This is a genomic window from Arthrobacter sp. NPDC093128, assembly GCF_040683875.1.
Classification (GTDB): domain Bacteria; phylum Actinomycetota; class Actinomycetes; order Actinomycetales; family Micrococcaceae; genus Arthrobacter.
In genome coordinates this window covers 168,422-224,114 of record NZ_JBFBEY010000008.1, presented here as the reverse complement: position 1 = coordinate 224,114, position 55,693 = coordinate 168,422, and the positions used below count along the sequence as shown (strand labels likewise).

54 protein-coding genes, 1 pseudogene and 1 riboswitch (1 of these 56 only partly in view) are annotated in these 55,693 nt (G+C 66.5%); of the genes and pseudogenes, 30 read left to right on the top strand and 25 right to left on the bottom strand.

Going from position 1 to position 55,693, the window contains the following annotated elements:
* Positions 1-93 precede the first annotated feature (93 nt).
* Positions 94-291 (top strand): DUF1508 domain-containing protein, encoded by a 198-nt coding sequence (locus AB0N24_RS11925; protein ID WP_364124069.1) that lies wholly within the window; start codon positions 94-96, stop codon positions 289-291.
* Positions 292-376: 85 nt separating this feature from the next.
* Here AB0N24_RS11925 and AB0N24_RS11920 read toward each other — a convergent pair whose 3' ends face one another.
* The gene (locus AB0N24_RS11920) at positions 377-1,006 is read right to left on the bottom strand and encodes a sigma-70 family RNA polymerase sigma factor (RefSeq protein WP_364124067.1); all 630 of its coding nucleotides are present in this window, start codon (positions 1,004-1,006) and stop codon (positions 377-379) included.
* A 263-nt stretch (positions 1,007-1,269) separates the two neighbouring features.
* On the opposite strand from AB0N24_RS11920, the gene AB0N24_RS11915 reads away from it, so the two are divergent.
* The 3 genes from AB0N24_RS11915 (at position 1,270) to AB0N24_RS11905 (ending at position 3,401) form a co-directional block, all read left to right on the top strand.
* A complete protein-coding gene (locus AB0N24_RS11915) occupies positions 1,270-1,620 on the top strand; it encodes a DNA-directed RNA polymerase subunit alpha C-terminal domain-containing protein (protein ID WP_364124064.1) in 351 nt (116 codons plus the stop codon).
* Positions 1,621-1,856: 236 nt separating this feature from the next.
* The gene (locus AB0N24_RS11910; protein ID WP_364124062.1) at positions 1,857-2,105 is read left to right on the top strand and encodes a hypothetical protein; all 249 of its coding nucleotides are present in this window, start codon (positions 1,857-1,859) and stop codon (positions 2,103-2,105) included.
* A 186-nt stretch (positions 2,106-2,291) separates the two neighbouring features.
* Complete coding sequence (locus AB0N24_RS11905) at positions 2,292-3,401, top strand: sigma-70 family RNA polymerase sigma factor (RefSeq protein WP_364124060.1); 1,110 nt, start codon at positions 2,292-2,294, stop codon at positions 3,399-3,401.
* A 41-nt stretch (positions 3,402-3,442) separates the two neighbouring features.
* Here AB0N24_RS11905 and AB0N24_RS11900 read toward each other — a convergent pair whose 3' ends face one another.
* Both AB0N24_RS11900 and AB0N24_RS11895 read right to left on the bottom strand, forming a co-directional pair.
* A complete protein-coding gene (locus AB0N24_RS11900; protein ID WP_364124058.1) occupies positions 3,443-3,730 on the bottom strand; it encodes a hypothetical protein in 288 nt (95 codons plus the stop codon).
* A 144-nt stretch (positions 3,731-3,874) separates the two neighbouring features.
* Positions 3,875-5,119, bottom strand: a complete 1,245-nt coding sequence (locus AB0N24_RS11895) for a transposase family protein (RefSeq protein ID WP_364124055.1) — start codon at positions 5,117-5,119, stop codon at positions 3,875-3,877.
* Between the two features lie 254 nt (positions 5,120-5,373).
* On the opposite strand from AB0N24_RS11895, the gene AB0N24_RS11890 reads away from it, so the two are divergent.
* Positions 5,374-7,530: a glycogen debranching N-terminal domain-containing protein gene (locus tag AB0N24_RS11890; protein WP_364124052.1), complete on the top strand. Its 2,157-nt coding sequence runs from the start codon at positions 5,374-5,376 to the stop codon at positions 7,528-7,530.
* Here AB0N24_RS11890 and AB0N24_RS11885 read toward each other — a convergent pair.
* Genes AB0N24_RS11885 through AB0N24_RS11875 form a run of 3 tightly spaced genes read right to left on the bottom strand, consistent with a single transcriptional unit; the run spans position 7,527 to position 11,604 of the window.
* Positions 7,527-9,851 carry an FdhF/YdeP family oxidoreductase gene (locus AB0N24_RS11885; protein ID WP_364124049.1) on the bottom strand — a complete coding sequence of 775 codons (2,325 nt, stop codon included), beginning with the start codon at positions 9,849-9,851 and terminating at the stop codon, positions 7,527-7,529. The two genes, AB0N24_RS11890 and AB0N24_RS11885, sit on opposite strands and share 4 nt — an antisense overlap.
* The gene (locus AB0N24_RS11880; RefSeq protein WP_364124046.1) at positions 9,848-10,468 is read right to left on the bottom strand and encodes an MBL fold metallo-hydrolase; all 621 of its coding nucleotides are present in this window, start codon (positions 10,466-10,468) and stop codon (positions 9,848-9,850) included. The genes AB0N24_RS11885 and AB0N24_RS11880 overlap by 4 nt, the downstream gene beginning before the upstream one ends.
* Entirely contained in the window at positions 10,465-11,604 is a 1,140-nt protein-coding gene (locus tag AB0N24_RS11875) for an S-(hydroxymethyl)mycothiol dehydrogenase (protein ID WP_364124043.1), read from the bottom strand. Before AB0N24_RS11875 ends, AB0N24_RS11880 begins: the two co-directional genes overlap by 4 nt.
* Before the next feature lie 497 nt (positions 11,605-12,101).
* Here AB0N24_RS11875 and AB0N24_RS11870 point away from each other — a divergent pair, with 497 nt between their 5' ends.
* The 3 genes from AB0N24_RS11870 (at position 12,102) to AB0N24_RS11860 (ending at position 15,709) form a co-directional block, all read left to right on the top strand.
* Positions 12,102-13,505, top strand: a complete 1,404-nt coding sequence (locus tag AB0N24_RS11870) for an MFS transporter (protein ID WP_364124040.1) — start codon at positions 12,102-12,104, stop codon at positions 13,503-13,505.
* Between the two features lie 49 nt (positions 13,506-13,554).
* Positions 13,555-14,811 carry an aminopeptidase P family protein gene (locus AB0N24_RS11865; RefSeq protein ID WP_364124037.1) on the top strand — a complete coding sequence of 419 codons (1,257 nt, stop codon included), beginning with the start codon at positions 13,555-13,557 and terminating at the stop codon, positions 14,809-14,811.
* A gap of 88 nt (positions 14,812-14,899) precedes the next feature.
* Positions 14,900-15,709, top strand: coding sequence for an IclR family transcriptional regulator (locus tag AB0N24_RS11860; RefSeq protein WP_364124034.1), 810 nt, complete (start codon positions 14,900-14,902; stop codon positions 15,707-15,709).
* A gap of 13 nt (positions 15,710-15,722) precedes the next feature.
* Here AB0N24_RS11860 and AB0N24_RS11855 read toward each other — a convergent pair.
* A pseudogene (locus AB0N24_RS11855) lies at positions 15,723-16,379 on the bottom strand (GAF domain-containing protein); the annotation flags it as partial.
* Positions 16,380-16,663: 284 nt separating this feature from the next.
* On the opposite strand from AB0N24_RS11855, the gene uraD reads away from it, so the two are divergent.
* From uraD to purM, 5 genes are read left to right on the top strand one after another with little or no spacing between them, the layout of a single operon-like run.
* Positions 16,664-17,161, top strand: coding sequence for a 2-oxo-4-hydroxy-4-carboxy-5-ureidoimidazoline decarboxylase (gene uraD / locus AB0N24_RS11850; RefSeq protein ID WP_364124031.1), 498 nt, complete (start codon positions 16,664-16,666; stop codon positions 17,159-17,161).
* Positions 17,158-17,499 (top strand): hydroxyisourate hydrolase, encoded by a 342-nt coding sequence (gene uraH, locus AB0N24_RS11845; protein WP_364124028.1) that lies wholly within the window; start codon positions 17,158-17,160, stop codon positions 17,497-17,499. The genes uraD and uraH overlap by 4 nt, the downstream gene beginning before the upstream one ends.
* 34 nt (positions 17,500-17,533) lie before the next feature.
* The gene (locus tag AB0N24_RS11840) at positions 17,534-17,884 is read left to right on the top strand and encodes a hypothetical protein (RefSeq protein ID WP_364124025.1); all 351 of its coding nucleotides are present in this window, start codon (positions 17,534-17,536) and stop codon (positions 17,882-17,884) included.
* A gap of 47 nt (positions 17,885-17,931) precedes the next feature.
* Complete coding sequence (purF, locus tag AB0N24_RS11835; protein WP_364124022.1) at positions 17,932-19,599, top strand: amidophosphoribosyltransferase; 1,668 nt, start codon at positions 17,932-17,934, stop codon at positions 19,597-19,599.
* A complete protein-coding gene (gene purM, locus AB0N24_RS11830; RefSeq protein WP_214949532.1) occupies positions 19,596-20,765 on the top strand; it encodes a phosphoribosylformylglycinamidine cyclo-ligase in 1,170 nt (389 codons plus the stop codon). Before purF ends, purM begins: the two co-directional genes overlap by 4 nt.
* 79 nt (positions 20,766-20,844) lie before the next feature.
* Here purM and AB0N24_RS11825 read toward each other — a convergent pair whose 3' ends face one another.
* Together AB0N24_RS11825 and AB0N24_RS11820 are read right to left on the bottom strand one after the other, a co-directional pair.
* Entirely contained in the window at positions 20,845-21,717 is an 873-nt protein-coding gene (locus tag AB0N24_RS11825; protein ID WP_364124019.1) for a VOC family protein, read from the bottom strand.
* On the bottom strand, positions 21,714-22,052 hold the full coding sequence (locus tag AB0N24_RS11820) for a hypothetical protein (protein ID WP_364124016.1): 339 nt from the start codon (positions 22,050-22,052) through the stop codon (positions 21,714-21,716). Before AB0N24_RS11820 ends, AB0N24_RS11825 begins: the two co-directional genes overlap by 4 nt.
* A gap of 204 nt (positions 22,053-22,256) precedes the next feature.
* On the opposite strand from AB0N24_RS11820, the gene AB0N24_RS11815 reads away from it, so the two are divergent.
* Complete coding sequence (locus AB0N24_RS11815; RefSeq protein ID WP_364124013.1) at positions 22,257-23,039, top strand: alpha/beta hydrolase; 783 nt, start codon at positions 22,257-22,259, stop codon at positions 23,037-23,039.
* Positions 23,040-23,217: 178 nt separating this feature from the next.
* On the opposite strand, the gene AB0N24_RS11810 is transcribed toward AB0N24_RS11815, so the two are convergent.
* The gene (locus tag AB0N24_RS11810) at positions 23,218-23,451 is read right to left on the bottom strand and encodes a DUF3073 domain-containing protein (protein ID WP_104174527.1); all 234 of its coding nucleotides are present in this window, start codon (positions 23,449-23,451) and stop codon (positions 23,218-23,220) included.
* A 501-nt stretch (positions 23,452-23,952) separates the two neighbouring features.
* On the opposite strand from AB0N24_RS11810, the gene AB0N24_RS11805 reads away from it, so the two are divergent.
* Positions 23,953-24,477 (top strand): septum formation family protein, encoded by a 525-nt coding sequence (locus AB0N24_RS11805; RefSeq protein WP_364124010.1) that lies wholly within the window; start codon positions 23,953-23,955, stop codon positions 24,475-24,477.
* On the opposite strand, the gene clpB is transcribed toward AB0N24_RS11805, so the two are convergent.
* Positions 24,474-27,143, bottom strand: coding sequence for an ATP-dependent chaperone ClpB (gene clpB / locus AB0N24_RS11800; RefSeq protein WP_364124007.1), 2,670 nt, complete (start codon positions 27,141-27,143; stop codon positions 24,474-24,476). The genes AB0N24_RS11805 and clpB overlap by 4 nt on opposite strands.
* 493 nt (positions 27,144-27,636) lie before the next feature.
* Here clpB and AB0N24_RS11795 point away from each other — a divergent pair, with 493 nt between their 5' ends.
* Positions 27,637-28,146, top strand: a complete 510-nt coding sequence (locus AB0N24_RS11795; protein WP_364124004.1) for a carboxymuconolactone decarboxylase family protein — start codon at positions 27,637-27,639, stop codon at positions 28,144-28,146.
* Positions 28,147-28,163: 17 nt separating this feature from the next.
* On the opposite strand, the gene AB0N24_RS11790 is transcribed toward AB0N24_RS11795, so the two are convergent.
* From AB0N24_RS11790 to AB0N24_RS11775, 4 genes are read right to left on the bottom strand one after another with little or no spacing between them, the layout of a single operon-like run.
* Positions 28,164-29,222, bottom strand: coding sequence for an ABC transporter ATP-binding protein (locus tag AB0N24_RS11790; RefSeq protein WP_364124001.1), 1,059 nt, complete (start codon positions 29,220-29,222; stop codon positions 28,164-28,166).
* Positions 29,219-30,118 (bottom strand): ABC transporter permease, encoded by a 900-nt coding sequence (locus AB0N24_RS11785; protein ID WP_364123999.1) that lies wholly within the window; start codon positions 30,116-30,118, stop codon positions 29,219-29,221. Before AB0N24_RS11785 ends, AB0N24_RS11790 begins: the two co-directional genes overlap by 4 nt.
* A gap of 7 nt (positions 30,119-30,125) precedes the next feature.
* Positions 30,126-30,944 (bottom strand): molybdate ABC transporter substrate-binding protein, encoded by an 819-nt coding sequence (gene modA, locus AB0N24_RS11780; RefSeq protein ID WP_364123996.1) that lies wholly within the window; start codon positions 30,942-30,944, stop codon positions 30,126-30,128.
* Positions 30,941-31,351, bottom strand: a complete 411-nt coding sequence (locus AB0N24_RS11775) for a TOBE domain-containing protein (RefSeq protein ID WP_364123993.1) — start codon at positions 31,349-31,351, stop codon at positions 30,941-30,943. Before AB0N24_RS11775 ends, modA begins: the two co-directional genes overlap by 4 nt.
* A 192-nt stretch (positions 31,352-31,543) precedes the next feature.
* Here AB0N24_RS11775 and AB0N24_RS11770 point away from each other — a divergent pair, with 192 nt between their 5' ends.
* The gene (locus tag AB0N24_RS11770) at positions 31,544-32,878 is read left to right on the top strand and encodes an FAD-binding oxidoreductase (protein ID WP_364123990.1); all 1,335 of its coding nucleotides are present in this window, start codon (positions 31,544-31,546) and stop codon (positions 32,876-32,878) included.
* 76 nt (positions 32,879-32,954) lie between these two features.
* Here AB0N24_RS11770 and AB0N24_RS11765 read toward each other — a convergent pair whose 3' ends face one another.
* Positions 32,955-34,625 carry a DUF222 domain-containing protein gene (locus AB0N24_RS11765; RefSeq protein ID WP_364123987.1) on the bottom strand — a complete coding sequence of 557 codons (1,671 nt, stop codon included), beginning with the start codon at positions 34,623-34,625 and terminating at the stop codon, positions 32,955-32,957.
* Between the two features lie 141 nt (positions 34,626-34,766).
* Between AB0N24_RS11765 and AB0N24_RS11760 the strand changes: the two genes are divergently transcribed.
* Both AB0N24_RS11760 and AB0N24_RS11755 read left to right on the top strand, forming a co-directional pair.
* Positions 34,767-35,654, top strand: coding sequence for a DUF4031 domain-containing protein (locus AB0N24_RS11760; protein WP_364123984.1), 888 nt, complete (start codon positions 34,767-34,769; stop codon positions 35,652-35,654).
* Positions 35,651-36,403 (top strand): 2-phosphosulfolactate phosphatase, encoded by a 753-nt coding sequence (locus AB0N24_RS11755; protein WP_364123981.1) that lies wholly within the window; start codon positions 35,651-35,653, stop codon positions 36,401-36,403. The genes AB0N24_RS11760 and AB0N24_RS11755 overlap by 4 nt, the downstream gene beginning before the upstream one ends.
* 32 nt (positions 36,404-36,435) lie before the next feature.
* Here AB0N24_RS11755 and AB0N24_RS11750 read toward each other — a convergent pair whose 3' ends face one another.
* From AB0N24_RS11750 to AB0N24_RS11740, 3 genes are all read right to left on the bottom strand, one after another.
* Entirely contained in the window at positions 36,436-36,939 is a 504-nt protein-coding gene (locus tag AB0N24_RS11750; RefSeq protein ID WP_364123979.1) for an SRPBCC domain-containing protein, read from the bottom strand.
* Entirely contained in the window at positions 36,932-37,282 is a 351-nt protein-coding gene (locus AB0N24_RS11745; RefSeq protein WP_364123977.1) for a metalloregulator ArsR/SmtB family transcription factor, read from the bottom strand. The genes AB0N24_RS11750 and AB0N24_RS11745 overlap by 8 nt, the downstream gene beginning before the upstream one ends.
* An 81-nt stretch (positions 37,283-37,363) precedes the next feature.
* Complete coding sequence (locus tag AB0N24_RS11740; RefSeq protein ID WP_364123974.1) at positions 37,364-37,765, bottom strand: YccF domain-containing protein; 402 nt, start codon at positions 37,763-37,765, stop codon at positions 37,364-37,366.
* A gap of 225 nt (positions 37,766-37,990) precedes the next feature.
* Between AB0N24_RS11740 and AB0N24_RS11735 the strand changes: the two genes are divergently transcribed.
* The gene (locus AB0N24_RS11735) at positions 37,991-39,007 is read left to right on the top strand and encodes a magnesium and cobalt transport protein CorA (RefSeq protein ID WP_364123971.1); all 1,017 of its coding nucleotides are present in this window, start codon (positions 37,991-37,993) and stop codon (positions 39,005-39,007) included.
* A gap of 52 nt (positions 39,008-39,059) precedes the next feature.
* A complete protein-coding gene (locus AB0N24_RS11730; RefSeq protein WP_364123968.1) occupies positions 39,060-40,130 on the top strand; it encodes a serine hydrolase domain-containing protein in 1,071 nt (356 codons plus the stop codon).
* Between the two features lie 54 nt (positions 40,131-40,184).
* On the opposite strand, the gene AB0N24_RS11725 is transcribed toward AB0N24_RS11730, so the two are convergent.
* From AB0N24_RS11725 to AB0N24_RS11710, 4 genes are all read right to left on the bottom strand, one after another.
* On the bottom strand, positions 40,185-40,730 hold the full coding sequence (locus tag AB0N24_RS11725; RefSeq protein ID WP_364123965.1) for a YceI family protein: 546 nt from the start codon (positions 40,728-40,730) through the stop codon (positions 40,185-40,187).
* Positions 40,731-40,854: 124 nt separating this feature from the next.
* Entirely contained in the window at positions 40,855-41,919 is a 1,065-nt protein-coding gene (locus tag AB0N24_RS11720; RefSeq protein ID WP_364123962.1) for an LLM class flavin-dependent oxidoreductase, read from the bottom strand.
* Between the two features lie 98 nt (positions 41,920-42,017).
* Positions 42,018-42,977: an IS481 family transposase gene (locus tag AB0N24_RS11715; RefSeq protein ID WP_364123959.1), complete on the bottom strand. Its 960-nt coding sequence runs from the start codon at positions 42,975-42,977 to the stop codon at positions 42,018-42,020.
* 100 nt (positions 42,978-43,077) lie between these two features.
* Entirely contained in the window at positions 43,078-43,689 is a 612-nt protein-coding gene (locus AB0N24_RS11710; RefSeq protein ID WP_364123956.1) for a phosphoribosylanthranilate isomerase, read from the bottom strand.
* Positions 43,690-43,829: 140 nt separating this feature from the next.
* On the opposite strand from AB0N24_RS11710, the gene AB0N24_RS11705 reads away from it, so the two are divergent.
* Positions 43,830-44,483 (top strand): HutD family protein, encoded by a 654-nt coding sequence (locus tag AB0N24_RS11705; protein WP_364123954.1) that lies wholly within the window; start codon positions 43,830-43,832, stop codon positions 44,481-44,483.
* Between the two features lie 27 nt (positions 44,484-44,510).
* Here AB0N24_RS11705 and AB0N24_RS11700 read toward each other — a convergent pair whose 3' ends face one another.
* Positions 44,511-46,478 (bottom strand): glycogen debranching N-terminal domain-containing protein, encoded by a 1,968-nt coding sequence (locus AB0N24_RS11700; RefSeq protein ID WP_364123952.1) that lies wholly within the window; start codon positions 46,476-46,478, stop codon positions 44,511-44,513.
* A 209-nt stretch (positions 46,479-46,687) separates the two neighbouring features.
* Between AB0N24_RS11700 and AB0N24_RS11695 the strand changes: the two genes are divergently transcribed.
* From AB0N24_RS11695 to AB0N24_RS11660, 8 genes are all read left to right on the top strand, one after another.
* The gene (locus AB0N24_RS11695) at positions 46,688-47,770 is read left to right on the top strand and encodes a LacI family DNA-binding transcriptional regulator (RefSeq protein WP_364123949.1); all 1,083 of its coding nucleotides are present in this window, start codon (positions 46,688-46,690) and stop codon (positions 47,768-47,770) included.
* 93 nt (positions 47,771-47,863) lie between these two features.
* The gene (locus AB0N24_RS11690; RefSeq protein ID WP_364123947.1) at positions 47,864-48,478 is read left to right on the top strand and encodes a hypothetical protein; all 615 of its coding nucleotides are present in this window, start codon (positions 47,864-47,866) and stop codon (positions 48,476-48,478) included.
* Between the two features lie 50 nt (positions 48,479-48,528).
* Positions 48,529-48,594, top strand: a riboswitch (guanidine-III (ykkC-III) riboswitch).
* Between the two features lie 9 nt (positions 48,595-48,603).
* Entirely contained in the window at positions 48,604-48,927 is a 324-nt protein-coding gene (locus AB0N24_RS11685; protein WP_364123945.1) for an SMR family transporter, read from the top strand.
* Positions 48,927-49,313 (top strand): multidrug efflux SMR transporter, encoded by a 387-nt coding sequence (locus tag AB0N24_RS11680; RefSeq protein ID WP_364123943.1) that lies wholly within the window; start codon positions 48,927-48,929, stop codon positions 49,311-49,313. Before AB0N24_RS11685 ends, AB0N24_RS11680 begins: the two co-directional genes overlap by 1 nt.
* A 13-nt stretch (positions 49,314-49,326) precedes the next feature.
* Complete coding sequence (locus AB0N24_RS11675; protein ID WP_364123941.1) at positions 49,327-50,007, top strand: nucleoside/nucleotide kinase family protein; 681 nt, start codon at positions 49,327-49,329, stop codon at positions 50,005-50,007.
* A 187-nt stretch (positions 50,008-50,194) separates the two neighbouring features.
* Complete coding sequence (locus tag AB0N24_RS11670; protein WP_364123939.1) at positions 50,195-52,387, top strand: EAL domain-containing protein; 2,193 nt, start codon at positions 50,195-50,197, stop codon at positions 52,385-52,387.
* A 65-nt stretch (positions 52,388-52,452) separates the two neighbouring features.
* The gene (locus tag AB0N24_RS11665) at positions 52,453-53,463 is read left to right on the top strand and encodes an aldo/keto reductase (RefSeq protein ID WP_364123937.1); all 1,011 of its coding nucleotides are present in this window, start codon (positions 52,453-52,455) and stop codon (positions 53,461-53,463) included.
* A gap of 21 nt (positions 53,464-53,484) precedes the next feature.
* Entirely contained in the window at positions 53,485-54,135 is a 651-nt protein-coding gene (locus AB0N24_RS11660; protein ID WP_364123935.1) for an MBL fold metallo-hydrolase, read from the top strand.
* A gap of 92 nt (positions 54,136-54,227) precedes the next feature.
* On the opposite strand, the gene AB0N24_RS11655 is transcribed toward AB0N24_RS11660, so the two are convergent.
* Positions 54,228-55,693 carry the 3' portion of a DEAD/DEAH box helicase gene (locus AB0N24_RS11655; RefSeq protein WP_364123933.1) on the bottom strand. 442 nt of this gene lie beyond the right edge of the window, so only the last 1,466 of its 1,908 coding nucleotides appear in the window; its start codon lies beyond the right edge, outside the window; the stop codon is at positions 54,228-54,230.

Below are 55,693 nucleotides of genomic sequence, written 5' to 3'. Positions count from 1 at the left end.
GGTCAACGGGGCCGGGGCCGCCGTCACGATCACCTCTTCATGCGGTTAATACCCTGCGTTGTGAACGCTCGCATTACGTTAGGAGAACGACCCATGGCCGCTTTGTTCGAACTGTTTATGGACGAGGACGACTGCTTCAGGTTCCGACTGGTCGCAGAGGATGGTGAGGTGATGCTCACTTCGGTGGCCTACGCGTATGAGGACGTCGCAATTGCCGGGATCTGGGCCATGCGGGAAGCAGCAGTCACCGGGAGCATCGTGGATCTCACCGACTTGAAGCCCACAGCCTGAGGAGTTTCGCCGGCATCGATCCGAGCCAGAATCGGCCAGAGCCCGCATCGATCCAGGCCAGTGAGATCGATCCAGGCCAGTGAGCCTAACTCAGTTCCGATCCGCTCTGTTGCTCGTACGCGGTGCGCAGCCCCGCCTTGGCGCGGATGAGCAACGCGGATACCGCATTGGGTTCGAGGCCCAGGATCGGTGCTATGTTTCGTGGCTTCTCGCCCATGACCTCGGCGTACCAGAGCACCGTCCGCCAGCGTTCCGGCAGGGAACGCATCGCAGCGGCGACGTGTTCCTGTTCGAACGCAGTCAGGACCGTCTCGAGTCCCTGGTCCTCGACAGGTCCCGGATCCAGGACTTCGTCGGGTGCAGGTTGCTCACGAACACGTTTGTTCCAGAACGTCATAGCCACGGAACGGATTGCGGTGCTCAGATACGGGCCAAACACGTCCGTAGGCCCGTAGCCGTTCCTGATTGCGCCAACAGCTTTGGCGAACGCGTCATGAAGCACATCCTCGGCCTCCTGGGCGCCGGACATAAGACCCCGGATGAACCGCAGCCCCGGCTCGCGGTGCCGTTCATACAGCACCGCCATGGACTCTGCGTCCCCGGCCCGGACGCCGGCAATCAAATCCGATTCATCGCCCCGGATACCGCCGGACGGCTCGTCGGCTGCACGGCGCAGATGCCCGCCCCCCGGTGAAACGTGCTCCATTGTTTCCATGTGGTTGCCTGCCCTCGATGCCGAAAAGCGAGAACGCGCTGCAAGCGCCTCACCCCATTTACCGCGGGCGGGCCTGTTTCATGACGCGGAAACCGAAATTGTTGTGAAAGCGTTTGCAGGAGGTGGCAGATCCGGGTCCAGGGGCCCGGCGCACAGTTGTCCGGCCCGCAGTTCTCCGTCACGGACTCCGGGCAGCACGGTTAGAACTCCGGGTGATTCCGCCGTCGCGGCGGGATCCTGATTACTGCGGAAGGATTCTTGTGATGCCGGACGGCCAGAAGACTTTGTCAACGCGTTCGATTGAGCTGCAGCGGGCTCGTCCCATATCTGAGCTGCGCCTGCCTTCACGGGCAGCAAACGGCCTCGCCCGGCACGGCGTGAACAGCATCGGACAGCTCATTGCACGCTCGCGGCAGGATCTAAAGAACGAGATTCACGGCCTAGGGATCGGCAGCATCCGTGACATTGAGGAAGCCCTGAAGCAGGAAGGCCTGAGCCTTGCCACCGCCGGAAGAACATCACGGTATAGCCGTCCACTCGGCCGGCATGCCAGGAATCACCACGCCTGGCTGGCTGGTCTGCCGATCTTGAAAGAGGCAGGCGGGGTTCAGTGAAGTATTGCCGATTTCCGCTGCCCGCTCCGGCCCGCACCGGCCGCGTGCCCCGCCAGCACCCGCCAAACAATTGCCGACTGGAAGATCGTGGCCGCCGATTCGTTTGCGGCTGGCAGCAGCGCCACTGCGGCGGGCCGTTCCTGCACGGGATCCCGGGGCCTGTCGGGAAGCCTGATCGCCGCTGACCGGTAAATTGGGGACCAATCAGCATACGCAGTAATTGGGGGGTGTTCGGTATGTCGGAAGGACCTGACGGGCGGCTGACCCTAACTGTGGGCCGGCGGGAGTTCGAGCAATTGAACCGTGAGTGGGCTGACTACGTCGCCGCGGCCAGTGCGGGATCAAGCCCGGTCGACCCGGTTCTCACCCTAAGGCGTACCGGCGGGGTCCTGCGTTCCCTGGACCTGTTGCTGGCTTCGATCGGCCGCGAGGACAGGCAGGCCCCATCCGAGTCCGAGCACCGCGGGTCGGAGCACCGCGGGTAGAGGCCGCCACCGTCACGCGCCGACTTGTTCATGTTTTTTATGACCAAAACGCCCTGAGCCCTTCATTAGGTGATTATGTGAGCGCTACCACATTTCCGCGCCAGCAGGAATTCGTCGTCCGCCCGGAGTCACTATGCCCACCCTTTGCCGTCAATCACGTGTCGTTTCCGTGAGCCGGGCAGTGCTGTGAAGGCCGCCGCAACCCCGCCGGACGGCGCGTCGGCGGATGCGGGAGCCGCCGCGGCAGAAGCTGAGGCGAGGCTCGTGCAGGACTGCCGGGAAGGCAAGACCGGGGCCGTTCTGGAATTGTTCAGTACCCACTGGGAATCGGCCTTGGCTTATGCCAACGTGCTGAGCAGATCGTCACATGATGCCGAGGATGTCGCCGCCACGGCATTCCTTAAGTCCCTCACCGCCATGCGACGCGGAAAAGGGCCAGACGGCCCGGTCAGACCATATCTCCTGAGGGCTGTCCGCACGGCGGCATGTGACCGCCATGCGTCCGCCGAGCATCCGTCAGGGCGAATCATCGAGCTGGCTGACGGCCAGAACACTGACGGACTCCTCAACGGCTCCAAGGAACACGACTTCGTCGCGGAGGCCTTCGCGACTCTCCCCCTTCGCTGGCAAAGAGTCCTGTGGTATGTCGAGATCGAAGGACTGAAGCCGCGCGAGGCCGCGCCACTTCTCGACGTCGCGCCCAACGCACTCTCCGCCCTCCTCCGGCGTGCCCGCAAAGGACTTCGTGAGGCCTATCTCCTGGTTTTTCTGCGCGACTCCGAAAGCCGCGGCTGCGACTCCATGCTGCGGATGTTGGCCGAATCCGCCCTCGACCGCACCACGGCGGCAGGCCAGGCCAAAGTCGACGGACACGTCCGCACGTGCCGGAACTGCCGGGTGGCACTCCGGGGTTTACGTGGTGTCCGTTCCAGAATGCAAGCTTTCCTGAACCCGGGCCTCCTGCCGGCGGCGCTCTCGCCACTCACCGCTGTCCGGATCCTCGAAATCCTGTCATCGCCGCCTCACTGTCCCTTGGGCCACATCGCGGAAACCATCAATGAATCTGCAGACGTTGCACGTTCGCTCTTCCAAGGGCTGAAAACAATTGGCGCATCGGCGGCGGTCGTCATCCTCATGATCCTGCCGGCAGCACCGAACGCTGCAACACCCGGGCTGGATCCTCCTGGCCTCCAAGGTGGTTGCGGCCCATACGGAACATCCGTCGGTTGCGTGCATCGTGCAGCCACCGCCCCGGATTACCTCCAGCTGCGGGCAGTGACCCGATCATCCCAATAGCGCGCAGCAATGGCGTCAGGTGGTCCTGACCGTCTTTTCGGCTAGCCCGCCGCGTAGGTTCTGGCTTCACGCTGAATAAGCCGCGTGAGCTTTTCGACCCGTTCAGACATGTACGTTCCGACCTGGAGCCGGTCGCCAGGCCAGCTGGAGGCCTCCCAGGAGTCTTCGAGGGCTTTGGCCAGGGCACGGGACAGGGAGTACACCTTCCACGAGTGCTTCACGTAGTGGAGGGCACGCCTCCGGTACTCGGGGCTTTGCCTCAACAGCTGGACGGCGGCGCGCGCCAGGGCTTCGCCCAGCAGCTTTTCGCCGACTTGAATATTTTCCATGCGGACCTTCACCATCCCCAGTGCGCGGACAAGATCTTCCTTGAACTGTTCCCTTCGAGTGTCGCGAAAGCAGCTCAGCATCGGCTCAAGCCAATGCAAGGATTGGCTCAAGACCCGGCCGCGGGTCCACTCTGTTGCCTCATGTCAATACCTCCGGGAAGGGGCATACGTTGCGTCTTTGGAAAACCTCCGGTTGGGTCGGCGGTTCCAGTCCTCGTTCACGGGTGGTTTGGCCGGTGCAGGCTGTTTGGCGGTGGCGAGGGTTTCGAGCCGGCCGGTGAGGGATAGGATCTGCCGGGACAGCGCCGCTGGCTTCACTTTCCGGTATTCGGTGTTCATGCGGGTTACCGCCTTCTTGTCAGTACGAGAGTCGGCGGCGGTGCGCTGGTGCGGGGTGGCCGGCGCATCATGGGTCTTTGTCACTTTGGCCCCGTGGCGGGTCTTGGAGACGAGCTTTTGTTGCGGAAGCAGGTAGTTGGTGAAGGTACGGTCCAGCTCCCAGATCTGGTTCAGCAGATCCAGTTCCGCGGCGGTGTCGTATCGCAGGTAGCCGACCAGTTCGCGGACCCTGGACCAGTTTTTCTGTTCGACGTGGGCCCCGTCGTTCTTGTTATACGGGCGTGAGCGGGTGAACGTGATCCGTTGTTCCTGGCAGAAGTCGAAAAGGTCGTTATTGATGAACTCCCCACCGTTGTCCGAATCGATGCCGATTACCGGGAACGGGAAGGCAGAGATAGCTTGCTTGAGGGCAGCGAAGACGTGCTTCTGGGCTTTGTTGGGCACCGACCTGTTCACCGTCCACCCGGTTGCGATGTCCGTGACCGTGAGCGTGAAACAGAACTGCCCGGAGCTGTTCGACCCTTCGTGACCGACCAGATCGATCTCCACAAAGCCCGGAACCGCGTCATCCCACTGCGCCCAGGTGCGGATCGGAATCTGGGACTTCAGCAGCGATCCGGGTTTGGTGTGGGACCGTCCACGCGGCAGCAGCTTGGCCCGTTCCCCGGCCAGGCGCCTGTCGATCGTCGCCGCGCTCATCCGCCCGAGCAACTCCGCCTGGGCATCCGTGATGTCCAGGGCCTTCTCATTGCGCAGCATCGGGACGAGCTCGGGCATTATGGCTGCCAGCAACTTCCCGGCCGGCGCCCGCAGCACCGCCCAGCAGAGCACCAGAGCGGGTTGCAGATCCGCGCCGTATACGGGTCTCCGGCCAGGTCTCACCGGTTTGGGACGGGGAGGGTCAAGAGCGTGCCGAAGCACCGCCCTGGCATGGTCCCGATGCCAGCCGGTCAGCTCCACGACCTCGTCCAGGATCCTTCCCTTCCGGACCCTGTCACCGGCCCGATAGGACCTGGCCGGCTGCTTCGTCACGGCCTTCCGCTCAGCCATCGTCAATCCCATCCACCCGGCGTAACCCCGTAAGCATCCGCCCGCAACAGCCGGCCCAGCCGGAGGATTATTAATGAGGCAACGTATCCCCCTTCGCGGAGGTTATTTACGAGTCAACGCGAGATCTGGCATCACGGTGTAGCTAGGCGTAGCGTCATCTAGACAGACAAAGGGCGGCGTCGCTGGATTGCGGCAGGGCCACATTTGTGGCCGGGCGCCGCCTCAGCGGTGTCAATCCACTGAAGGAGTCGGCGATGGCCGGATGGAACGCGGATACAGCTGCCGGGCCATTGGGGTCCGGAACCGTCACGCTGGTGGAAGGTTCATCATTCTGTATCTCTTCGGCCAACGGGGACATCCATCCGGAACACCCTCACGGGGTTTTCCATGAGGACACCCGGATCCTGTCCCGCTGGAACCTGACCGTCAACGGCCAGTCCATCGAGCCGCTGGCGGCGGAGACGAAGGAGCCGTACCGCGCTTTGTTTGCAGGCCGTGTGCCCCGTTCGGACGGGTACGCGGACAGCCCGCTGATCGTGGAGCGGCTGCGGGAAGTCGGTGCGGGAATCCTGGAAGTGATCACCATCAGGAACTACTCGTCCGACGCGGCAGAGTGCGTGGTGGAACTGAGTGTTGAAGCCGATTTCGCGGACCTCTTCGAGGTCAAGGAGGCCCGGATCCAGCGGCGCTGGGAAGAAAACCGCGAGCCGGACGGTGACACGCTGACCATCCGGGCTGCCTGGGAGGATGTCCGAAAAGGAGTCGTCGTCAACGCAGGTGGCGCCGACATCGAAGCGGAGGCCCTGACCTACCGGACGGTCATCCCGCCGCACGGAGAGTGGAACACCTGGGTCAGCGTTGTACCCAAGGTGGACGGTACGGGCCCCGCTGAGCCGTTCGCCCACTCTGCTGCCGGTGAACTGTCCCCCCGCGACCTGCGGCGGCAGGCATGGGTGTCCAAGATTCCCGTGCTGCACATGGGCAACCGCTCCATCGAACGGACCATCCGCCGCAGTTACGACGACCTGGGCGCCCTGCGGATTGAGGATCCGCGGCACCCGGACCGGATCGTCGTGGCTGCCGGTGCGCCCTGGTTCATGACGCTTTTCGGACGCGACTCGCTGTTTGCCTCCATCATGTCGATGCCTGTAGACCCGTCCCTCGCCCTGGGCACCGTGCAGACGCTGGCCGACCGCCAAGGCAAGGCGGTGGATGTGATGAGCGAGGAGGAGCCCGGGAAGATCCTGCACGAAGTCAGGCTCGACGTCTCCAGCGGGCTGGCGCTGGGGGGAAAGTCGTCCTACTACGGCAGCGTCGACGCCACGCCGCTGTTCCTGATAGTCCTCGGCGAGGTGAGCCGCTGGGGCTTTGGTGCGGAGACCATTGCCGCGCTGCTGCCCCATGCGGACCGGGCGATGGAATGGATTCGGAACTACGGGGACCGCGACGGCGACGGGTTCGTCGAATACGCGCGCCTCAACGAACGGGGCCTGATCAACCAGGGTTGGAAGGATTCGTGGGACGGCGTCAATTTCGCCGACGGCCGCATGGCCGAGGGGCCGATCGCGTTGTGCGAGGTGCAGGGGTATGTCTACGGCGCGTACATGGCGAGGTCGTGGTTGGCGTACGACGCCGGTGACGAGGCTCTGGCCACTGACCTCCGGGACCGCGCGGCACGGCTGAAGAAACAGTTCAACGAACAGTTCTGGATGCCCGAGCGCGGTTACTATGCCATCGCGCTGGACGGCAACAAGCGTCAGGTCGATGCATGCGCGTCCAACATGGGCCACTGCCTGTGGAACGGCATCATCGACGAGGACAAGGCGCCGCTGGTGGTGCAACGGCTGATGTCACCGGAAATGTTCAGCGGCTGGGGAGTGCGGACCCTGGCAACCGATATGGGCGCCTATAATCCTGCCAGCTACCACAACGGCTCGGTCTGGCCGCACGACAATGCGATCATCCAGGCCGGCCTCCTCCGCTACGGGTTCGTGGAGGAGGCGCAGCGGATCTCCACGGCCCTGCTGGACGCGGCCGGGTATTCGGAGGGGCGGCTGCCCGAACTGTTCTGCGGCTTCGACCGGCAGCACTTCACCGCTCCCGTGCCCTACCCCACCGCGTGCTCGCCCCAGGCATGGGCGGCCACCACGCCGATCTATCTCGTGACGAACCTGATGCGCTACAACCCCCACGTTTCCGAGGGCGGGCTGTGGATGGACCCCGTGCTGCCGGAATCCTACGGGGACCTCCACATCACCAACGCGCCCATGGCCGGCGGCCGCATCACCATCGACGTTTCCGGCTCCGAAGCGACCATCCAGGGTTTGCCCGAGGGCATGGTCCTCCACCACGGAACCCGCCCCTGGATGTCCGACCTGGTGCAGAAGGCCAGGATGCCCACGAAGGACTAGGCCTCAGCCTCGTGCGGCACGAACCGGACGAACATGGCCTTGAACCCGGGGGTGTTGGATTCCCTGGCCACGTTTTCCTTGTGGACCAGGGCGTTGGCCTCGGGGAAGTACGCAGCGGCACAGCCCTTCGCCGTCGGGTAGGCCACCAGCCGGAACTTGTCCGCCTGCCGGTCGATCCCGCGGAAGGTGCTCACCACGTCCACCAGGTCCCGGTCACGGAAACCGAGCTCGGTGAGGTCCTCGGGGTGCACCAAAATCACCCGGCGGCCGTCCGAGATCCCGCGGTACCGGTCATCCAAGCCGTAGAACGTGGTGTTGTACTGGTCATGGCTGCGCATCGTTTGGAGCACCAGGTGGCCGTCCGGCGGAGTCAGGTATTCCAGCGGGCTGACCGTGAAGCGTCCCCGCCCGATGTCCGTTTTGAAGGACCGGGTGTCGCGCGGCGGATTGGGCAGCACAAAGCCGTTCCCGGTCCGGACCCTGGCGTTGAAGTCCTGGAAACCCGGGATGACGCGGGAGATGTGATCCCGGACGACGTCATAGTCCGCGGCCATGGCCTTCCAGTTGACCGGATGGTCCTCGCCGAAGGTGGCATCTGCCATCCGGGCGATGATTACAGGTTCGGCGAGGAGGTGCTCGGAGACCGGCTGGAGCCTGCCTTGGGTGGAGTGAACCACGGACATGGAATCCTCCACGGACAGGAACTGGGCGCCGCCCGGGTGCTTGTCATCCTTGTCCGTCCGGCCCAGCGTGGGCAGGATGAGCGAGGTGCGCCCGTGCACCACGTGGGAACGGTTCGGCTTGGTGGACACGTGCACCGTCAGGCCGATCCGCTGCATCCCGGCCTCCAGCATCTCCGTGTCGGAGCAGGCCAGCGAGAAGTTGCCGCCCATGGACACAAAGACATCCACGTCGTCGCGCTCAAAGGCCTCCATGGCCTCCACGGCGTCAACGCCGTGGCCGCGCGGGGACTGGATTCCAAACTCCTTGTCGAGGGCCTCCAGGAGCCATTCCTTGGGCTTCTCCCAAATGCCCATGGTCCGGTCGCCCTGGACGTTGGAGTGCCCGCGGACCGGGCAGGCCCCGGCCCCGGGTTTGCCGAAGTTGCCCTGCAGGAGCAGGACGTTGACCATTTCCTTGATGGTGTCCACCGAGTGCGGCTGCTGCGTCACGCCGAGGGCCCAGCAGAAGATCGTGGCCTTGGACCGGATCAGCATTCCGGCGACGTCCTCGATCTGCGCCCGGGCCAGGCCGGTGGCCTTCTCGATTTCGTCCCAGTCCAGCGTCTTGCGGGCATCGCGGTACGCGTCGAAGCCGTCCGTCTGCGCGTCGATGAAGGAGCGGTCGACGACGGTGCCGGGGTTCCGTTCCTCCTCCGCCAGGAGCAGGTGGCCGAGGGCCTGGAACAGTGCCAGGTCACCGCCCACCTTGATCTGCAGGTACTCGTCGGCCAGCGGCGTGCCGCCGCCCACCACACCCGAAACGGTCTGCGGGTCCCTGAAGTTGAACAGTCCGGCCTCGGGCAGCGGGTTCACCGCCACGACTTTGCCGCCCTTGTCCTTGCACTCCTTCAGCGCCGAGAGCATCCGCGGATGATTCGTGCCGGGGTTCTGCCCGACCACAAAGATCAGCTCGGAGTCGTGGATGTCGTCCAGCGAGACGGTGCCCTTGCCGATGCCGATGGTCGGATTCAGCGCCGAACCGGAGGATTCATGGCACATGTTGGAGCAGTCCGGCAGGTTGTTGGTGCCCAGTGCCCGGGCGAACAGCTGGTACATAAACGCCGTCTCGTTGGCTGTGCGCCCCGAGGTGTAGAAGACGCAACGGTCCGGCGTGGAGGCACGGACATGCTCGCCGATGAGTTCGAAAGCGTCCGCCCAGGAAATCGGCGAATAGTGCGTCTCGCCTTCGCGGATCACCACCGGCTCGCTGAGCCTGCCCTGGTTGCCCAGCCAGTACTCGGTCTTCCCCCTCAGCTCCGCGATGGAATGCCTCGCCCAAAACTCCGCCCCGACCGTGCGCAGGGTGTTCTCCTCCGCCACCGCCTTGGCGCCGTTCTCGCAGAACTCGGCCACCTTGCGCTTCTTGTCCGATTCGGGCCACGCGCAGCCCGGACAGTCGAAGCCGCCGCGCTGGTTCAGGCGCAGCAGCGACTGGGCCGTCCGGGACACCCCGGCCTGCGCCACGGCACGCTCCAGCGCCACCATCACGGCCTTCACGCCCGCCGCCTGCGTCTTCGGCTTATGGACTTCCAGTTCGTCCTCGTTGATGTCCGCAACGGGAGCCGGCTGCCTGCCGAACTTCAGGGGCACGCCTTTCATTGGCTGACCCTGGCCAGCGTCTCCCGCTCCGCCCCGATAGTGGTGCCGTCGCCGTGGCCGGTGCGCACCACTGTCCGTGCGGGCAGCGTCAGCAGCCGTTCGCGGATGGAGGTGAGGATGGTCGGGTAGTCGCTGTAGGACCGGCCGGTGGCGCCCGGTCCGCCGTTGAACAGTGTGTCCCCGGTGAAGACCGTGCCCTCCTCCTCGAGGTGGAAACAGGTGGACCCCGGCGAGTGGCCCGGCGTGTGGATCGCCCGAAGGGTCGCCCCGCCCACCTGGAACACGTCGCCGTCGGCCAGGTAACGGTCCGGCTTGGCATCCGGATAGACCTGCTCCCAGAGCATCAGGTCGTCAGGGTGCAGGTAGACCGGCGCGTTCACGGCTTCCGCCACGGCACGTGCGGCGCCGATGTGGTCGTTGTGCGCGTGCGTGAGCAGGATGGCCAGGACCTTCCGGCCACGGACCTGGTTGATGATCGCCGCGGCGTCATGCGGGGAATCGATGATGACGCATTCTTCCTCGTTCCCCACGACCCAGACGTTGTTATCCACGTCCCAGGTACCGCCGTCGAGCGAAAACGTCCCCGAGGTGACCAGGTTTTCGATGGCGACGCTCATGCGGACACCGCCGTGACAGCCTCTGCGGACGTGACGGTCGCGGCAGCCGGGCGGATCTCCACGACGGACCGCAACACCTTGCCCTCGTGCATCTTGCCGAAGGCCTCTTCCACCTGGTCGATGGTGATGCGTTCGGTGACGAACGCGTCCAGGTCCAGGTTGCCCAGCTTGTACTGCGCCACCAGCATCGGGAAGTCCCGGGACGGCAGGCAGTCCCCGTACCAGGAGGACTTCAGGGATCCGCCGCGGCCAAAGACATCCAGCAGCGGCAGCTCAAGCAACATGTCCGGCGTCGGAACGCCCACCAGCACCACACGGCCGGCGAGGTCGCGGGCGTAGAACGCCTGCTTGTACGTTTCGGGCCGGCCTACGGCCTCGATCACGACGTCGGCACCGTTGCCGCCGGTCAGCGCCCGGATGGCCTCGATCGGGTCTTCCTTGCTGGAATCCACCCCGTGGGTGGCACCGAGGGACTTCGCCATCTCGATCTTGTTGGCGTCGATGTCCACGGCGATGATCGTGGTGGCGCCGGCCAGCTTGGCGCCGGCGATGGCGGCGATGCCCACACCGCCGCAGCCGATCACGGCGACCGATTCGCCGCGCTTGACCTCACCGGTGTTGATGGCGGCGCCGATGCCTGCCATCACTCCGCAACCGAGCAGCCCGACGGCGGCGGGATCGGCGTCCTCGTCAACCTTGGTGCACTGCCCGGCGGCGACGAGGGTCTTCTCGGCGAAGGCGCCGATGCCCAGCGCCGGAGTGAGCTCCGTGCCGTCCTCGAGCGTCATCTTCTGCGTGGCGTTGTGTGTGTTGAAGCAGTACTGCGGCTGGCCCTTGGCGCAAGCACGGCACTCCCCGCAAACAGCGCGCCAGTTCAGGATCACCCGGTCCCCCGGAGCCACGTCGGTGACGTCCGGTCCGACAGCGCTGACCACACCGGTGGCCTCATGACCCAGCAGGATGGGGAAATCGTCAGTGATTCCGCCCTGCTTATAGTGCAGGTCCGTGTGGCAGACACCGCAGGTAAGGATGTCCACCAGGGCCTCACCCGGCCCGGGATCCGGCACCAGGATGGTCTCAAGCGAGACCGGCGCGTTCTTTTCCTTGGCAATGACAGCCTTTACTTTGTGAACCATGATTCCTGTGTTCCTTTCCTGAGCCCCGCGGGACTCTTTGGCAACGGCACCCGTTGCCAATCTAGCCGACTCGCTGCGGATCCAAATCCTCTTCCAGCCGCTGGTTGCCGCTGACCGCGGTCTTGACACCCTCAACCCGGACCGGCCGACGCTTGGAGCATTCGGCGGAGACACAATCCTTCGCAGAATTGCGCATTACACAACATGGTGCACATAGCGCGTACTTGAAAAATATGTCAGGCGTCACACGGGGGTGTCAATAGATCGCCCGAGTGCTGCGTCGCGGCGCCAGGAGTGGCTACCGCCCCGGGAGCTTTTGCCGCAACACAGTCGCTTCAAGCGCAACATATGCCCACACACTCCATATGGGTCCCCGGCCGATCACACGCGCCATCCTCGCAACCTTGTAGCCCGCATCTATTGACTGTGTCACACATCACGCCTAATCTGGTGCAACAGCGTTGCGGTGAATGCAACCATTAACACTTGGTGGATACATGAGTAACGAAACTTCCTTTCCCGCTCTTGCGGGAGGCCCGGGCGCGGAGCAGGCTGGCGAGCATGAAGGCAGCCGCGCCGGCCGTAGTACGTTGAGCGGCCAGAATTTCCAACCTGCTGACAACGGCGTCAGCAAGGACACGCGCCGCAGAGTGATCGCGGCAAGCTTCATCGGCAACTTCGTCGAATGGTTCGACTACGCCGTTTACGGCTACCTGGCCGTCACGATCGCGACCGTCTTCTTCCCTGGTTCAGATCCCCAGACGGGGCTGCTGCTGACTTTCGCCCTGTTCGCGATTTCCTTCCTCGTCCGCCCGCTCGGAGGGTTCGTCTGGGGCCACATCGGTGACAGGGTGGGCCGGCGGACCGCCCTCTCCCTCTCCATCCTGATCATGTCCGGTGCGACGTTCTGCATAGCGCTCATTCCGGGCTACAGCACCATCGGTATCTGGGCTCCGATCCTGCTTCTGATCATCAGGGTGGTACAGGGCTTCTCAGCCTCGGGCGAGTACGCCGGAGCATCAGCCTTCCTGGTCGAGTACGCCCCCGCAAACAAGCGCGGCGTCTACGCCGCCGTGGTTCCCGCGAGCACCGCAGCAGGCCTGCTCCTCGGTTCACTGATTGCGGGTCTGTTGACCGTCCTGCTCAGTTCCGACGCGATGCAAAGCTGGGGCTGGCGCCTGCCGTTCCTGCTGGCTGCCCCGATGGGACTCATCGGACGCTACATCCGCACCAAGCTGGAAGATACCCCGGTGTTCCGCGAATTGGCAGCGGAGGACGAGGCCGTCAAAGCGCCCGTTTCAAGCCTGTTCCGGAACCACTGGCGGCAGCTGCTGCAGGCCGTCGGAGCTGTGCTGCTGAACGCCGTCGGCTTCTATGTGATCCTCAGCTACATGCCCACCTATCTGTCTTCAGAGCTGGGCCTCGGGGAGACTGAATCCTTCCTGGCCACCACCATCGCGTTGCTCACTTACATCGGATTCATCTTCCTGACGGGGATGCTCTCGGACCGTTACGGACGCAAGAAGGTGCTCATCGCTGCCTCCGTGAGCTTCATCCTGCTCACCGTGCCCGCGTTTGCACTGCTGGGAACCGGGAATTTCCTGGTGATCGTCCTGGTCCAGATCCTGTTGGGCGCCATGCTCACGCTCAACGACGGGACCCTCCCCAGCTTCCTGGCCGAAATGTTCCCCACCCGTGTCCGCTACAGCGGCTTCGCGGTCAGCTTCAACCTCTCCAACGCCCTTTTCGGCGGCACGGCCCCGTTCATGGCAACGCTGCTGATCGCCGCGACCGCCAGCGATCTGGCGCCGGCCTGGTACCTCGTCGCTGCGGCGGTCATTTCCCTGATCGCCGTCGCGCTCTCCAGGGAAACCTGCAAAGAACCGCTGCGCCACGAATAAAGACTTCCTTCCACGTCAAGTAACAGCACCACAGAAAGGCACCACCATCATGACCACCACAGCATCCGAGAACGCAACGTCCGTCGCCGCACTGGAGCGACTCAAAGTCCTGGAGAACGGCGAAAAGGTCAAGCTGACGTTCTCCGATACCGAGTTCGAGCGCCGCCTCGCCGGCCTGCGCCGGATCATGGCAGAGAAGGACCTGGACGCCGTCGTCCTGACCAGCTACCACTCGATCAAGTACTACTCCGACTTCCTTTTCACGACCTTCGGCCGCTCCTACGCCATGGTGGTGACCAAGGACGACACCGTCACCGTAACGGCCAACATCGACGCCGGGATGCCGTGGCGCCGTAGCTTCGGCGACAACATTGTCTACACGGACTGGCGCCGGGACAATTACATCTTCGCCATCCAGGAAGTCCTGCGCACCCGCGGCATCAACGCCCGCCGGATCGGCGTCGAGGACGACTCGCTGCCGCTGGACAACCGCAACAAGATCCAGGCCGCCTTCTCCGGCGCCACCCTGGTGGATGTGGCCCAGGCCGCCATGCGCCAGCGGATGATCAAGTCCGCCGAGGAGATCGAGGTCATCAAGCACGGTGCGCGCATCGGCGACCTCGGCGGCGAGGCCATCCGCAACGCCATCACCGCGGGCATCACCGAGTACGAGGTCGCCCTGATCGGCACCGAGGCCATGGTCCACGAGATCGCCCGGACCTTCCCGGATTCCGAGATCCGGGACACCTGGGTCTGGTTCCAGTCCGGCATCAACACGGACGGCGCACACAACTGGGCCACCACCCGCAAGATCCAGGAACACGACATCCTGTCGCTGAACTGCTTCCCCATGACCTCGGGCTACTACACGGCCCTGGAACGCACCTTGTTCTACGGCGAACCGGATGCCCGCTCGCTGGAGCTCTGGAACATCAACGTGGAGGTCCACAAGCGCGGCCTCGAACTCATCAAGCCCGGCGCCGTCTGCAAGGACATCGCTGCCGAACTGAATGAGATCTACGTCGGACACGGCCTCCTGGCCAATCGGACCTTCGGTTACGGGCACTCCTTCGGCGTCCTCAGCCACTACTACGGCCGGGAAGCCGGGCTGGAGCTCCGCGAGGACATCGACACCGTCCTTGAGCCCGGCATGGTGGTTTCGATGGAACCGATGATCACGGTCCTGGACGGCCAGCCCGGTGCCGGCGGCTACCGCGAGCACGACATCCTGGTGGTCGGCGAGGACGGCGCGGAGAACATCACCAAGTTCCCGTTCGGTCCGGAATACAACATCATCGGGGCATAACGGCACCACAACCTGACCCTGCCGGAAGCGGCGCCACGTCCTCCGTGGCGCCGCTTTCCGGCTCACATACGGAATGATGGTGCACACCATGACCTCTGCAGAAGCTCCCGAAACCAGCAGCAACGGCGACGCCAAGGGCACGTCCGTCATCGTCAACGCCATCGCAGTACTGCGAAGCTTTACCGCCGACGAGCCACTCCTCGGCGTCACGGAGATCGCCAACCGCGTCGGCCTGCACAAAAGCACCGTTTCCCGCATCCTGGCAACGTTCGAGCAGGAACACCTGGTGGAGCGCGATCCGGAGACCCGCAGGTTCCGCCTGGGCCTGGGCCTCATCGCCGTCGCCGGCCCTCTGCTGGCCGAACTCGAGGAGCGGCGTGTGGCGTACCCCGTCCTGCGCGAACTCACCGAGCAGACCGGCGAAACCAGCGCGCTCATGGTGTGGAACGGGTCCGAATCGATGTGCGTCGAACAGATCGCCAGCCATCACCAGATCAAGCACACCACCCCGCTGGGCGCCCGGTACAAGGATGCGCTCAGCGCCTCCGTCCAGGTCTTCCTCGCCGCGGAACCCGCCGAACGCGTACGCGTGCTGCTCAAGAGCGGCGAAATTTCCTATCCGGGCCTGGACGACACCAGCCTCGAGGCCTACCTGATCCGGCTGGGCGACGTCGCCCGGCGCGGCTGGGCCACCAATTACGGCGAATCCTCACTGGACGAAGTGGGTCTGGCCGCCCCCGTCTTCGACCACCGGGGCGACATCGTGGCGGCGGTCCTCATCCCTGCGCCGCGCTTCCGGGTATCCCCGGACACGCTGCAGCGCCTCGGGGAGTCCTGCAAGGCAGCCGCGGACCGCGTCACGGCCCGCCTCGGCGGGGCATCCCCGGCGCAGGCCTGAACCCGGGCGCTCTCGGGATGCGCAGGTCGTGGCTGACCCGGCCGGCGAATTCGGCGAGCTTGCGGTTGCTGCTCTCCAGTTCGGCCAGGGCCTGGTGGAGCTGCAGCGTCCGGTGCTGCAGTTCCAGCACTTCCACGACCTGCGCCGCCAGGACATCCAGCATGGCGATCTGTTCGGCGGAGATTCCCGCCGGCACATCGGAGAACACGCACAGGGAGCCGAGCGCGAAACCCGAACCGGTCCGCAGTGGCGCGGAGGCGTAGAAGCGGACGCGCGCGATTTCGCCGGTCACAAAGGGGTTGTCCGCGAATCTCGGATCGGCTGCGGCATCCGGCACGACGGTGGTGAGGTCCTGCTGGAAAACCTTGGCGCACATCGAGTCCTCACGTGCGCACAGTCCGGGTTCCAGCCCCGCTGCCGCCAGCTGGACCTGCTGTGCGGGGGTGATGATGTTGACCACGCCGAAGGGCACACCGCAGAGCTTGGCGGCCAGGTCCACCAGGAAATTCAGGGCCCGCGCGGCGCTGGCGCTGGGAGTGTCCGCGGCGGCGTAAGGAACCTCTGCGGCGGCTACCGAATCCGGACCATCAGGAAGCAGCCCGTACTCCGCGAGCACTGAACGACGTTTCAGGTCGGTATCAGGAAAACTGCGCGCGTCGGTATGAGCCATTAAGGTCCTTCCCCAGTTCAGGACAGCCGGCCGAGGCGCCGCGGTCCCCCCAGCAGGAGTCTAGCGGAGCCGGTGGCTTCCATCCGGGGTGCGGTAATCTCTTGACACCGGTACTGAAGCTCCGGTTGACTATTACGCATGCTGAAATAACAGTTCCATGATGTGGAATGCAGCGCAGCTGTTGCGGCCAGTATGGAGCCACAGCGCACAACTGCAGCGGGGCACTCCCTTTTCCGCATAGCCGACGCCATGGATGCCAGCATTTGCACGAGGGATGAACAAGCATGCAGCTTGCCGTATTCAACGGGGCGGACCGCGCGGAAGTCACCGCGGCACTTCGCCCCTGCATCGATGTCCAGCGCTGGGTGGACCAGATCGCGGACGCCCGGCCGTTCGCCAGCAGCCAGGCCCTGTTGGACTTCGCCCGCGACGCGGCCGCCCCGTTCACACCGTACGAGGTGGAGTCCGCAATGGCGCACCACCCGCGGATCGGGGAACGGCCCACGGCCGCCACTACCGAGGCATCCATGTCCCGTTCGGAGCAGGCCGGAGTGGATCCGGCGGACACGGACGTGACCACGGCACTGGCCGAGGGGAACCGCGCCTACGAGGAGAAGTTCGGCCGGGTCTTCCTGATTCGCGCCGCAGGACGCACCGCCCCGGAAATCCTGGCTGCGCTCCACGAACGGCTTACCCACACCCCCGACCAAGAAGACGCCATAGTGGCCCAGCAGCTGCGCGAAATCGCCCTGCTCCGGCTCGAAGGAGTGATCAGCGAATGACCGTTTCACAGGTGACCACCCACATCCTGGACACCGGGGCCGGGCGCCCGGCCGCCGGCGTCGCCGTCGGGCTTTACGCGCGCGACGGCGGCGGCTGGAACCTCGTTGCTTCGGGCACCACCGATGGCGACGGCAGGGCGAAGGACCTCGGTCCGGAGCTCCTCCCCGCCGGGACGTACCGGCTGAACTTCGCCACGGGGGCCTATTACGAGGGCCTGGGCACGGCCACCTTCTTCCCGGAGGTGGACCTGGTGTTCTCCGTGTCCGACGCCGGCGAGCACTACCACGTGCCGCTGCTCCTGAGCCCGTTCGCCTACTCGACGTACCGCGGCAGCTAACCCAACCAAATCCCCGGGCAGTAGGCTAGAAGGCATGGCTTCTGAAGACACCCCCGCCGAGCGGCGCGAAATCACCGTCCGCCGGGCGCCCAAATACGTGCCGTTCCTCATACTGGGCGGCCTCGTGGGCATCATCGTGGCGGGGGTCATTGCGTTTGCGCTGCCCGGGGACCCGAGTTACGAACCCAGCTCCGTCTTCGGCTTCTTCCTGGTTCTTTTCGGCGCCGGCGGCGTGATTCTGGGCGCAATTGTCGCGCTCCTGCTGGACCGGCTCAGCGTCCGGCGCGCCGAACACGCCGTCGTCGAAGCCGTTCCGGAAACCGGGCCCGGCAGCGATCCGGCCGACGGCGCCGGCAACGGCACCACGGCCGGCAGTCAGTCATAAACGGGCGCCCGGAAAAGTCCTACCCCATCACGTGAGATAATCGACCAGTGGCACGCGGCGATGGAAAACTTTCTCATGATCTTCTCCCTGGCGAAAAAGGCCCTCAGGACGCTTGTGGCGTCTTTGGGGTCTGGGCACCAGGTGAGGAGGTAGCAAAACTCACCTATTACGGGCTGTATGCACTGCAGCACCGCGGTCAGGAGTCGGCTGGCATAGCAACCAGCGACGGCAAGCGGATCAACGTCTATAAGGACATGGGCCTCGTGTCCCAGGTCTTCGACGAGACCACGCTGAACACCCTGACCGGGCACCTGGCCGTCGGCCACTGCCGCTATTCCACTACCGGCGCCAGCCACTGGGCCAACGCCCAGCCCACGCTTGGCGCAACCGCCACGGGTACCGTGGCCCTGGCCCACAACGGCAACCTCACCAACACCGCCGAGCTCAACGCCATGATCATTGAGCGCAACGGCGGCCAGCTCAGCGGCGAAATGAAGCAGGGCAACACCTCGGACACCGCCCTGGTCACGGCACTGCTGGAGGGCGAAGAGGGCAAGTCCCTCGAACAGACCGCCATTGAGCTGCTGCCCAAGATCAAGGGCGGCTTCTGCTTCGTCTTTATGGACGAGGGCACCCTCTACGCCGCGCGTGACACCTATGGCATCCGCCCGCTGGTCCTCGGCCGGCTGGAACGCGGCTGGGTGGTTGCCTCCGAGCAGTCGGCCCTGGCCACCGTTGGTGCCAGCTTCATCCGTGAAATCGAACCCGGCGAGTTCATCGCCATCGACGAAGACGGCGTGCGGTCCCAGCGCTTTGCGGAGCCGACGCCGGCGGGTTGCGTTTTCGAATACGTCTACCTCGCCCGCCCGGACGCCGCCATCGCGGGACGCTCCGTGTACGAATCCCGCGTGGAGATGGGCCGCCAGCTGGCCCGCGAAAACACCCAGGAAGCGGACATCGTCATCCCGGTCCCCGAGTCCGGCACCCCCGCCGCCGTGGGCTACGCTGAGGAATCCGGCATCCCGTTCGCGCACGGCTTCGTCAAGAACTCCTACGTGGGCCGCACGTTCATCCAGCCGTCGCAGACGCTGCGCCAACTGGGCATCCGGCTCAAGCTGAACGCCCTCGAGTCCGTCATCCGCGGCAAGCGCGTTGTGGTGGTGGATGACTCGATCGTCCGCGGCAACACCCAGCGCGCCATCGTCCGGATGCTCCGCGAGGCCGGCGCCGCCTCCGTGCATGTGAAGATCTCCTCCCCGCCGGTGCAGTGGCCCTGCTTCTACGGCATCGACTTCGCCTCCCGCGCGGAGCTGATCGCCAACGGCGCCACCATCGAGGAAATCTCCCAGGCCATCGGGGCCGACTCGCTCGCCTACATTTCCGAAGACGGCATGATCGACGCCACGCGGCAGCCGCGCGAACGTCTCTGCACTGCCTGCTTCACCGGCCAGTACCCCATCGAGCTTCCCGGCGCGGACAAGCTCGGCAAGAACCTGCTGGAGCGCACGGACCTCGGCGGGCTGCCCGCCGCCGCAGGATCCGCCGCCGCAGGATCCGCCGCCGCTCCGGCTGGTGCGGCGGTTGCTGTTGACGCGGACGAGGACCCGGCCGGCAAGCCGGGCGCCACGGGCTGCGATCCGGGACCGGACGCCGAGTTCGAGAACCTGCTGACCGACGCTGACCGTCTGACCTCTGACAAGAAAGAGTCCGTATGACTTCCGCATCACCCGCCGCCGGTAACTCCTCAGAGACAGCCCGCGGCATCACGTACGCCTCTGCCGGCGTAGACGTCGAAGCGGGAGACCGCGCCGTTGAACTGATGAAGGACGCCGTCAAGGCCACCCACAATTCCTCGGTGATCGGTGGCGTCGGCGGCTTCGCCGGCCTCTACGACGTCTCGAAGCTCCTCACCTACAAGCGCCCCCTGCTGGCCACATCCACGGACGGCGTGGGCACCAAGGTGGCCATCGCCCAGGCCATGGACATCCATGACACCATCGGGTTCGACCTCGTGGGCATGGTGGTGGACGACATCGTGGTGGTTGGCGCCGAGCCGCTCTACATGACCGACTACATCGCCTGCGGCAAGGTTGTTCCCGAGCGCATCGCGGACATCGTCCGCGGCATTGCAGCAGCCTGCTCCGTGGCCGGTACCGCCCTGGTGGGCGGCGAAACCGCCGAGCACCCGGGCCTGCTGGGCGAGCACGAATACGACGTGGCCGGTGCCGCCACCGGTGTGGTCGAGGCCGACGCCCTGCTGGGCCCGGACCGTGTCCGCGCCGGCGACGTGGTGATCGGCATGGCCTCCTCCGGCCTGCACTCCAATGGCTACTCCCTGGTGCGCCGCGTCATCAACCACGCCGGCTGGGCCCTGGACCGCCAGGTTTCCGAACTCGGACGCACGCTGGGCGAGGAACTGCTCGAGCCCACCCGCGTCTACGCAGCCGACTGCCTGGACCTGGCCCGCACCTTCCCGGTGAACGGCTCCGCAGCCGGCAAGGCCGTCCACGGCTTCAGCCACGTCACCGGCGGGGGCCTCGCAGCCAACCTGGCCCGTGTCCTCCCGCAGGGCCTCATCGCCACGGTGGACCGCGCCACGTGGGAACTGCCCGCCATCTTCAAACTGGTCTCGGAACTGGGCAACGTCCCGCTGGCCGACCTCGAGCGCACGCTGAACCTCGGTGTGGGCATGGTGGCAATCGTGTCCCCCGAAGCCGCCGACGCCGCCGTGAACCGCCTCAACGACCGCGGCCTGCCGTCCTGGATCATGGGCACGGTGGAACAGAACTCGGACGCAATCGTCAAGACCGGCCCGGACTACGTCCAGGGCGCCAAGGGTGTTGACGGCGGCGCAGTCCGACTGGTGAACGCCTACGCCTAAGGGTTCCTACCCCTCATCGAGTGCTCCGCAACCGCCGTTTAGCAGGTCCATAACGGCAGTTGCGGAGCACTCGATGTGTTTAAACCTCCAGCACGCTGAACACACCGCCCTGCGGATCCTGCAGGGTGGCCACGCTTCCGGCTTCCTGGTCGTCGCCGCCGTCAGCTTCCGGTTCGATCAGGACGACGGCGCCCGCAGCCACCGCTGATGCCACGGCCTCCGCGACGCTGGAGACGCCAAAGTACACCTGCCAGCCTGCCTGCAGCGCCTGCTCCTCAGGCCCCGTGTCGTCCCCGTCCCCGGCGGGGTACTCCGGTTCCGCACCCCAGAACTCCCCTTCGTCCGCGTCGGCGTCATCCTGCGGCAGCGGCGCGATCCCCGCTACTTCCGCGCCGTCCACCATCAGCGTGGTGTACGTTCCGCCGTCATCCTGCGGGTATTCGGTGACCTCATGCCCGAACAGTTGCTGGAAGAAGGCGACGGCGGCCTGGGGCTCGGGTGTCAGCAACTCCGCCCAGGCAAGGGCGCCGGGCTCGTTGTACCGGGCGGCGCCGGTATGCGTTCCCGGCTGCCACACTCCGGTGGTGCCGCCGCCGGGCGGCGCCAGGAAGACCATTACGCCCGTGTCCTCCACGTCTTCCGGGCCGAACTCCACGGAGCCGCCCGCGTGCGGGGTCTCCTCCACAATGGCCCCGGCATCAGCGGCAGCAAAGTAGATGTTCCACTGCGCGGCTGTCCCGGAGGCTTCCTGATGCGGGTTCTGCGGCGCAATGACGGTGACCAGGTCGTCGCCCAGATACGCCTTAGCGTAGCTCCGGCCGTCCGGCGTGGGCAGGTCCTCGTAGCGCCAGCCGAAAACCGCGGCGTAGAACGCCTTGGCGGCCTCCACCTCCTTGGTCTGCAGGTCCGTCCAGCAGATCTCGCCGGCGTTGAAGGTGGTGCGCCCGGTCATAGTGTGCCTGCACTTTCGGCAGCCATGATGCTGAAGGCGGCTCCGTTGGGGTCCGTCAGCACGGCCAGCGTGCCCACCCCCGGGACGGCCACGGGCTTTCCGTCCACCACGAAGTTGGTGTATTCGCTGAGCTCGCCGGCGGATGCGGTCTCCGTGGTGCATCCGGTCACGGCCTCGTAGAACCGGATGGCCTGCTGGACGTCGCTTGTCTGCAGCTCGCTCCAGACCGGGGCGCCGGGTTCGTCCACCAGCAGCTCCTTGGCCGCCTCGATGTCGCTCGCAGAGAGGTCCGCCCAACACGGCGTGCCCTGCTTATAGCTCTCAACTTCTGGCATGGAAATCAATCCCCTTCGACCGCCGGTGGACCCGTCAATGGAACAGCCCACGATCAACCTAGTACGGGGCTCCGACCCTGACAACACGGCTGACAACATCGCCCCCGCTACCATCGACCGGCATGTTGTAGCGCCGGCACGGCAGGAGGACAATGGCGGCAAAGACGGTCCGCCGCCGAAGGGCCGCCGGAAATGGAGTGCGCCATGGCCAGCCGCGTGGACATTAACGGGCACCCGACCTGGGTGGATGACCGTGGCGGCAACGGCGAGCCGCTTCTGCTGCTGCACGGCGGCCTCGGTAACAGCGACGATCTGCTCAACAGCATCGGCCCGGGCCTGTCGGAGCGTTTCCGCGTCGTCGCATTCGACCGGCGGGGTCACGGTTATACCGCGGATACCGATGCCGATTTCCACTACTCGGACATGGCGGACGAGACGGTAGGCGTGCTTGAGTCCGTGTTGGGCGGCCCGGCCCATCTTGTCGGGTGGAGCGACGGCGGCATCATCGCCCTGCTCGTCGCACTCCGCCGCCCGGACCTGGTGCGCAAACTCGTAGTGGTCGGTGCAAACTACCACTTCGAGGGCACCGTCCCCGCAGAGATGGAGCCTGACTCGCCTGTGCTGGGCGAACTTGGCAACGCTTATATCGCGCGGTCACCGGACGGCGCAGCCCATCTCGAAGTGGTCATGAACAAGAGTTTCAGGATGTTCCGGTCGGAGCCGACCCTGACACCGGCTGACATCGCCCAAATCAGCGTGCCGGTGCTAGTAGTAGCGGGCGACGACGACGTTGTTGCGCTGCCTCACACCGTGTCCCTGTACGAGGCACTCCCGAACGGTCAATTGGCGATTGTTCCCGCTGCCTCCCATGGGCTCCCGCTGGAACAGCCCGAGACCCTCACCCGCCTCATCCTCACCTTCCTCGCCGCCGCCGGCCCGCACCGGACACTCATGCCGATACGGCGCGCTCGACCACCAGACGGGTAACAGCAGAAAGGCCCGTCAGGGCACACCGGAAGCCGGCATGCCCTGACGGGCCTGATAACTGAAGTCAGCACACGGGGTGCCGGAAAAGAAGAGCCGAAGTGTCGTACGGGACACTGTGGTGAAAAGTACGACGGCGGCACGCCGCTGACTGCCTTACGGCAGGTTCAGCGGGCGACAACTAGCCGATTCGACGGGTGTCTACCTCGTCGTCGTCTTCTTCCAAATCATCCGCGTACTTGTCCACATAAGCCGAATAATCCGGCTCAACCGGCTCACTCGAGAAACGGCTCGGTGCACGACCCTCTGAGCTCTTGAGCTCACGCTGAAGCGCAGAGTAGTCAGTGTTCGGGGAATAGTACTTAATATCCCGAGCCTGCTTGGTAGCTTTTGCCTTTTGACGGCCGCGCCCCATGGCGTGACCCCCTTTTGTACTCGGACCGGAGGTGGTCACCATTGGCGTTAGTGAGGCCCCGGAATGTTTGGTCAATTTGTCGTACACCTAGATTACATGCTTTCAGCGGTAACTGCGCCCCGACGGGTTACCTCCGGAGCGGAGTTGCCATGTTTGCGCTGGTCCCGGCCATATCGGCCCGCCGATTTTCTTCGGTAGAGTCGTTTGAGCGACTCCAAGCCAGCGGCCGCATCTGCGACATTCCTTTGGGGAAAAGCAGGGAAAAGCCAGGAAAGGACGCCGGGAAGGGTGAATCCTCACGTGAATGACGAGAACACAACAGGCAACAGCACAGGGAACCCGAAGACAACCCCGGGAACCGGACTGCCGCCAGTCGTGCCGCCTCCCCCTGCCCGGCCGCCGACCAGCAGCCTTCCCGTCCAGCCGCCGGCCCGCACGGACGATCCCGCGCCCAATGAGACGCCTTCAAATGATGCTCCATCCGGTGACACTCCGGCCGCTGTGTCAAAGGAGACCCTGCTGAAGGCCGGCATCGTGGTGGCAGGCCTGATTTTGCTGGGCCTGCTTATCTGGTGGGTTGCCACCCTGCTCGGGAGCGGCAACCAGCAGGCAACAACCCAGCCCCCGGCCACGGAGTCGGCGTCCCCGTCCGCGCAGGCAACCCGGGGCGAGCTCCCCCTGGATGGGGTGGGGGCCCTGGACTACCAGCTGGGCGACTGCTTCGAGAATTTCGATCCCGAAGCCACCGAATCCCGGGTAGTGCCCTGCACCACGGGCCACTCCGCGCAGCTGGTCGCTGTGCACCGCTACCCGGAGTCGGACTCGTACCCGGGCGTCGCAGCACTCCGGGAAAAGGGCCGCGAGATCTGCCAGGGCGCCGGGCTGACCGACGCCGTGGCCAACTACGTCCTCATGCAACGCAACGCCTACCCCAGCGACACCAGCTGGGAACAGGGCGACCGGCGGGTGGACTGCTATGTCACAGCGGACAAGGGCAACATCATCATGGAATCCCTCATCCCCTAGCTCTTCCGCCGCACGGACAGCCCGCTGCCGGCGGGCGCGCCGCCGTCGGGTGCTGCCAGGGCCTCAAGCCCCTCAATGGTGAGTTCGTCGACGTCGGCCGCGGTGTCCACCACAACGGTGTCCCCGTCGTTGATGTCGCCGGAGAGGATGGCCCTGGCCAGGCGGTCGCCGATTTCGCGCTGGACCAGCCTGCGCAGCGGCCGCGCACCGTAGGCCGAATCGAAGCCGGACATGGCAAGCCAGGCGCGGGCGCCGTCGGTCACCTCGAGGGTGAGCCTGCGCTCGTGCAGCCTCCTGCCCAGCTCGGCCACCTGCAGCTCCACGATCCGTGCCAGCTCATCCACGGTCAGGGCGTCGAACAGCACCACTTCGTCCAGGCGGTTCAGGAACTCCGGCTTGAAGGAGGCATTCACGGTGGCCATCACGGCGCTTCGCTTCGCCTGTGCGTCCAGCGACTGGTCCACCAGGAACTGGCTGCCCAGGTTGGAGGTCAGCACCAGGATGGCGTTGCGGAAGTCCACGGTGCGGCCCTGACCATCGGTGAGGCGGCCGTCGTCGAGCACCTGCAGGAGGATGTCGAAGACCTCAGGGTGCGCCTTCTCCACTTCGTCGAGCAGCACCACGGAGTACGGACGACGGCGGACGGCCTCGGTCAGCTGACCGCCTTCCTCGTACCCCACGTAGCCCGGAGGCGCCCCGACCAGCCGCGCCACGGAGTGCTTCTCGCCGTACTCGGACATGTCGATCCGCACCATGGCGCGTTCGTCGTCGAACAGGAAGTCCGCGAGCGCCTTGGCCAGCTCCGTTTTGCCCACGCCCGTGGGTCCGAGGAAGAGGAACGAGCCGGTGGGCCGGTTGGGGTCGCTGATGCCGGCCCGGGCACGGCGGACCGCGTCGGACACGGCCGCCACGGCCTTGGACTGGCCGATCAGCCGCTTGCCGAGCTCCTCCTCCATGTGCAGCAGCTTCTGGCTTTCGCCCTGCAGCATGCGCCCGGCGGGGATGCCGGTCCAGGCGGAAATCACTTCGGCAATGTCGTCCGCGGTGACTTCCTCGGCCACCATGAGCTCCTGCTTGGCGCCGCCGCCGGCCACCCGTGCCGACTCCGCCTCCGCGGCAGCGTGCAGCTCGTGTTCCAGTGCGGGAATCTCGCCGTACAGCACACGCGACGCCGTCTCCAGGTCGCCTTCGCGCTGGGCCTTGTCCGCCTTGGAGCGCAGCTCGTCCAGCTTGGCCTTCAGGTCACCCACCCTGTTCAGGCCGGCCTTCTCGGCTTCCCAGCGGGCGTTCAAGGCAGCCAGCGCCTCCTTCTTGTCCGCCTTGTCCGCCCGCAGGGCAGCCAGGCGCTCCACGGACGCTGCGTCCTTCTCGTTGGCGAGGGCCAGTTCCTCCATGGTCAGGCGGTCCACCTGGCGCCGCAGCTGGTCAATCTCCTCCGGCGCGGAGTCGATCTCCATGCGCAGGCGTGAGGCTGCCTCGTCCACCAGGTCGATTGCCTTGTCCGGGAGCTGGCGCCCCGAGATGTAGCGGTTGGACAGCGTGGCGGCGGCCACGAGCGCGGAGTCGGCGATGGCGACCTTGTGATGGGCCTCGTAGCGTTCCTTGAGGCCGCGGAGGATGCCGATGGTGTCCTCGACGCTGGGCTCGCCCACGTAGACCTGCTGGAAGCGGCGTTCCAGGGCCGGGTCCTTCTCGATGTTCTCGCGGTATTCGTCCAGCGTGGTGGCACCGATCAGGCGCAGCTCGCCGCGGGCCAGCATGGGCTTGAGCATGTTGCCGGCGTCCATGGAGCTGTCCCCGGTGGCGCCTGCACCCACCACCGTGTGGAGCTCGTCGATGAAGGTGACGATTTGCCCGTCCGAATTCTTGATCTCCTCCAGGACGGCCTTGAGCCGTTCCTCGAATTCGCCCCGGTACTTGGCTCCCGCCACCATCGACGCGAGGTCCAGGGCGATCAGGGTCTTTCCGCGCAGGCTCTCCGGGACGTCGCCGGCCACAATGCGCTGGGCCAGGCCCTCGACGACGGCCGTCTTGCCCACACCGGGCTCGCCAATGATGACGGGGTTGTTCTTGGTGCGGCGGCTAAGGACCTGGATGATGCGCCGGATCTCTGTGTCGCGGCCGATCACCGGATCCAGCTTGCCCGAGCGTGCCATCGCAGTGAGGTCCGTGCCGAACTTCTCCAAGGCCTGGAAGGTGTTTTCCGGATCCGGGCTGGTGACCTTGCGGTCGCCGCGGACACCCGGCAGGGCGGCGAGCAGCGCCTCATGGGAGGCGCCGGCGTCGCGCATCAACCGACCGACGGCGTCGCTGCCGGCAGAGAGGCCCAGCAGCAGGACCTCGGTGGACACGAAGGTGTCACCCAGTTTGTCGGCTTCGTTCTTGGCATTCTGGATGGCCTGCAGCGCGGGCCTGGACAGCTGCGCCTGCTGCGTGGAGCTTCCGGACGTTGCGGGCAGCGCCTTGATGGCGGTGCTGGCCTGGACACTGAGGGCGTCCGGATCCGCGCCGGTGGCGCGGAGGAGCGCGACGGCGACACCCTCCCGCTGGTCCATGAGCGCCTTGAGGAGATGGGCCGGCTCAACCTGCGGATTTCCCGCCGTGGAGGCGTTCATGGCTGCAGCCGAAAGAGCCTCCTGGCTCTTGGTGGTGAACTTGGCGTCCAAAGAGAGCTCCTTTCGGGGATAGATCAACTCTTAAAGTTGAGTGTACTACGCTCAACTTTGCGGACTGCGCTTCAGGGTCCATGTTTGCCGACGGCGAAATGGCTGTCTAGGGGCGATCGGCCCCGTAGTCGTCACCGCGAATTTCCGCGGGCCGCAGATCCGGTCGGACGTTCGGCTGAGTGCGAGCCCGTGAAACGGAAGGGTGACCCGCCCCAGGGGAGCAAGATGGCGTGGATGCAATGGGCCGGGGTGGCTTTTCCGCCCCCGGTGGCCCCACCCGGACACGCAGGAGCGGTTCCCCCAAGGAACCGCCCTCCGGCTGGTGCGGGCAACCTGCACATCGCTGATACACGGCTCCACACAGAGACTTCTTTGGTGGACCGCCGCCCGCCGCAGGGGCGGGCGGGCGATCCGTTGAAAACACTACAATCCTTTCTTGCGCTTGTCACGATAATGACAAAACTTGTCATGCAGCGGTGGGTATTCTGGGGCAATGGACCAGACCCGTGAAGCCGCGCACCCCACCACCCAGCACATCTTCATCGACAAGGAGAGCCCGTCGGTCTGGCGAGCACTTAACGGGCTAGGCCTCAAGGCACGGGAAGCGGCCGACGAGGCGGGCATCAGCAGGGCGCTCACAGAACTCCTGAACGTCCGCATCTCGCAGATCAACGGCTGCGCCTACTGCCTGAACATGCACGTTGCCGATGCCCTCAAGAAGGGTGAAACCACGCAGCGGCTCGCCGTCCTGGCAGCCTGGCGGGACACCGCCCTCTTCACCGAGAAGGAACGCGCGGCCTTGGCTCTGGCGGAGTCCATCACCACCCTGCCGGATGCCCACACACGGGACCGTGAGGACGGCTATGCCCGGCAGCACCTGAACGCGGCGGAGTATTCGGCGGTGAGCTGGCTGGTGATCACCATGAACGCGTTCAACCGCGTGTCCATCACCAGCCAGCACCCCGTGCGGCGCGAAGCCAGGGATGAATCCGAGGCGCGCTAAAAGCTTGGGGGCGTTTGCTAGGCGGGATAGACGGCGACTGCAGCCGCCTTGATCACGAAAAAGACCGTCATTCCCGGGGCGAGCCCCAAGTCCGCCGAAGCTGCGGGGGTGATGTCGGCGGACATCCCGTCGGCCCGGACCCGGATTTGGTCTCCGTGCTGCTCCAAGTCCGTGACCGTGACGGCGAATGAGTTCCGCGGGCTGCCGTGCGCCTCGGTCAGGAACACGGAGACGGCCGACGGCGGGAACGCGGCTACGCCGGGCTGCCCGGCGCCCGCCGGGAACACTTCCTCGTCCTGGTGCCCGGCCACCTCCAGCCCCTCTGCAGTCCGGATCCCGGTAGAGGTGAGCGTCCCCGGAATGAGGTTGAGGCCGGCCAGGCCGGCGGCGAACCGGCTCCGCGGCCGCTGCAGGACCTCCCGGGTGGGCCCCTCCTCGGTGATCCTGCCGGCCTCCAGGACAATCACGCGGTCCGCCAGCATCAGGGCGTCAAGGACGTCGTGGGTGATGATGATGGCGCGGCGCCCGGCCAGGACCTTCTTCAGGAGCCTGCGGAGCAGCGGCGCGGCATGGATGTCCAGGGCTGCCATGGGCTCGTCCAGCAGCAGCACCTCGGGGTTGGCCGCCAGCGCCCGGGCCACCGCCACGCGCTGGGCCTGTCCGCCGGAGAGTTCGGCCGGCCGCCGTGCTTCGAGTTTCCCGGCGTCCACCGCGGCCAGCCACTTCCGGGCCGACTCCCGGGCGGTTTTCCGCGGAATCCCGGCGCTGCGGGGTCCAAAGGCCACATTTTCCAGGGCACTGAGGTGCGGGAACAGCAACGGCTCCTGTGCGAGGAGGGCCGTTCCGCGGTGGTGCGGTGCGGTCCAGGTGCTGGCGCCGCCGTCGAGGTCGAACAGCACCTTTCCATCGATTTCGGCCTGGCCGGAATCGGGCCGCAGGAGTCCGGCAATGACATTGAGAAGGGTGGATTTCCCTGCTCCGTTAGGGCCAAGGACCGCCACGGTTTCACCCGGCGCAAGGCCCAGCCCGACGTCGAATCCGCGGGCGCCCAACGTTGCCTGCACGTGAAAGCTCACCGGTTGCCGTCCGATCGTCCGCTGGCGGCGGCGCGTCTCAGCTCAGCGCCTGCGGGGTTCCCGCCGGCCGGGCCGCTGCCTGCCGGTGAACCGCGCCGGCCCGTCGTGCCCGGCCGCCGGTACGTCAGCCCCACCACGGTCACAGCGACGGCCACCAGCACCAGGGAAAGCGCGACTGCGGCATCGGCGTCCGTTTCCCGCTGAAGGTAGATTTCCAACGGCAGGGTCCGGGTCACCCCCTGCAGGCTCCCCGCAAAGGTGAGCGTCGCGCCGAATTCGCCGAGGCTCCGCGCGAAGGACAGCACAGCCCCGGACGCCAGGCCTGGCAGCACCAGGGGCACGGTGACGCGGCGCAGCACAGTGGTGGGCCGCGCTCCGAGGGTTGCGGCCACGGCCTCATACCGGCCACCGGCGGTCCGCAGCGCACCTTCCAAGCTCACCACCAGGAACGGCAGCGCCACGAACGTCTGCGCGAGGACCACCGCCGTCGTCGAAAACGCAATCTGGATCCCGGCGACCTCAAGGCTGCGGCCCAGCAGGCCCTGGCGGCCGAAGGTGTACAGGAGGGCGATACCGCCCACCACGGGCGGCAGCACCAGCGGCAGCAGTACGAAGGCGCGCAGCAGGCGCTGGCCCGGGAAGGTCGAACGGGCCAGCACCAAGGCCAGCGGCACTCCGAAGATGATGCACAGGGCGGTGCTCGCCGCCGACGTCCGCAGGCTGAGCCCGAGAGCCGTCAGGGAGGAGTCGGACGTGACGAGCGGGATGAACTGGGGCCAGTTGACCCTCGCTGCCATGGCGGCCAGCGGCAGCAGGACGAACAGGCCGCCCGCCGCGGCGATCGCGTAGATCCAGCGCGGGATGCCGTCGTACCCGCTTGCCCTGGCCCGTCCCATGGTCTCCTTACGGTGCGCCGAAGCCGGCGTCGGCGAGGGTCTTCCCGCCTTCGGTACCGGTCACCATGGCGATGAAGGCCGCGGCAAGTTCCTTGTTCCTGCTTGAGCCTACTGTGGCGATGGGATAGGTGTTGACGGCCTTGCCGGCCTCGGCGAAGGGGATTCCCTTCACCTTGTCGCCGGCGCCCTTCACGTCGGTGACGTACACCAGACCCGCGTCGGCCTCACCGGAGGTCACCTTTCCCAGGACATCCGTAACGGATGATTCCTCGCTGACCGGGGAAATCGTGACGCCGGAGGCCTTTTCCACGGTGTCCGTCGCGGCCCCGCACGGGACCTGGCTGGCGCAGACAACCACCTTGACGCCCGGCCTGGCGAGGTCGGCGAAGGAGCCGATCGACGCCGGGTTGGACGGCGGGACGGCGATCTCCAGGACGTTCGTGGCGAAGTCCGTCGCCGTACCGTCAATGAGTTTGGCGTCGGAAAGCTTGGCCATGTTCTTGGTGTCGGCCGAGGCAAACACGTCAGCGGGCGCTCCCTGGGTGATCTGCGTGACCAGGTCCGAGGAACCGGCAAAGCTGAGCGTCACCTTGGTGCCGGGGTTCTTTGCTTCGAACTCGCCGGCCAGTTTAGTGAATGTGGCCTTGAGCGACGCCGCTGCGAAGACGGTGACGGTCCCGGACAGCTGCCCGGCCCCTTGCCGGGCAGTCCCGTTCGAGGACGCGGCAGCTGAAGGCGCCTGGGATGCGGGGGCACAACCGGCCAGGCCGGAGGCGACGGCGCCAAGTGCCAGCAGTGCGGTGAGGCGCAGATTCCGGATGTTCACACGATGCTCTTCCCTTGGGGCGTTTCAAGGATCACGGTGGTGGCCTTGACGACGGCGGTGGCCACGGAGCCGAGCTCAAGTCCCAGTTCCCGGACGGCTTCACTGCTCATCAGCGACACCACCCGGAACGGCCCGCACTGCAGTTCGACCTGGGCCATAACCTTGTCCGCGGTGATGCCCGTGACCAGGCCGACGAACCGGTTCCGGGCCGAACTGCCCACGCGGGTCGGATCCTCCGGGAGTTGCGCGTGTTCGCGGGCCAGAGTGGCCAGCTCGAAACCGTCCACTGCCAGGCGGCCGGATTCGTCCTTCACCGGAGTGAGGCTTCCGTTCTCGGTCCAGCGGCGGACGGTATCGTCGCTGACCCCCAGGAACCTAGCAGCTTCTGCGATCCTAATTGTTGACACCAAACAAGCATATTTCCTCATTTGCGGATACGAAAGGCTAGTTCATCCGCAAATCCGGAATCGTCCGACGCAGCGGAAAAGCGGGCCAGCGCACGCGAAAGACTCCCGTAAGAAGGAGCCGTAGCCCGGCCGAGTGCTGCGGCAGTACGATTTTTCGTGGGGGCGGAGCCGCCAGCGCGAAGGAGCGTTGCAATGCAATGGATCAGGCCTGACAGTCCGGAATACGACGAATCCCGGAGACTTTTCAACGCAATGATCGACCGGCGCCCTGCCGTGATTGCACCATGCGGCACTGCCGGCGAAGTGGCCGAGGCCCTGAAGCATGCACGGGACAACGAACTTGCCATAGCTGTCCGTGCAGGCGGGCATTCAGTCGCCGGGATGTCCATGAACGACGGTGGCCTGGTGGTGGATGTGCGCCCGATGAAGTCCATCGAGGTGGACCCGGAAAGCCGCACTGTAACCGTTGGTGCCGGCGTGACCTGCGGGGAGTTCGACCGCGCCACACAGCAGCACGGCCTGGCCATGACCGGTGGCCGCGTCTCCACCACGGGGTTGGCCGGCTTCACCCTGGGCGGCGGCTCGGGCTGGTTGGAAAGGGCATACGGCTTCGCCTGCGATCACCTTGTCTCGGTGGACCTCGTCACGGCAGCCGGCGAACTGGTGACGGCCAGTGCTCAAGAGAACCCCGAACTGTTCTGGGCCCTGCACGGCGGTGGCGGAAACTTCGGGGTGGCCACGTCCTTCAAATTTGCGCTCCACGATCTAGGTCCAACGGTCCATGCCGGACTGATGCTCTGGCCGGGCGATGCGGCACACGAGATCAGCCGCGGGTACCGGGACCTGGCACTCAAGGCGCCTGACGCCGTCGGCTCAGCCCTGGTGTACCTGACAGCCCCGCCGGAGCCCTTCGTGCCGGAAGACATGCTCGGGAAGTTGGCCGTGGGGATGGCGTACGTGTTCGCCGGCGATGCAGCCGAAGGTGCAGAACAGGTCAAACCGTACCGTGCGCTGAATCCCTCCGTTGACCTCGTGGGCGACATGAACTACGCCGATTTCCAGTGCATGATCGACGATCCGCCCAACCTCTACAACTACTGGAGCGCCGATTATCATAACGAACTCTCCGACGACGCACTGGATATCTTCATCGATTCAGCCCACAGCTTGCCGGGTCCGCATTCCCAACAGCTGATTGCCCGTTGGGGCGGGGCTGTGAGCGGACCCGCTGCCGCACTGACTCCCCTGCAGAACCGCAACGCCAACTGGGTCAGCCACCCCTTTGGCATCGAGGAGACTCCCGAACGCGGGCAGGAAGCCAAGGCCTGGGTCAAGAGGTTTCGCCATGACATTGCGCCGTATGCCACCGGCGGAGTGTGGCTGAACTTCGTGGGTGACGAAGGGCAGGCCCGCGTCCAGGCAGCCTTCGGGAACGAGAACTTCGTCCGGCTGTCCCAGGTGAAGCGGGAGTTCGATCCGGACAACGTGTTCCGCGGCAACCAGAACATCCCGCCCGCCCCGGCGTAGGCCGTATCGACAACGGCACATTGACCAAGCCACGCTGATTACCTTGTGCACGGCGGCGTCTGGCCTCAGCCTGCGGTCAGCATTTGAAGTAGCTGTTCCGTTGGGGTTTTTGGCGTGGGTCGATGTGGGGTGGCGGGATGAACCAGGGGATGCCGGTTTTGACCTGGATTTGCCACTGTTCCTTATGGATCAAATGGTGGTGATGGGAGCACAGCAGCGTGCCGTTGTCTGTACTGGTGGGTCCGCCGTGTGACCAGTAGGTGATGTGGTGGGCTTCGCACCAGGGCGCGGGAATGGTGCAGCCGGGGAAGGCACAGCCCTGGTCGCGGGCGGTGATGGCTTTGCGGATGTGGGGCGGGAAGATCCGGGCGGCGCGGCCGATATCCAGGATGCGTCCTTCGCTGCCGAGAACGACGGGGATGATGTCGGCATCGCAGGCGATCTTCCGGACCGTGGAGGCGTTGACCGGCCCGGTGAACGTGAACGACCCTGTACCCGGGATGCCGGGGATGCCGGTGGTTCCGGTGGTGTGTTCGAGGCGGTCCAGGAGGTCCCGGTAGTCGATGGTGACCATGACCTGCGGGCGGAGCCCTCCCGCCGCCGGCAGACCTCCGGTGGTCAGGGACGCTTTGCAGGCGCCGACCAGGCCGTCGAGGAGCCGCTGCGGCCGGGTCCGCAGGTCCAGGGCTTCATCGGGGGCAGCGCCCGCGCCGTCCAACTCACGGGTGCGGGGGTTCGTGGCGGTGTTCATCACGGTCAGGAGGGGTTCGCATTGGTCCGGGGTCGCGAAGATTTCGATGTGCTGGAGCCCGCGGCGGGTCTGCCGGAGGAACACACCCTGGCGGCGGCGGAGTTCTTCCTCGGAAGGCTCCGAACCGTCCTGATCGATCCCCTCGATCCAGCGCCGGGCGACCCGGGACAGCAGATCGGCATCACTCTCCACAGCCTGCCGCGTCAGCTGGTGTTCCATCCGGGCCACGGTCTCCTCTGGTGCGTGGTGCCGGACCTTCTCCAAGGCCAGGGTGATAATGGTCGCGGACCGGGACGCCACAGTCCCTGCCGCGACGGCGGCCGCGAGCACGGGCCGCTCCGGCGCCTCGATATGCCCCATGAACCCAGCCCGGGGCAGCACCGCGGACGCGAGAGCGAGGCGGCGGCGGGCCTCGGCAATGCCGATCCGCAACCGGGCCCGGAGGAACTCGGCCGCGTTCCGGCACCCGTCATCAGCCGGATCCGAATTGGTGGGGTTCGGCGCCGGGAGCAAGTGATGATCCGCTGCGGAGGTTTCTGCGCCCCATCCGGTCACCCAACCGGCCGTCCCGCCAGCCGCGCCCGAGCCCGCTGATCCCCAGCCCGCCGAGCCTGAGCCGACTGCGGCTGAGCGCGCGGCTACTGCGGCTTCACGCCGGGTACGCTCCACGGCCCCGGCCGCGACGATCTGCAGGTATTCGGTGGCCCGGGAGATTTCCTCGACATCGTCGGCGAAGTCGGCGGCCTCGCGGAAGCTCAGCAGCGCCGCGTCATCAACCGCCGTCGAACCGATACTTTTGAGCAGCTCAAGGCACCGCGTCAGATCACCGGCCCAGCCGCCGGCGGGGGCCGGCCGGCTGCTTGAACCATCGTCGAAGCGGCCAGCCGGAGGAACGGCACGCAGTGTCCGGCCCAGCGGCACAGGCTCGAAACGGGCGCTGGAGATCTGCCCTAGGCGCATGGCCTGGTTCGGGGCGAGTTCTCCAACTGCTTCCATGGGATAACTCTGCCAAAGGGGTACGACAATTTGGGCCTGCTGCCGCGGCAGTGAAAACCCTCAAGCCGTGGTCCATGCATCCAGGCGTTCCCGCACCAGCACGCGCCAGCCGCCGGACCCCCGCGGCACTAGACTTCCCTCATGGCCGTTTACCTCGATCCGCCGCTCTGGCCAGCCCACGGGACCCACTTTTCGCACCTCATCTCGGACACGTCCATCGAGGAGCTGCACAGCTTCGCGGACGCCGCCGGCATTCCGGAAAGGGCGTTCGACGGGGACCACTACGACGTCTCCGAAGCCCGGTATGACGCGCTCGTAGCGGCCGGTGCCATTCCCGTGGAGGCCCGGGTCCTGGTCCGCAAACTGATCGGCAGCGGCCTCCGCATCCCGGCCCGCCAGCGCGGCAAGGCCCTCAAGGTGCCGCTGCTGAACCGCTGGAACGCCGTGCTGCCCGGCCACGATGCCCTCTTCCTGGACCTCCTGGACCGCTGGGGCGAGGAGCACCGCAAGTACCACGGCCGTACCCACCTGCTGTCCGTCCTCGAGGCCCTGGACCTGCTGACCGAACCTGCCGATCCTCCCCGCACCGTAGTCCTTGCCGCGTGGTTCCACGACGCTGTGTACCGCGGGATCGCCGGCCAGGACGAGGAGGAATCAGCCAGGCTCGCCGAGGACCGGCTCCTGCATGCGGGGCTGTCCGAGGACGAGGCGTACGAGGTGGGGCGGCTGGTCCGGCTCACTGCGGACCACCGGCCGGATGCCGGGGACGACGACGGCGCCCTCCTCTGCGACGCGGACCTTTCCGTGCTCGGCGGCGAACCAAAGGCCTACGGCCGCTACCTCAGGGCCGTCCGGGAAGACTTCGCCCACATCGGCGACGCCGACTTCGCGGCCGGGCGGGCCGCCGTCGTCCGTCACCTGCTGGACCTGGACCCGCTGTTCAACACAGCGCGCGGCCGGGAACTCTGGCTGGACTCCGCCCGACGCAACCTCAGCGGCGAGCTCAACCCCGAAGACAGGCCGGCGTGACCGAGGTACCCGCCGCGCACCGGCAACTGCCGTTTACGGTCCGCTTCGACTGGGGGCACAACGGCGCCCTGGCCGTCGCGCCCGGGGCCGAACTGGCCGTGGTGGTGGACGTCCTGTGTTTCACCACGTGCGTGAGCATTGCCGTGGACCGCGGCGCCGAGGTGTTTCCTTACCGCTGGCACGACAGCACGGCCGCTGATTTCGCCACGCAGCAGGAGGCAGTGCTGGCCGGCCGTCGCGGCGGCAACGGCGTGAGCCTCTCGCCCGCGAGCCTCCGGGACGCGCCCGCCCTGAACCGTGTGGTGCTGCCTTCGCCCAACGGCTCGGCACTTGCCCACTCGCTGACGGGAATGGTGCCGCGGGTGGCCGCGGTGTGCCTCCGGAACGCCCGGGCCACGGCGGACTGGGCCGCCCGGAACCTTCCGCCGGCGGCAGTGATCGCCGTCATCGCAGCCGGCGAAAAATGGCCCGACGGCGGACTCCGCCCGGCGCTCGAGGACCAGTTGGGCGCGGGTGCTTTCCTGGCGTCGCTGCCTGAGCACCGCAGGGCAGGTTTTTCTCCCGAAGCCCGGTGGGCCATGGACGCCTTCACCGCTGCCGGGCCGCCCCTCAATGAGACACTGCTCGAATGCTCCAGTGGACGGGAACTGGTTTTCGGCGGCTACCAGGAGGACGTGGAGATCGCGGCGGAACTCAACCGGAGCGCCGCCGTCGCGCTTCTCGACGGCGGCGCGTTCCGCCGGGCGTAAGGGTGCCGTTGACAGCCGAAAAGTAGAGCGGCTCAGGCGGCGCTGCCGAGGTGCTCTGCCAGGCGGTCGAACGACTCGCCCCAGCCCCCGCCATGCCCGTCACGGTTCTCCGCAGTGTCGAAGGGTCCCTGGGTGAACGTCATCCGGGTCGTGACCGGGCCGGTTTCCTCGAGTTCAAAGGTCACTTCCGTTTCGAAGCCCCGGGTGCCGTCCGCGTTGTCCCAGGCGTGGGTCAACACGAGCCGGTGCGGGGGATCGATTTCGGTGTTGACCCCGCTCCACCAGAGCTTCTCGCCGGTCTCTTCCCTGACCATGCAGGCACGGTACATGCCGCCCACTTCGAAGTCGGCTTCGATGGTCTCCCGCGGCGTGTGGAAGCCGCGCGGACCCCACCATGCCGGAGCCTGGTCCGGATCCGTGAGCGCGGACCACACAATTCCGATGGGGGCGGCGAAGTCGCGGGTGATGACCAGCATCGCGTCGTCCGGCGCCGACTGCTGCGCATCTTTCGTTGGGGATCCTGCTTTGTCAACCATTTGGGTCATCCTCGGTTTCCTGGGATTGGATTTTCTTGAGGTGCGTGTCCAAGCGGTCGAAGCTGGAGTCCCAGAAGCGGCGGTACGTTTCCATCCACTGGGTGGCCTCCTGGAGGGGCCCGGCTTCGAGGCGGCTGGACCGCCATTGCGCGGAGCGGCTGCGGGAAATCAGCCCGGCGGCTTCCAGCACTTTGAGGTGCCTGGAAATAGCCGGGAGGCTGATGTCGAAAGGCTCCGCCAGCTCATTGACCGTGGCATCGCCGCTGGCAAGGCGGGCCAGGATTGCCCGCCGCGTGGGATCTGCCAGCGCCGCGAAGATCATGCTGAGCTGATCGGCCGCCATCGCATATAACCTATTCGTTAATTAACTAATAAGTTAAATATGCACCTGTACGCCGGCGACGTCAAGCCCCTCGGCATTTCCTTAGCGGTAGCTGGTGACGAACGGCCGGTCCGTCGGCACAATCTGCTTGCCGAGGGGCATCAGCGAGACCGGGATGAGCTTCAGGTTGGCGATGGCCAGCGGGATGCCAATGATGGTGATGGCCATGGCGAACGCCGTCACCACGTGGCCGATCGCGATCCAGATTCCTGCGACCAACAGCCAGATCACGTTTCCCAGCAGCGCAAACACGCCATTGCCGCCGGGCTTATCCACCACCATGCGGCCAAAGGGCCAGAGGGTGTAGGACGCAATCCGGAAGGACGCGATTCCCCACGGAATGGTCACGATGAGCAGGCAGCAGATGATCCCCGCGAGGAAATATCCGAGCGCCAGCCAGAGTCCGCCGAATACCAGCCAAATGATGTTGAGCAATGTCTTCATACCGCCATTCTCCCCCGCGCCCGCCCGATCCGGCCTCGGGGATTGCCCTGAAAACTCCCCTGAAACCGGGCTGCTGCACCAGGCCGCCCGGCCTGGCGCCGGTCTTTACGAAATCCTTACGCCGGCATGGCGTCGCTTTACGGCAGCGGTGGCGCATACTGTTGGCAGCTTGCCGGGAAAGGCCACCGTCAGGCCCAAGGGCCTTCCGGAGAAGGAGACGCAGCCGTGACCATCGTTGATAACGCCGTCTATGTGAATGGCCGCCGGACCACCGACCCGGAAGGGCTGGAAGAGACCTACTTCCTGCTGCGGCAGCGTCAGGGAATGGCCTGGATCGGGCTGTACCGGCCGGACTCGCAGGAACTGCGATCCGTGGCGGATGAGTTCGACCTCAGCCACCTGGCCGTGGAAGACGCCCTGACCGGGCACCAGCGCGCGAAACTTGAGCACTACGGCGAGACCCTGTTCCTGGTGCTCCGCCCGGCGCGCTACCTCGACGACGTCGAAAAGGTTGAGTTCGGTGAGATCCACGTTTTCGTGGGCCCGGATTTCGTAGTCACCGTCCGCCACGCCGAGTCACCGGACCTTGCCCGCGTCCGCCGGAGGATGGAATCCCAGCCGGAGTTCCTGGCGCTGGGGCCGGACGCCGTGCTGTACGCCATCCTGGACCAGGTGGTGGATGAGTATGAGCCGGTGGTGGCCGGGCTGGAAAACGACATCGACGAGATCGAGGATGACCTCTTCGGCGGAGACCCGGACGTGTCGCGCCGGATCTATGAACTCTCCCGCCAGGTCATCATGTTCCAGCGCGGGACCAGTCCGCTGGCGGGAATCCTGCAGGCCCTGCTCACCGGAACTCCGGAGCACCGCCCCGGCACGGAACTGCAGGACCACCTGCGCGACGTCCTGGACCACGTCCTACGGCTGGGTGAGAGGACCGCTTCCTTCAGGGCCCTCCTGCAGAACGCGCTCACGGTCAACGCCGCGCTGGTGGCCCAGCGCCAGAATGACGAGATGCGGCGCCTGACGGAATCCAGTTTCGCGCAGAGCGAGCAGGTCAAACGCATCTCCTCCTGGGCAGCCATCCTCTTCGCCCCCACCCTGGTGGGCACCATCTACGGAATGAACTTCCGCACCATGCCCGAGCTCGACTGGATCTTCGGATACCCCATGGCCCTTGGCCTGATGGCGGGCATGGGCGTGGTCCTGTACGCGGCGTTCAAGCGCAACAAATGGATCTGACCGCGGTCCGCGCGCCCTGGCTGACACGGCCCGACGGGCCCGCGTTCCAGGAATGTCCCTGGCCGTAGTGTCCCGGGAGCGGGTGCTCTATTCCGGCGGGACCGGATATGCGGACTTTGATGCCCTGACTCCGGCGACTGCCGGTACGGTCTATCCCTGGTTTTCGATGACGAAGCCGGTGACAGCCACTGCGGCCCTGCGGCTTTCGGACCACGGGCTGCTGGACCTGAAGGCACCCGTGCACGAATATCTCGATTGGCTGCGGGCCCCCGGGCATGCCCAGCCCACTGTGTGGCAGCTGCTGACGCATTCGGCCGGCCTGGGCAATCCGCTGCCCGTGAAGTGGGTCCACCCGGCGGGCTCACCAGGGCCGGACCAGGAGGAGATGCTGCGGAAACTCATGGCCCGGCGCCGCCCTTTCCGCTACCCGGTAGGCGGCACAGGACACTATTCAAACGTCGGGTACCTTGCGACGGCGCAAATCATCAGCCAGGTGTCGGGCGAGCCTTTCACGGGCTACGTCCAACGCGAGATCCTTGGCCCGCTTGGCATGGATTCAACCGGATTCTCGTATCCGCCGGGGCGTCCCGCGGCTACTGGCTATGTCCGCATCCCCCGCCCCATCGCGCCGGTACTGGTGGGAGTCCTCCCGACGGGGACACTCGGCCCCAGGCACGGCGACTACTCTTCGATCAACCCGTTTCTGGTGGACGGGGCCGGCTACGGGGGCCTGGTGGGAACCGTGCTGGATGCAGCCGCGTTTGCCCGGCTGCACCTCAATGACGGACTGGCGGCACTGCCGGGGACCGCCACGGCTCCGCATGCTTCCGCGGGTCCTCAAGGTCCGGAGGGGCGCCGCATCCTGAAGGAATCCACGGCACGGGCGATGCGCGATATCCACGTCAAAGGAAAACAGTTTGACCACTCCGCAGGCTGGTTCCGGAAGCACACGAACGGGCCCGACGGATCCTACGTGGAGCACTTTGGCACCGGGCTGGGCTTCTGGAACATCATGCGCCTCTACCCGGAACGGGGCAGGGGAATCGTGATCATGTCCAACAGCACCACGAGCTACGACTACGCCACGCTGTTTTCGCTGATCCTCCGGATGCCCTGGGCTTGAGGAGATCCGGACGTGAGGTGGCCTGCGCCGCCGCAGGCCACCTCCTCGCGGACCCTAGTCCTTTTTGACCAGGGCCGCTTCCACATTGATCTTGACCTTGTCACTGACCAGCAGCCCGCCGGCTTCGAGGGCGGCGTTCCACGTCAGTCCGAACTCCTTGCGGCTGATTTCGGCCTCGGCGCTGAATCCTGCCCGGGTGGCGCCAAACGGATCAACCGCCACGCCGCTGAACTCCACTTCGAGCTCCACGGGCTTGGTGACCCCGCGGATGGTGAGGTCTCCGGTGACGGTGTAGTCCTCGCCGTCACCTTCGATGCCCGTGGCCCGGAACGTCATCTCCGGGTAGTTTTCGACGTCGAAGAAGTCCGCCCCGCGCACATGGGCATCGCGGTTCGCGTCGCCCGAGTCGAAGCTTGCCGTTTTCACCGTGGCGTGAAGGCTGGAGGCCGCCAATGTCTGGCCCACGTGCGCGTCCGCCGAGGCATCGGTGAACCGGCCGCGGACTTTGCTGATGCCGGCATGGCGGACCGAGAACCCGATTTCACTGTGGGACATGTCGAGGGTCCAGATGCCGGGGGTAATGCCTTGGGGAAGAGTCACAACGGGTCTCCTTCGACTGGGTTGGCGGGCTTGGACCGCCGGTTCTTCGGGGTGCTCCCCCAGCTGAATGCTAGCGAACACACATAGCCACGGCTAGCCTCCCGTGAAACGGCAGGCTAGCCCGCTAAGCCCCGGTCTTCGCGCCGTGCGCGGCGGCCGCGGACCACTTGGGCTGCCAGCCGATGGCGGGCGCTATGTGGCGGGCAATGTTGCCCAGGAGCTTGGCGTTGAAGTCCACGCCGAGCTGGTTGGGGACCGTGAGCAGGAGTGTGTCGGCGGCCTGTACCGCGGCGTCTGCCGCCAGCTCCTCGGCGATCGCTTCCGGCTCACCCACGTAGCTCTTCCCGAATCTCGCCACGAGTCCGTCGATGACGCCCACCTGGTCACGCCTTTCCCGCAGGGCGCTGAGCCCGAAGTACCGGCGGTCCTCGTCGTCCACGATCGGCAGCACGCTGCGGCTGACCGATACGCGGGGCGTGTGCTGATGGCCTGCCTCGGCCCAAGCGCTGCGGAACATGCTGATCTGCTCCGCCTGGAGCTCGTCGAACGGCACACCGGTGTCTTCGGTCAGGAGGGTGGAGCTCATCAGGTTCATCCCCTGTTCGGCTGTCCACACGGCGGTGGCGCGGGAGCCGGCGCCCCACCAGACCCGGCGGGCAAGATCCGGCGAGTTCGGCTGGACCGGCAATTTGCCCGTGCCTCCGCCGAAACGGGGATCGCCCTCGGCCACCCCGGCGCCGGTGATGGCGTGCCGGAACACGGCGGCATGCCGGCGGGCCATGTCCGCAGGGGTCTCGCCTGCGGCCGGGACATGGCCAAACACGGCGGCGCCGTCCCTGGCAGGTTCCGGTGAACCGCGGCTGATTCCCAGCTGCAGCCTGCCGCCGCTGATCAGGTCGGTGGCGGATGCTTCCTCCGCCATGTACAGGGGGTTTTCGTAACGCATGTCGATCACGCCCGTGCCCATTTCGATCCTGCTTGTGCGGGCGGCGATCGCGGCCAGCAAAGGGAACGGCGAGGCCTGTTGCCGGGCGAAGTGATGCACGCGGAAGAAGGCGCCGTCGATCCCCAGCTCCTCGGCGGCCACAGCCAGCTCGATGCCCTGTAGCAGGGCCTCCCGGGCGGTCTGCGTCCGGGACCCCTCAACGTTGCCCCAGTGGCCGAAGGAAAGAAATCCGATGCGCTTCATGACTGCGGCAACAAGAATCCGGCACTCTTCATTCCAGCCGGCGCCGCGCATTCCGGCCGTCCGCGGACGGCAATGGCCGCGCTAGGTGTACTCGGCCATCAGGTTAGTGACACTCGCATGATCGGGGTGCCTTTGATGGCGGCGTGGATGCGTTCAGTGTTGTAGTAGTTCAGCCACGGGTCAAGTGCCTTTGCTCGTTCGGTGTTGCTGGTAAATGGCTTGGCGTAGGCCCATTCGGTTGCCAAGGTCCGGTTGAAACGCTCGATCTTTCCATTGGTCCACGGGCAGTGAGGTTTTATGAACCGCTGTTCGGCGCCGAGCTGTGCCGCGGCGGCTTTGAAAGCGGCGGACTTCCGGTAGGCGAAGGCGTTGTCGGTGATGATGCGTTCGATTGTCCTGATGCCCTGCGCTTTGAAGTACGCGGCGGCTCGGAGGAGGAATGCCGCCGCGGTCGGGCCTTTCTCGTCGGGGTGAATTTCTGCGTAGGCCAGGCGGCTGTGGTCATCGATGGCGGCGTGGATGTAGTCGAATCCAATGCCGCGCCCGCGGACCTTCTCCGAGCGGCCATGGGCGCGCCAGCCCCCGCCGTCAGGGATCCGTCCGAGTTTCTTGACGTCCACGTGGATCAGCTCTCCCGGGTACTGGCGTTCGTAACGGACTGCCGTTGACCGTGTGGCCCGGATGACCGCCCCGGTGACGGGGTCGCAGGCGGCCAGAGGCGGGAGGCCGCGTCGGGCGAGGATCCGCGAGATGGTTCGTTCGGGGACCCCGGTGGCACGGCTCAACCGCGCCGGCCCGCACCGGAACTCCGTCCTGGCCGCGATGACAGCGTCTTCCCGCTCGGTGCTGGTCTTGGACGGGGTCCGGTGCGGACGGCTGGATCTGTCGAGAAGACCCGCCTCAGCCTCCGCACGGAACCGCTTCACCCAGCGGTGGGCGCACTGCCGGGAGACACCCAGTTCCTTCGCGACGTGGGCAACCGGCCGGCGATCACCAATCACTCTTTCAACGAGAAGAAATCTCCCATGAAAGGTCAGACGGGCATTAGCGTGGGACATGAGGACCTCCGTGGCCGTGAAGATGTCAGATACCTCCACTAAGCCCCGGGGGTCCTCCTCACTTCAAGGCTTATGTCACCAACGTCATGGCTAAGTACAGCTAGGCCTTCGCTGTGCTGGACTTCGCCGCCAGGACGAAGGCCCTGATCTTCGCGAGGTCCTTCACCCCGCGGGAACTTTCGACGCCGGAGGAGACATCCACTCCCCAGGCACCGGCTTCCTTCGCGGCCATTGCGACGTTGACGGGGTCAAGGCCGCCGGCCAGCAGCCAGTTCCGCCCGCCCAGCCCCTTGGCCTGCACCGACCCGTAGTCCCAGGCCTCGCCGGAACCGGGCACAGCGGCGTCAATCAGCAGCAGTTCCTCGCCCCAACTGCCAAACGCTTCCGGGGAGGCACCCATGGTGACTGCCCTGATGACCTTCATGCCGGCGTCGTGCGCTGCTTTGACGTCCTCCGGGGTGCGGTCGCCATGGAGCTGGATCCACTCCAGGCCCGTCTCGCGGGCGACGGCGACGGCGTCCGCCACCGGCTCGTGGCGGAACACGCCCACTGCCGGCGTGCCGGCCGGAACGTGGACCAGGAGCTCCCGGGCCCGGGCAGGAGTGACCTCCCGCGGGCTTTTGGTCAGGACGAATCCGACGGCGTCCGCACCGGCTCCTGCCGCTTCCAGGACAGACTCCGGCGTACTCAGGCCACACACCTTGACGAACATCCCTGGCTCCTCCTGCGAATTCTTCCTCCACCTGACGTTAGCAAGCCCGTCCGGCCCGCGCCGAGGTTACGCCCGGCGAAGCTTCCCGGTGGTCGTGTTCATGTGGGCGTGGCCTGCCGTCCGGCCGATAGGCTGGGCGCATGGAGATCATCCGCTATGCCGAACTCAGAGCCGAACCGTGGCGCAACAGCGGCGGGGTAACCCGCGAACTCGCCAGCCATCCGAAGGCGGCTTCCGCCCAGGACGGCGCCTGGGACTGGCGCGTCAGCATCGCCGAGGTATCCAAGGCCGGTGCCTTTTCCGCCTTTCCCGGCATGGACCGCGTCCTGACCGTGATCGACGGCGAACTCCTGCTCCTGACCGTGGACGGCGCCGAACACCCGCTGGAGAAATACCGGCCGTTCCGGTTCTCCGGCGAAGCCGAAACAGCCAGCGCACTGCCCACCGGCGACATCCGCGACCTCAACGTGATCACCCGGAACGGTGCATTCAAGGGGTACACGTCCATCATCGAGCTCTCCAAGAAGCGCGCCCACCCGGTCTTCGAAGGTCAGCTGGGCATCCTGCTGCAGGGCCAGGCCACCGTCACCCCGGGTACCGCCGGTGATGCAGCCGCTGCCGAGTCCGGAGCCGCCGGTTCCGGCGAAGGCGACGCGCCCGAAGCAACCCCGGACTCCGCCGAGCCGGAGACGCTGGCCCGCTACGACGCCGTCGTCGGCTCCGACTCCCGGACCCCCGAGATCCTGGGCCGGGGTTTCCTGGCCGTCGTGTCGATCGACCGGGTTACCGGGTAGCAACTGCATTAGCATCCGGCAGCCGCGTTACCGTCCGGCCGTGGTGCCGGAGGACTGCAGGAGCTCCTCCTGCGCCGGCCCCACGGGTGTGAGGGCCGCGGCGATCACCACTGAGCTGGCCGAGGCCCAGGCCTGCGGACGGCAGCTCGCGGGAAACGGCACGGGCGTGCGCATGGTGTCCGAGCCGTGGCCGCCGAAGAGTTCGGGCAGCCGCCAGTCGTTGGCCTCGGCCACCTGCAGCAGCCCGGCCGCGAGCTGCGCCGCTTCAGCCGGGAAGCCGTCGGCCAGCATGCCGCTGATGATCAGGGCCGTGTCATGGCTCCAGACCGCGCCGGCGTGGTAGCGGGTGGGCCAGTAACCGCCGTTGGTGGTGGACAGCGTCCGCACTCCGTAGCCGGAAAACATGGTGGGATCCATAACGCGGCGCACCACGATGAGCTGCTCTTCCCTGTTCAGGATCCCGGTGCCGAGCAGGTGCCCCATGTTGGAGGTCACACCGTCCACCGGGCGCTTGTCAGCGTCCAGGGCGAGCGCAGGGTACGGACCGAGCTCGTCCTCGCACCAGAACTGCGCGCGAAAGCGTTCGGCCATGCCGGCCGCATAGCCGCGCCACTCCGCGGCTCCCGGACGTCCGAAGGCCTCAAGGATTTCCGCGCCCACCATGGCTGCCTCGTAGGCGTAGGCCTGGACCTCGGCCAGCGCGATGGGCCCCTTCGCGAGCGTGCCGTCGTGCCAGCGGATGGCGTCGCCGGAATCCTTCCAGCCCTGGTTCACCAGGCCGGTCCCGGACTCGTCCAGGTATTCCAGGAAGCCGTCACCATCCAGGTCGCCGTGGTCGCGGAGCCATTCGAGGGCATCCAGCAGGTTGGGCAGGAGCTCTTCCACCTCGGCGTCCGGTAGGCCGGCCTTCCAGGCATCGTGCAGGAGGCAGATCCACAGCGGCGTGGCGTCAATGGTGCCGTAGTACACGGGCGGCAGGCGCAGTGCCTGTCCGCTCTCGGCCATGGTCAGGACGGTCCGCCGGACCTCGTGCAGGATCTTTCCGGGCTGGACGGCAGTGGTGTGGTCCGTCCCGGTGCCCTGCCGGCCTGCGAGGGCACGGAGTGTTCCGCCCGCAATGGCAGTGTTGATGGGCAGCAGCATGCGGGCCGCAATGATCGAATCGCGGCCGAACATGGTGAAGAACCACGGTGCCCCGGCTGCCAGGAACGTGTCATGCGGATGTGAATAGTGCGCCAGGCGCAGGCTGTTGAGATCGCTGACGGACCGTTCCAGGAGCCGGTCCAGCCGAGGATCGTCCGATGCCGGAGCAACAATGGGCTCCCCGTCCGCCGCGAGCATCGGTGAATCCGCATCGGTCAGGTCCACGGCCCAGCCCAGCTGGACGGGCACTCCCGGCTTCACTTCCACGGCCCAGTCGATGGTCACCTTGCTGCCACGCATGCTAACGGTTCCGTTGTCCGCGGTCAGGGTCAGCGTGGTGTCCGTGTCCCGCCAGGACCATGTGGGCGCCTGCGGTTCCACAGGGGCGTGGCCGCGGCCGCCCTGCTTGACCTGCTCCATGGTAGTGTTGTCCGCGCCGAGGGTCAGCCGGACGTTCAAGGTCATGGGCTGCAGCATGGCCGATTCGAGGCGCAGCGTCTCTGCCACCGTCCCGGAGCAGCCGGCGAGCGTCTCGGTGGTGTCGCCCGCGCGGAGACGGCTGGACGCGGCCGTGCGCGTGCGCACCAAGGAGAGCAGGGGGTCGGCCACCTCGGCGTCAGCGCGCACAAAGTAGATGTAGTCGGTTTCCGTGGAGGAACGCAGCTGCGTTGACACCCATTCCGGCTCCCGCCCGTCCACGGTGAGGACCGCGGTGTGGATCACCCGGTCATCGCCGCAGTAGATCCCCTGCGCCCCGGCATGCCGGATCTGCCCGTGCGCGTCGGACCATGCCTGGATCGGGGCGCTGAACACTCCGGAGAGATTGTGCAGGTATGGCTGTTCAGAGGCCAAGGATAAACAACTCCTGGTGACGTTGGATGGCCGGGCAAAGACGGCCGTCCGCATTACCTGCGGGGACCTGGGCCCACAATTTTGATCGATCAAATTTTGTGCGTTTAGATCGTCTCACACGTTACTGTGTGAGGGAAAGGCCAGCGTGCTGAGGCCCTCACGGGATGCCACCGACGCTGCCCGCCCAACCCGAATCCGAAGGAGTCCGCTTGCCCCGGCCCACCCTCGCCAGCCTGGCCAGCGAACTTGCCGTGTCGCGGCAGACCATCTCCAACGTGCTGAATTCGCCGCACAAGGTCAAACCCGCCACCCGGGAGCGGGTCCTGGCCGCCATCGCTGCAGCTGGCTACCGGCCCAGTGCGGCCGCCCGCCAGCTGCGAACGCAGCGCTCCATGAACTTCGGCATGCGGCTCTATCCCGCCACGGACGGCATCAACGGCGCCGTCCTGGACCGCTTCCTGCACGCGCTCACCGAAGCGGCCCAGTCAGCCGGGTACAGGCTCACGTTGTTTTGCGCAGATTCGGACGAGGACGAAGTCCGCCAGTACGAACAGCTCCTGGACGTCGCCGGGCTGGACGGCTTCATCCTGACCTCCAGCGCCCCTGACGACGCGCGGCCGCGCTGGCTGCAGGAACGCGGCACGCCCTTCGCCGTTTTCGGCCGCCCTTGGGATGCCGACGGACACTCCGCGGCGGCGGAACACGCCTGGGTGGACGTGGACGGCGCCGCCGGAACGGAAGCTGCCGTGAATATGCTGCTGGCCCAGGGCCACTCCAGGATCGGCTTCCTGGGCTGGCATACGGGCAACCCGGTGGGCGCCGACCGCCGCCAAGGCTGGGAGCGCGCCATGACGGCTGCCGGATACGGCCGGGATGTTCCCGTCCTCGGCGCCGAGGCCGAAGACACCGTTGCCGGCGGCGCCTCCGGAGCGGCCCTGCTGGCATCGAAGGGTGCCACGGCTGTGGTCTGTTCCAGCGACTCGCTGGCCCTGGGAGCCATGGAGAAGCTCCGTGAGGCACGGCCTGGCGCCTTCCTGCCCGGCCAGCCTGCCGGGCCGGACGGCCGGGCCGCGATTGTGGGCTTCGACGACACTCCCGTGGCTGCCGCCCTGGGACTCTCCAGCGTCGCGCAGCCGGTGGAGGAGGCGGCGCGCCACATCATCCGCGTGCTGACGCACGAACTGGCGGCCACCCCCGCGGCGGCGATCGTCCCGCCGGCACGGCAGCTCCTCCTCGCGCCGCGGGTGGTGGAACGGATTCCGCTGCCGCTGGCGGCACCGGGTTCCGGGTAAGGCGCCGGCTGGGACAGGAACCCGCCGGGCATTGATCTTTCTCCGGCGGTGCCCTAATGTCCCCAGCTACCAGGTGAATCCGTGGAGCCGATCATGCCCGAGAAAGAGTCCGCACAAGCCTCGCCCAATGCCAGTCCAGCCCTCCATGGGACTGCGCCCCTCGTAGCGATCGGCATGACGTGCGGGATTGCCTGGGCCGCTGGATTCCGTGGCTACATGGTCGAACTCGCCGGCCCGGCATCCACATTCGGCTGGTGGGGGACGTTCGGCGCGATCCTCCTGCCTGGAGCCACCGTCGGCGGACTCCTGGGGTGGGCCGAAGCACTCCGGCGGTCAGGCGGCCGGCGGGGATGGCACTGGCTCGCCCTCGCCCCGCTCGCGTTCGCCATCGCGCCACTGCTCATGCCCGGCGCGGTTACAGCACTGCTCACGCAAGGCCTTGGCGGAGGCGCGATCGCCGTTGCCCTGATGGCGATCGGCGGGGGCTACGCACTGTCCCGCCGCGGGCCGCTCTGGGCCAGGATCGCCTGCGGCCTCGTCAGCGCAGCCCTCGCCGCGGCACTCGCCCTGGCAGGGCCCGGGATCGCCGGCCCCGTGCTCGCCATCACCGAACCGCGCGGCGCCTGGGTTGCGGTACTGGGGGCGTCGTTCATCGCAGTGCTTGCCCTCGCCTCCTCGATCCCGCACCGGCCCGCAGACAGCCGGTGACCTTAGCCACCAATGGTGGCCACCCGGCGTCGGGCGTTGCTACGCTGGGATCAAGGTTCCCCTCCGGCACCTCCGGACGACGGTTCAGTACCCGGCACGCGACAAGACTGGCCAAAGGATCTGTCATGTCGTGGTTAATCCTCGTTCTGTCCGGGGCGCTCGAGGCCGTGTGGGCCGCAGCGCTGCACCGCACCTCCCAGGCCACAGGCCGCCGGCGCGTGCTTCCCATGGTCGTCTTCCTGGTTTCCGTCATCGCGAGCACCGGCGGCCTCGCTATCGCGATGCAGTCCATTCCCACCGGCACCGCCTACGCCGTGTGGGTGGGTGTAGGTGTGGTGCTGACCTCCGCTTACGCGATCATCACCAAGGTGGAACGGGCGACGGCGGGGCGGCTGCTGCTGCTCGCCGGGCTCGCCGCGTGCGTGGTAGGCCTGAAGGTGGTGGCGTAATGCTTAGCAAGAATGCGTCCGCCTGGCTGATCCTGCTCGGTTCCGCCGTACTCGAGGCCGTCTGGGCCACCGCCCTGGGGCTGTCCGACGGCTTCTCCCAGGCGCTCCCGACCATAGTCTTTGCCGTCACTGCCACACTGAGCATGGTGGGACTGGGGATCGCAGTGAAGTCGATCCCGCTCGGGACCGCCTACGCAGTGTGGGTGGGCGTCGGCGCTGCCCTGACCGTCGGCTGGGCCATGGCCACCGGCGTCGAGCCTGCCAGTCCGCTCAAGTTGCTGTTCATCGCCGGGATTGTTGGCTGCGCGGCGGGGCTGAAGCTGCTGCCGCAGGACCGCGGAGCCGCACAGCACTCACCGGCACGCCGGACTAAACAGCAGCACTGACTAGGCTGGTGCCATGGTGACTTCTTCAGTGGACCCGGGCACTGCCCCACGGCTGGACGACGCCATGCTCCGGCATCCGGAGATAAGGGCGGCAGTGGCCGACCTGCGTGCCCGCGTCGCGTCCGGGAAGCGGATGCTACTCGGCATCACAGGTTCGCCGGGATCCGGCAAATCGACCTTCGCGGCCGGCCTGCACGCCCTCTTTGATGCCGGCACGTCCGTGGTGGTCCCCATGGACGGCTTCCACCTTGGCAATGCGATCATCGACGGCACGCCGCTGCGGCAGCGCAAAGGGGCAATCGACACGTTCGACGTCGGCGGTTACCTCTCGCTGTTGCAGCGGCTGGCACGGCGGGATGAGCCAGTGGTCTATGCACCGGATTTCCGCCGGCAGATCGACGAGCCGGTGGCTGCCTCCATCGCCGTCCCGGCTTCGGTGCCGCTGGTGATCACCGAAGGAAACTACCTTCTGGCGGACCACCCCGCGTGGCGGCAGGTCCGTGCGCAGCTGGACGAGGTCTGGTTCATGGACACTCCCCCGGACCTTCGACTCGAGCGGCTGGTGGACAGGCACGTGCACTTTGGCATGGACCGGCCCGCGGCGGAGGAGTGGGCCGGCGGCTCGGATGAGGCCAACGCACGGCTGATCGAGTCCACCCGCCCTGCCGCCGACCGCGTCATTCCCTGGTCCTAGCGTTTCCGGTTCGTTCACTGCGCGTTCCCCGCAGCCTGCAGTGGATTTTTCCTGGGGTCTTTTTTCAGTGACACACCGCCCGGACCCCGCAGCCCTGTTAGCCTGCTCCTAGGATCACCGGACCATCAACGGGTCTCAGCCGGTGGCTGGGTCCCCCGTGGCTCCTGGACGCAGAGGACAACAGCACATGGATGGGAACGCGCCGGGCAAGGCTTCGGGGCCGGCCTCCACACCGGCGGATACCGGCGTGGAGGGGCCCGAGCGCACGTGGAGCCTGCAGCGCGAATGGTCCAGGGCCTTCCTGCTGATGCTCGCGGCACTGCTGGTCGGGGCCGCGGTAACGATCGTGGGTGTGCGCGGCCTGATGGACCAGGTGCAGGCGACGTCCGCCCAGCTCCATCTCGAGCTGGACAAAGTGGAGGTCCTGCGGTCAGCCCTCGACGCCCACGAGCAAGCCGGCCACCGGTTGCTTTCCGGCGCTCCTGCCGACCGGGAGGCGTTCCTCCGCCAACAGACCGACATCTCCAGCCGGTTCGCGGACACGGCTGCTGTTTTTCCGGACGGCACAGAGACGCGACGAACAGTCCTCGATGCCAGCCGCTCGTGGCAGAATTCCTTTGCCGCACACGGGCTCTGGGGCGGCCAGGTGGAATCGCTCCAGGGCAACCATGTGGACGAGACCCCCGCGCTGGCGGCTTCCAGCGCGGAGATCCGCGGGCAACTGGCGGCGGTCCGGCGTCACTCCCTTGCACAGTTGGATGAAGGACTTGAGCACAGCTCCGAGCTCGAGCAGGTCCTTTTTGTCGGGCGGATAACGTTGTTCCTCGTAGCCGTCGCGGCCACGGTGTACTTCCGCCGCAGGATGGTCAAGGACCTCATGCGGCCGGTGGAAAGCCTGCACAAGGGTGTCCGAAAGCTGCGGGGCGGCAACTACGACCACCGCATCGAAGTGTTCCGCCGCGACGAACTCGGCGAGTTGGCGGAAGCCTTCAACGGCATGGCCGCCGCCGTCCACAACAGCCACGTGAACCTGACGCATCGCGCCACCCATGACCCCCTGACAGGGCTGGCCAACCGTGCGGCGCTGATGGAACGCCTCACGGAATCCTTTGGCAGCGGGAGCACCCGCCGGAACCGGAGCGAGGGACTGCTGTTCATCGACATCGACGACTTCAAGGATGTCAATGACTCGCTGGGACATGAGCGGGGCGATGACCTGCTCGGCCAGCTGGCCACGCGCCTCCAGGGCTGCGTGCGCACCCACGACCTCGTTGCCCGCGTCGGCGGGGACGAATTCGCGATAGTTGTGATGGACGACGACGCCGGTTCCATTACCGCGGGAATCGCAGAACGGATCCACGAGGCACTGCGTGCACCTTTCTTCCTGGGCGAGGACCGGCGGACAGTCACGGCCAGCATGGGCGCGGCCCAGCGGCGGCCGGGCACCAGCGATGCGGCCGAACTGCTGCGCCAGGCGGATTTCGCGATGTACCTCGCCAAACATGGCGGCAAAGCCCGCTATCAGCTGTTTGATGCCGAGGGCTACGACCATATGACGTACCGTGCCGCCCTCAAACGGGACCTCGCCACGGCGGTGACCGGCGGCCAGCTCCGCCTCGAATACCAGCCGATTGCGGACTTGAACAGCGGAGAGATCCTCGGCGTGGAGGCGCTGGTGCGCTGGCAGCACCCCACCCTGGGACAGCTGGCCCCGTCCGAATTCATTCCGCTCGCCGAGGAGACCGGAGACATCGACGCGGTCGGCTGCTGGGTGCTGGACACCGCAAGCCGCCAGGCGGCCGGCTGGCGGAAGGCGTTGCCACAGTGCGAAAACCTCTGGATTGCCGTCAACCTCTCAACCATCCAGCTCCCCAATCCCCGGAACCTGGCCGCCATCAAGCGCATCCTTTCCGACCCCGCGGCGCAGGCGGACAAAGTGGTGCTTGAAGTCACCGAAACAGCCCTGGCCGGCAGCACTGACGGCGGCGTCGCAGCCCTTAAAACTTTGAAGGATACCGGCGTCCGCGTTGCCATCGACGATTTCGGCACCGGATATTCCTCATTGAGCTCGCTGGCCGTGCTCCCGGCAGACATCCTCAAGATTGACCGTTCGTTCCTTGGGCGGCAGGCCTCCGCGGCGCAATCGGCGGCGATGCTCGAAGGCATCCTGGGGCTGGCCCGCATGCTGTCCCTCGAAGTGATCGCCGAAGGCGTGGAGGAACCCGGGCAGCTGGAGCTCCTCCGTGCCCTGGACTGCCAGATGGGGCAAGGCTACCTCCTGGCCCACCCGGGTTCCGCCGAGGCGATCGAGGCCCTGCTGGCAACAGGAGCCCGGCTCCAGACCGGCCCGGCAGCGTTTGAGGAAGCCATCGATTCCTGAGGAATACCGGCCTTCCCGCCGCGGTTGTTGGCAGGGAAACGGATTCACAGCGAACGGAGCCCATCATGACTGCACCATCAGTCCACCTCGGCGACGGCCTCACCGTCAGTCCCCTGGGATTCGGCGGCATGGCCCTCACCCCGGTCTACGGCGGAGTGGACCAGGGCGAGGCTTTGCGGACCCTGCACCATGCGGTGGACGCGGGTGTCAGCTTCATCGACACCGCGGATATCTACGGTGGCGGCAGCAACGAGGAACTGATCGCCCAACTGCTGAAGGACCGCCGGGGCGAAGTGCAGCTGGCCACCAAGTTCGGGCTCGTGGGCACCCCCGGCAGCGGCTACACCGACATCCGCGGCGACCGCGCCTACATCCAACAGGCTGTAGAAGCCAGCCTCCGCCGCCTGGGCACCGACACCATTGACCTGTACTACATGCACCGCCGGGACCTCCGCGTTCCGATTGTGGAAACCGTGGAGGCCATGGCGGCGCTGGTGCAGCAAGGCAAGGTGCGGCACCTCGGCCTGTCGGAGGTGACGGCCGAGGAGCTGCGGGAAGCCAGCAGCGTCCACCCCATCGCCGCGGTCCAGAGCGAATGGTCCATCTGGAGCCGCGATGTGGAACGCAACGTTGTTCCCGCGGCAGCCGCGCTTGGGGTGGGTTTTGTGCCCTATTCGCCGCTGGGCCGGGGATTCCTCACCGGCACGGTGGACGCTTCGAAGCTCGGGAGCGGCGACTTCCGCCGCAACATCCCGCGCTTCGCCGCCGACGCCGCGGACGCCAACCAGGGAGTGGTGGCCGCCGTACAGGCTGTCGCCGACGAGCTGAAGGTTGCCGGGCGGGCTGCAACTCCCGCCCAGGTGGCGCTCGCCTGGCTGTTTGCCCACGGCAAAAAGCTCGGCCTGGCAGTGGTTCCCATTCCGGGCACACGCAGGGCGGAACGGATTGACGAGAACCTGGGCGCCTTGGCACTCAATTTGACCCCGGCGCAACTGGAGAGGCTCGACTCCGCCGCGGACGCCGTCGTCGGCTCCCGCTCTGCGGACCCCAACTGGGTGTCCCAAGGCCGTGAATAGGGTTTCCGTAGACTGAAGCCCATGGATTCCCTCATTCACGACCTGCGTGACATTACCATCCGCCGGATTTCGGTCAGCGAGATGGACAACAACGTGTATCTGCTGACCAGCAAGGCAACCGGCGCGCAGCTCCTGATCGATGCGGCCGATGATCTGGCCGCCATCCAGGCGCTGCTTGCCGACGCCGCCGCGGATACCTCCGCGACGCCGAAGCTGGCGCTGGTTGCCACCACCCACCAGCACTGGGACCATGTCCGTGCGCTGCCGGGCCTGGTCGGGGCCACCGGGGTAAAGACGGCGGCCGGGACGGATGACGCCCCCGAGCTGCCTGTCCCGGTGGATGTGCTGCTGGACCACGGGGACGTGGGCAACTTCGACGGGTTCGATGTGAGCGCCGTACATCTCCGGGGACACACCCCGGGGTCTGTGGCTCTGGTGTACCAGGACCCGGAAGGACCTGCGCACATCTTCTCCGGCGACTCACTGTTCCCGGGCGGCGTGGGCAACACGCAGAACGATCCCGAACGCTTCGCCCAGCTGATCAGCGATGTCAGCGAGCGGCTGTTCGGCGTCTATCCCGATGACACCGTGGTCCATCCGGGCCACGGCAAGCCCACCACGCTCGGTGCCGAGCGTCCGCACCTTGGGGAGTGGCGCGCCCGGGGCTGGTGACGACCGGTTAACAACCGATCGAGTGCTCCGCAACTGCCGTTATGAACCCTCTAAACGGCGGTTACGGAACACTCGATGCCGGTTAAGGGACCTTAGCGGCTGCGGCGTTCGTTCGACGCCGGAGCTGAGGCGCGGCGGGGACCGCCGCTGCGTGCCGGACGGCCTTCGCCGGAGCGGCCGTTGCCGCCGCCGGAGTAGGATCCGCCCGAGGTGCCGCCGGTGTTGGAGGACCAGACTGCAGCGTTGCCGCCGGCTGAGCCGGACTTGGCACCGGCAGCGGCGCGCTGGCCCGTTGCCGGACGTCCGCCGCGCTGGCCACCCGTTGCCGCACCGGTGCGGGGTGCACCGCCGCTGCGGGGCGCACCACCGCGGGGTGCGCTGGTGCGGGTTGCGCCGCCGCGGGCGTCGCCCCGGGCGTCGGAGGCACGTGCGTCAGACCCGCGGCCGGCCGATGCACGGCCGCCTGCTGCGGGAACGTCGTTGTGGTGCGAGTATGCGGTGGAACGGCCACGGCCGCGTGCATTGCGGCGCTCGGCGCGCTCGGCGTCGGCGCGGTCCTGGTTCTTCTCGGCAACGCGCTCGGCCGCGTTGCGGGCAGCGGCCTGGCCCTCGTAGGCCACGGCACGGCGCTCGGAACGCGCAAGATCCGTACGGGGAGCCTCGGCTCCGACGCGTCCGCGTCCGCCACGTCCGCCGCGGCCACCCGCAGTGGGTGCGGCCTGCGTGGAGCGGCGGGCGCGCTTGCGCTCGGCGTTTGCACCCGTGGAGGTGCCGCCGCCCTGGTTGGACTTGGCGGCCAGCAGTGCGGCGCGGGTGCGCGGATCGATCTTGTCGGCCATTTCGCCCACCAGTTCTGCAACCAGGGGCGAGTTGGCGGTGACTCGCTCGAAGTTGACCTCAACGCCGGCAGCCTTCATCAGCTTCTTGACGTCGGACTGCTGCTCCGGGAGGGTCAGCGTGACCACGGTGCCGTCGGAACCGGCGCGGGCCGTACGGCCGGAGCGGTGCAGGTATGCCTTGTGCTCCGTGGGCGGGTCAACATGGATGACCAGTTCGACGTCGTCCACGTGGACGCCGCGGGCCGCGACGTCGGTGGCCACCAGGACGCGGACCTCGCCGGAGGAGAACTCGGCCAGGTTGCGGTCACGGGCGTTCTGCGAAAGGTTGCCGTGCAGGTCGACGGCGGGGATGCCGGCGTCCGTCAGGGTCTTGGCAAGCTTGCGTGCATGGTGCTTGGTGCGCATGAAGAGCACACGGCGGCCAGCGCCCGAGGCGAGCTCAACGATCAGCTGCTTCTTGACGGTCTGGTCGTTGACCACCAGCACGTGGTGTTCCATGGTGGTCACCGCGGCCTGTGATTCATCCACAGCGTGGGTCAGCGGGTTGGACAGGTAACGCTGGACGATCTTGTCCACGCCGTTGTCCAGGGTGGCGGAGAACAGCAGGCGCTGGCCCTGGCTGGGGGTCATGTCCATGAGCTTCTTGACCACCGGCAGGAAGCCGAGGTCGGCCATGTGGTCGGCCTCGTCCAGAACGGTGATCTCGACACCTTCAAGGG

Coding starts and splice junctions, on each gene's coding strand:
- AB0N24_RS11785 (WP_364123999.1), bottom strand. CDS start 30,118: ATGGGACGGGCCAGGGCAAGCGGGTACGACGGCATCCCGCGCTGGATC.
- AB0N24_RS11880 (WP_364124046.1), bottom strand. CDS start 10,468: ATGAGCGTCGCCATCGAAAACCTGGTCACCTCGGGGACGTTTTCGCTC.
- AB0N24_RS11825 (WP_364124019.1), bottom strand. CDS start 21,717: ATGACCGGGCGCACCACCTTCAACGCCGGCGAGATCTGCTGGACGGAC.
- AB0N24_RS11815 (WP_364124013.1), top strand. CDS start 22,257: ATGGCCAGCCGCGTGGACATTAACGGGCACCCGACCTGGGTGGATGAC.
- AB0N24_RS11865 (WP_364124037.1), top strand. CDS start 13,555: ATGACCACCACAGCATCCGAGAACGCAACGTCCGTCGCCGCACTGGAG.
- AB0N24_RS11840 (WP_364124025.1), top strand. CDS start 17,534: ATGGCTTCTGAAGACACCCCCGCCGAGCGGCGCGAAATCACCGTCCGC.
- uraH (WP_364124028.1), top strand. CDS start 17,158: ATGACCGTTTCACAGGTGACCACCCACATCCTGGACACCGGGGCCGGG.
- AB0N24_RS11810 (WP_104174527.1), bottom strand. CDS start 23,451: ATGGGGCGCGGCCGTCAAAAGGCAAAAGCTACCAAGCAGGCTCGGGAT.
- AB0N24_RS11770 (WP_364123990.1), top strand. CDS start 31,544: ATGCAATGGATCAGGCCTGACAGTCCGGAATACGACGAATCCCGGAGA.
- AB0N24_RS11900 (WP_364124058.1), bottom strand. CDS start 3,730: ATGGAAAATATTCAAGTCGGCGAAAAGCTGCTGGGCGAAGCCCTGGCG.
- AB0N24_RS11720 (WP_364123962.1), bottom strand. CDS start 41,919: ATGAAGCGCATCGGATTTCTTTCCTTCGGCCACTGGGGCAACGTTGAG.
- AB0N24_RS11705 (WP_364123954.1), top strand. CDS start 43,830: ATGGAGATCATCCGCTATGCCGAACTCAGAGCCGAACCGTGGCGCAAC.
- AB0N24_RS11765 (WP_364123987.1), bottom strand. CDS start 34,625: ATGGAAGCAGTTGGAGAACTCGCCCCGAACCAGGCCATGCGCCTAGGG.
- AB0N24_RS11710 (WP_364123956.1), bottom strand. CDS start 43,689: ATGTTCGTCAAGGTGTGTGGCCTGAGTACGCCGGAGTCTGTCCTGGAA.
- AB0N24_RS11890 (WP_364124052.1), top strand. CDS start 5,374: ATGGCCGGATGGAACGCGGATACAGCTGCCGGGCCATTGGGGTCCGGA.
- AB0N24_RS11670 (WP_364123939.1), top strand. CDS start 50,195: ATGGATGGGAACGCGCCGGGCAAGGCTTCGGGGCCGGCCTCCACACCG.
- AB0N24_RS11860 (WP_364124034.1), top strand. CDS start 14,900: ATGACCTCTGCAGAAGCTCCCGAAACCAGCAGCAACGGCGACGCCAAG.
- AB0N24_RS11665 (WP_364123937.1), top strand. CDS start 52,453: ATGACTGCACCATCAGTCCACCTCGGCGACGGCCTCACCGTCAGTCCC.
- AB0N24_RS11740 (WP_364123974.1), bottom strand. CDS start 37,765: ATGAAGACATTGCTCAACATCATTTGGCTGGTATTCGGCGGACTCTGG.
- purM (WP_214949532.1), top strand. CDS start 19,596: ATGACTTCCGCATCACCCGCCGCCGGTAACTCCTCAGAGACAGCCCGC.
- AB0N24_RS11690 (WP_364123947.1), top strand. CDS start 47,864: ATGCCCGAGAAAGAGTCCGCACAAGCCTCGCCCAATGCCAGTCCAGCC.
- AB0N24_RS11760 (WP_364123984.1), top strand. CDS start 34,767: ATGGCCGTTTACCTCGATCCGCCGCTCTGGCCAGCCCACGGGACCCAC.
- AB0N24_RS11895 (WP_364124055.1), bottom strand. CDS start 5,119: ATGGCTGAGCGGAAGGCCGTGACGAAGCAGCCGGCCAGGTCCTATCGG.
- AB0N24_RS11750 (WP_364123979.1), bottom strand. CDS start 36,939: ATGGTTGACAAAGCAGGATCCCCAACGAAAGATGCGCAGCAGTCGGCG.
- AB0N24_RS11745 (WP_364123977.1), bottom strand. CDS start 37,282: ATGGCGGCCGATCAGCTCAGCATGATCTTCGCGGCGCTGGCAGATCCC.
- AB0N24_RS11885 (WP_364124049.1), bottom strand. CDS start 9,851: ATGAAAGGCGTGCCCCTGAAGTTCGGCAGGCAGCCGGCTCCCGTTGCG.
- AB0N24_RS11685 (WP_364123945.1), top strand. CDS start 48,604: ATGTCGTGGTTAATCCTCGTTCTGTCCGGGGCGCTCGAGGCCGTGTGG.
- AB0N24_RS11660 (WP_364123935.1), top strand. CDS start 53,485: ATGGATTCCCTCATTCACGACCTGCGTGACATTACCATCCGCCGGATT.
- AB0N24_RS11715 (WP_364123959.1), bottom strand. CDS start 42,977: ATGTCCCACGCTAATGCCCGTCTGACCTTTCATGGGAGATTTCTTCTC.
- AB0N24_RS11925 (WP_364124069.1), top strand. CDS start 94: ATGGCCGCTTTGTTCGAACTGTTTATGGACGAGGACGACTGCTTCAGG.
- AB0N24_RS11820 (WP_364124016.1), bottom strand. CDS start 22,052: ATGCCAGAAGTTGAGAGCTATAAGCAGGGCACGCCGTGTTGGGCGGAC.
- AB0N24_RS11680 (WP_364123943.1), top strand. CDS start 48,927: ATGCTTAGCAAGAATGCGTCCGCCTGGCTGATCCTGCTCGGTTCCGCC.
- AB0N24_RS11875 (WP_364124043.1), bottom strand. CDS start 11,604: ATGGTTCACAAAGTAAAGGCTGTCATTGCCAAGGAAAAGAACGCGCCG.
- AB0N24_RS11920 (WP_364124067.1), bottom strand. CDS start 1,006: ATGGAAACAATGGAGCACGTTTCACCGGGGGGCGGGCATCTGCGCCGT.
- AB0N24_RS11675 (WP_364123941.1), top strand. CDS start 49,327: ATGGTGACTTCTTCAGTGGACCCGGGCACTGCCCCACGGCTGGACGAC.
- AB0N24_RS11910 (WP_364124062.1), top strand. CDS start 1,857: ATGTCGGAAGGACCTGACGGGCGGCTGACCCTAACTGTGGGCCGGCGG.
- AB0N24_RS11870 (WP_364124040.1), top strand. CDS start 12,102: ATGAGTAACGAAACTTCCTTTCCCGCTCTTGCGGGAGGCCCGGGCGCG.
- AB0N24_RS11915 (WP_364124064.1), top strand. CDS start 1,270: ATGCCGGACGGCCAGAAGACTTTGTCAACGCGTTCGATTGAGCTGCAG.
- uraD (WP_364124031.1), top strand. CDS start 16,664: ATGCAGCTTGCCGTATTCAACGGGGCGGACCGCGCGGAAGTCACCGCG.
- AB0N24_RS11795 (WP_364124004.1), top strand. CDS start 27,637: ATGGACCAGACCCGTGAAGCCGCGCACCCCACCACCCAGCACATCTTC.
- AB0N24_RS11730 (WP_364123968.1), top strand. CDS start 39,060: ATGTCCCTGGCCGTAGTGTCCCGGGAGCGGGTGCTCTATTCCGGCGGG.